The following is a 57,671-nucleotide window of genomic DNA, read 5'->3' on the forward strand; positions in this document are numbered from 1 at the left end:
ATGTATATCCATAATTTTAAAAGTTTACTATCATTAGCAATTTTGCGAATTATGATTTTGAACGATCATGCTGTTGTAATATAGACAGAAGCTTTGCTTTTGAAACATTTCATTGATTATTGAAAGATTTCATATATTGCGCCAAAGCTAATCCTTTACGGGTAAGTCGTTCATACTAGGTTGTGCAAAATGCTCTAAAATTAGGAGGTTGCAAGCATGAGCTTGTACCAGTTAGGTGATGAGCAGCAGGCTTCGCTGCAAAAAATTCGCAAACGTGTCATAGAAGCTATAGGTAAAAACATGGACCTATATGGAATCACTCTGTCTGCAGGGCATTTGTACGGTTTGCTTTTTTTTGCGGATAAACCGATGACGCTGGATGAGATGGGCCGCGAAATGGAAATGAGCAAAACGAGCATGAGTACAGGAGTTCGGACGTTGTTGGACCTGAAAATGGTGAACAAGGTATGGAGCAAAGGCTCACGTAAGGACTTGTATGAAGTCGAGTATGACTGGTACCAAACCTTTACTGACTTCTTCGCTATTAAATGGAGAAAAGCAGTAGAAACAAATTTGCTGGTACTGCGCAAAGCCATTGATGAGCTGGACAAATTGATGGCGCAGGGTGAAGAATACGAGGAATTTAAGGCCATTCTTCAACAAGACCGTTTGAAAATGAAGCAGGCTGTTGCTTATTACAAGTGGCTGGACCGATTGATTGATTCGATGGAAAGCGAAGAAATTTACAAATTGATTCCGAAAGAAGAGGTTCGGGATTAATCACGATCCACCTATCTGTCTACAAAATGCCGGAGCGCAAAAGCGCTTCCGGTATTTTTTGGTTTGGCTCTGCGCAAAGGGTATAATAGAGATATGTAAAGATTGTTAGTATACCGTTCTGTTGAACATATGAGATAAAGGAGGGTTCGTGATGGAGAGTGTTACAGTACATACTCGTCTAGGCCAATTACGTGGGGAAACGAGAAATGGATATCATGTATGGAAAGGTATCCCATATGCACAGCCTCCTATTGGAAAACTACGTTTTCATGGACCACAGCCTTTGGAGCCTTGGGAGGATGTACGGGCTGCGACGAGCTTCGGACCCATCTGTCCGCAGCCCATGCCCTCAGCTGAGAGTATGACCGGAAATCTGGTGGAGCCTCCGGAGCAGTCCGAAGATTGCTTGTATCTGAACATCTGGACGCCTGCTTCAAAGGCTCCTGAGAAAGGGCGCCCAGTGATGGTATGGATCCATGGGGGTGCCTTTGTCACTGGGTCTGGGATTATACCTTTATATGATGGGGAACGCATGGCGAAGAACGGCGATGTTGTTGTAGTTACGATTAATTATCGGTTGGGGCCATTAGGATTTTTGCATTTGACTCCAAAGGGAAATGGGCTGACCTCAAATGCCGGACTGCTGGATCAAATCGCAGCGCTGGAATGGATTAGGGATCATATTTCTGCCTTTGGTGGCAACCCGGATGAAGTTACGGTGTTCGGTGAATCGGCAGGTGCGATGAGCATTGCCGCTTTATTGGCGATGCCAGCCGCTGAGGGACTGTTCCAGCGTGCAATTTTGCAGAGCGGGGCATCGCAGGTGTTGCCAACTGCACAGGCCGAGCAAGTGACGGCTGTGTATTTGCAGCAACTGGGTGTGGACACTCAGCATCCTGAGCGATTGTTTACGCTGCCGACAGATGCGCTGATGCTCGCTATGGCCAAAACTCATGAAGTCATCGGACCAGGGATGGCAATGATTTATCAACCCGTTGTAGACGGAGTAACCTTGCCGGATGTACCCCTGTCTGCAATCGCCCAAGGCTCGGCAAAACAGGTATCCGTTATGATTGGAACGAACTTGCATGAGGGGGGCTATTTCATCCGTAAAGAATCCCATCTAATGAATAAGTCAACAGCACGTCAAGCATTGGAAATGATGACAGGCATGTCCGACGTCGGCGATCTAATAGAGCCATTTCCAGTTTCTATTGAAGGACAGGCGCAAATGCTGACCGATCTGTTTTTTTGGCGTCCCGCGCTGGCTCTTGCCGCTGCACAGTCGGTGTATGCATCGGTATGGATGTACCGTTTTGATTGGACACTGCCAGGACATCCTACCTTTGGACAAGCGGTCCACGGTGCAGAGATTGCTTTTGTTTTTGACAATCTGGAGCTGCTGGGCAAGCTTGGATTAGAGATTCAGCCATCGATGCAGAAGCTTGCTCATCATATGCAGCAGGCGTGGGTTGCTTTTGCGCGTGATGGGGAGCCCCTGTTGCCTGAGAGAGCATGGCCGATGTACGATAGGCAACAGCGAGCTACAGCCATTTTTCATCAGGATATTATGGTGGAACATGATCCAGAAGGGGATAAACGCCGCCAGCTAACAGGGCAGATGAAACTATAGTAAATATGATACATCGCCCAAAGGACTACAATGAAAAAGCCTTCGCCCGTAATTTGTATACGGGTGAAGGCTTTTGTTTAGCAAACAGATGTGGCGCTATCTGTGCTTGTTTGCAAGAAATTGCAATCAGCAGTATAGAACCTAGATCTTGAATCGCTTCACAAGCTCTTGCAGATCCTGTGCCATGTTGGACAACTCCTGTGACGAAGAGGCGATTTCCTCCATGGCTGCCATTTGCTCTTGAGCGGCAGCGGAGGTTGTTTGTGAACTATCCGCCGAAGTGCGGGATAGGCTTGCCAAATGGGTGACAGTGGCGGAAACTTCCTCTGTACTGGCTGAGATTTGTTCAGCAGCAGCGGATACACTTTGAATTTGTTCCACGATATGAGAAGTAGAGCGTTCAATATTCGTAAAAGCACCTTCTGCATCTTGGCTAATTCGTAATCCTTCACCAACCTGATTACGAACATTACCGTTCATCGTGGCGGTAGAGCGCTGAATCAAATCGAGCATTTGCGTAATGATCTGACTGATGGAATCGGCGCTTGCCTTGGACTGTTCCGACAGCTTGCGTACCTCTATAGCGACTACAGCAAATCCGCGCCCAGCCTCGCCTGCTCTGGAGGCTTCAATAGATGCGTTCAGGGACAACAAATTAGTTTGCTTGGCAATGGCGGCAATAGCAGCATTCATCTGCTTCGCATCGTCCGAGAGCTGGGATAGCTCATCCATTAGACTAGCTGTTTGGCTTACAGCTTCCAGAATGCGGTCCATTTGTGTCCGTACATGACTGATCATTTGACTGCCTTGAGCTACGTCCTGCTCGGTTTGTCCTGCTGAATCCACGATAGAGCTTGCCGATTCGGCAATCGTGCTGACGCCTTTCGCCATTTCTTCAACGGCATTGGCGGTTTGCTCGGATGCCTCGGCGCTGGTCGCTGCATTTTCTGCGGATTCCATAACCGTTTCCGCTACATGTTGGACGGACTCCGTCGTTTGCTCTGTGCTTTCCTTGATGATCAGGGAAGAGGAAGCAAGCCGGGAGGAAGTTTGGTTGACCTCGGAAACCATCGAATGCAAGGAATGTGTCATCTGGTCGAAATTCTGTGCCAACTCACCGAACTCGTCCTTCCTAGACAGATTTACACGTTCGGTCAGATTTCCATCACGGACGATCCGTGTTCCTGCTTGCAGCTTCTTAAGCGGGATCAGGAACGAGCGGACCATAAGCACTATGACGATCGCAGCGGCCAGTATGGAAATAACAATTACAATCAGGCTTTGCTTCAGAATCGGTTGAGCCGCATCACTGTAATCCTCCAGATCGGATAGTGCGACAATGCTCCAGCCGGTGATCGGGTCCTTAAGTGTAAAGGCCAGTACGTCCCGATTCATAAATCGAATTTGCGACATGGAAGGAGTATCATTTTCTCCGTTTGCCGCCACTTCGGGAAGTCCCTCCATGGTGTCAGCCGGTTTTTTGCCTGTCTTGGTAAAGGCTGCTCCAGTCCCAGATACAACTTTATGATCCGAATCAACAATGATGAGTCCTCCGCGTTCACCTATCTTCACAGACTGCAGACTTTCACCCATCTTGTCCAGATTCAAAGCCAAGGCAACAGCTCCTTCACCGTCCTTGAGCGTTGCCGATACATTAACGACAAGGTTCCCTGTCGTAACGCTGGCAACTGGAACACCGACGAAGATCTTGCCCTTATGTAGCATCGCGTTTTTGTACCATTTTCTCTCCCTAGGATCATAATTAGCCTCCTTTTTTATCGGAGAACGGATATATTGTCCTTTCGTATTGCCGAGGAGCGCGGCATCTAACTCAGGATGAGCTTTGACGATGACGTCCAACTTTTTCTGAAGTGCTTCTTGGTTGGAACCGATGGAATCAGATTCGATTTCACTGGTAAGAACATCTACGTCTTTCATAATCGGTGCAACATACTGATTGACATTGCTTCGGATCAGATACAGATTCGTGTATACGGAAGCAGCCATTTGCTGACTGAGCTGTGTCGTGGCCCCCTGATAAGAAAAGTATCCAATCAGTACGCTTGGAATCAATAACACAGCCAAAAAAGATATTATTAATCTTGTCCTCATTAAATAAAACTGCTTGAGAAACCTGTTCCACCACGGAACTGTTTGTTTTGCTTTAGTCATAGTTTTTTCTCCTCTGTGTCAGATGATCATTACATAGTTTTATTCGACAGAAATCGACTAATTTTATAGATGTAATCTTTAAAAACGAGGAATAGTATGCTTTTTTCGAGAAAATAGGTCTTATGAACTAAATTTATTATGAATATGAATACATAAAAAGCCAAATCAGAGATGCAAAAGCAGCTCTGATTTGGCTTGAGGTGAGCATGAAGCGGACAAACCTGTTAATTTTTTTGCTGACGAGAAATCATAAAGAGTGTAATCCAGATAAGCATAAAACCAGTCAATTGCGCTATGGTAACGATTTGCTGGAAAGCGATCCAGTTAATCACGACACCAACCATAGGAAAGCTCAATTCTGCCATCGTCGCATAAGACGCTTTGGTTGTACTTAAGCCTTTGTAATACAGTAATAAGCTGAGAAGACCTGGAAGCAATGCCTGTAGCAGCAAGTTGATCATTACAGCCGCCCCCGCCCATGTACCTGCAGGCATATTCCACGGAGCATGCTCCACCGAGGTGAGAACAATGAGCAGAGGGAGCGCCACCATGAAGCGAAGGGAGGTTACCGTCTCATATTTCATCGAACGAAGCAAGTAGCTGCCCATAACGGTCGAACCGCCCCACAGAATTGCTGCACCCAGTGCAAGCAAACTACCAACGTGAACAAAATCATGAACATGCCCAAAGGGAAGCGACCAACCGAAGGTCAGAAGATACGTTCCGAACAGAGCGATGACGATTAAGATTGCAAAATGACGCGGCAGCATTTCCTTCAATATAACGCGGGCTAGAATAATGGCGACCAACGGCTGAAGCTTCTGGAGCAAAAGAACTGCATTCAGATCACCGTTGCTGAGTGCCATGGTGAAAATCACACTGGCCAGTGCCGAGCCGCCCCACGAGACGAACAAAATAGCGAAAACCTGACGAAATCGTATCGTTTTGAGCTCCTCACGATGCTTCCACAGCATCGGCGCCAGCGCGATAAAGAGCAACACATGCTCCATCAGTACGATTTGTGCTGAGGTAAATGATTTTAACAGAATAATACGAAACAGCGGGTCTGCGCCCCACAAGGCCGCTCCAATCGCGACTAGCCAAAAACCGCTTTTCATGTGGGAGCTACGATCAAAATCCTTGGATGTTAGTACAGTTGATGATTGACTCATACTTATTTAGCTCCTTGCGAATACAGGACCGGTGGCACAAAAACCCCCGTCCATGGCGAAGGCCATGCAAGACGGGGGTTGATCAAATAAACTTGCCGTTTGATACAAGTTAAATGAAGGTACTGCAAAACCAGTTATGCAGCATTCACTCACTTTACGGCACGCTCATACTTCGATCTTCTTCCATCCGGACTTTACCGTCGGCTTTGGCATCTCACCAAATCAGTCCGTATCCTGTTGCCAGATACAGAGTCGCGGGCTTAGCTCCATGAGCCATACCGCCGGTTGGGAATTTCACCCTACCCCGAAGATCCTTATTCCGTTTTTTAATTTCTCCTATAGGATATACCTGTTTTAGAATGAAGTCCAGTGAAAAATGTGTGTATATCTAACAAGGATTTTCATTTTTTTTGAAAGCGTTTCACTAAAAACCATATTACTAAGCAATATCCTTATACTCAATACGCCGAATTGCCGCATAAGCCACAAGCATTCCCAGCACAGAGAAGCTGATTTGTACGGGCGCAATGGAGCTAAGTGTAGCGCCGTTATTATTGGAGAAAAGCAATGCTACAATCAGGATCGAGGTCACAATGGTCGTGGATACAGAGTATCTTCGCATTCCCATATACAGCGGGACTAATCCCATAAAACTGGTGGCCACGGCATTGATTAGCGTCCGCGCTGATTGTTCAGCCAGTATGGAAAGAGTAAGCTTATCCGGTACAATTATGACGAACTGGTTGAGCAAATGAATCGCAGCCGTAATGATTATTTCTGATATAACAACAGACAAGAACGTAAACAGCAGCACAATCAAGAGCTTGGCGATCATTAGCTTTTGACGATGAATCGGATACATGAACAGGATTGTAATCGATTTGGACTTAAATTCACCTACGATAAAACGGCACAGCAGAACAGAGGCAAATACAACAAATGTGGCTCTCACCATATTGTCCATGAGATCGAGAAGCTGAGCGTACTGTGTAAATTCGGGTACTCCTTCATGTTGGCTGTCCAGTGCAATAATACAGAGCAATCCCAAAATGCAGGCGTTGGCGATCAGTGCTGAACGAATATAGCCCACCAGATGAAGCTTTTTCATCTCCAACTGTATTAATTTAAGCATGATGGTGATCACCTCCATGTAACAGCCGTAAAAAGTAGTCTTCCAGCGTACTGCTTTTCTGATGAATGGAATCGACTTCTACATCATTTAAAATGAGTGTTTTCGTAATTTGCTTTTGCGGTACACTCATATCGTAAATACGTATACTCTGCTCATTGAGTACCTTTATATTATTCAGACTCAGATGATGGGAGAGGACGTAGGCCGCTTTTTTACAATCGTTGGTCGTAAATTCGATGTACTCCGTATTCGTATCCCGTACCTGTTCCATCGAAACTTCCTCAATCAGCCGTCCGTGATTAATCACGCCTATCGTATCTGCAATCTGCTCTATTTCCGCTAAAATATGACTGGACACGAGCAACGTCATCCCATATTCCTTGCATAGCATATGGAATAACTGCCGAATTTCCTTGATTCCCACCGGGTCCAGACCATTAATCGGTTCATCCAAAATGAGTAGCTCTGGCTTGGTCGCAATGGCTCGGGCAATCCCGAGACGCTGCTTCATTCCCAGTGAAAAGTCTTTTACCGGCTTGTCACCCGCATTCCGCAAGTTCACTAATTCCAGCGCATCCCGGACAGCCTGTTTATTATAATAGCCCATGTATTCACAATGAAGTTCGAGATTTTGCTGAGCCGTCAGCCTGTCATAAAAAATCGGATATTCAATAATCGAACCCATCCGTCCGAGCAGATGATAAGACTTTGGCGTTAGCTTTTCACCAAACAATTCAATCTCACCCGATGTCGGCTTGAGCAGATTGGTAATCATTTTCATGATCGTCGTCTTGCCCGCTCCATTGGGACCGAGAAAGCCATAGGTTTCCCCCTTGCGCACATTCATACTGACCCCTGCTATAATTTCATTGCCCTTCATGGCTTTGGTCAGATGATGTGTACGTACTATGTAAGTCATGGGTGTTCTCCCTTCGTATACTGTTGATAATTCAAGAATAAAGGGCGAAATGTTCATTTTTCTTTCGTAATTCTTACAAATTTATTAAGTTGAGCAGTTTGCTTAATAGTTGATCTTCTTCAATGTAAAAGAGAAGACGGTCTGCTCATAAGGTTTGCTGGTTAGTTGCAACTCTCCGTTCATGCATTCAACCAGGCGCTTGGCAATCGTAAGGCCCAGCCCACTGCCCTGTACCGCCTTATTGCGCGAATCCTCAAGTGTGTACATGCGTTCAAAAACTTTATCCTGCTCGGGTTCCTGTATGCCTTTTCCACGATCCCACACCTCTATACGCACCGTGTCCTGCTGTTCTGACAGCGTCAGACCTAGCGTTTGGCCCTCTGCCCCGTAGCGAATGGCATTCGAAATCAGATTGCTCAGCACCCGCCCAATGGCTCCTTCGTTCCCCAAGACATGAATGGGATGCTCCGGGATGTCAATATGTACCGTAAACCCCTGAGCTGTCAGCAAATCATAATACTCCAAAATGCTGCGTCTGCACAGTTCTCCTATCTCCAGTCGGGTCAGTGGAATGTCCGTGTCGTTGGCTTCCAGCTTCGCCAAACTAAAAAAGCTTCCGATCAGCTCAATCGCTTCGCTTGTCTTTTGATGAATTTTGGATAGCAGTTTTATACGTTCTTCTGGCAAAATATCTGGATCGCCATCCAGCATCTCGGCATATCCAAGCACAACCGTCAGCGGGGTCTTGAGGTCGTGGGAAATATTCGAAATCATTTTGCGCATAGCGATTTGGCCTCGGTTGTAATCGGCTGATACTCTCAGATTTAAGTCTAGTAGTCGGTTAATTTCCGTCATGAGTCGTTGCAGTTCCACGTCACCTGTGACATATAGCAGCTTTTCGGCATGATTCACGGTCACGATCCGCTCTAATGCAGTTCGGATATCCTTTAGTTTGCGCTTGTAGGCTACACGTTCCCGCCAAAGCCATATGATAACGACGGACATCATGAGGACGACAATCCATTCGAAAATGTTTTCGATGTTCATATCAGCCATTCTCCCATTTGTAGCCGATGCCCCACAGCGTCTTAATGTGGACAGGGTGAGAGGGATCTTCTTCAATTTTCTCACGCAGGCGACGAATATGGACGTTAATCACATTCTCGTCACCCATATAATCGTCTTTCCAAATAAATCCGTATAATTGAGCTTTCGTAAATACCCGGTTCGGATTGGATGCAAACAGCTTCAAAATATCGGATTCTTTGGCTGTTAGCTGAATTTCATTTTCATCGCGTATGACTGTAAAATGATCGAAATCTATGCGCAGATTTCCATAGGTCAGCACTTGTGCTTGTGGCTGTTCCTTCTGCTGTTGCAGACGGGCATATGTAGTCGATCTGCGGATCGCGGACTGAATACGAGCCGTCATCTCAAGCATCGAAAAAGGCTTGGCAACATAATCGTCTGCCCCGAAGCCCAGTCCAAGCGCTTTATCCACATCGCTGTCTTTAGCCGACATAATCAAAATTGGCACGGCGCTGCGGGTACGAATTTGCCGAATTACCTCCATACCATCGATTTTTGGCATCATCAGATCCACGAGTACGAGGTCGTAGTTATGCCGTGCAAAGGCATTAAGTCCTTCTTCTCCGTCATAGGCGGTGGTTAAATTGTAGCCCTCCTTGGTGAGTGCTTTGAGCAGCATTTCAGCAATAGATAGATCGTCTTCAATAAGTAAAATATGCTGTGACATAGGTGTGGAACACCCCTAATTTTTAGATTAAGCCCGTGTGACGAACTGTACCTGAATTATATAGAGCAGTGGAGCGGATTTCCATAAAAATATCCCAAAATAATTAAAATCCCCGGGATTGCCAGGGAGCTACTTCACTATCAACTGCACCATCGCGTTCAGAAGAAAGACTTAATTCAATCATAATATGGAATAGATTTCGCAAATCAGCGAGTTTATAAAAATACAGGTTTTTATGAATCTAAAAGTAAAATCGTGAAATATTTCACAGTAAAAGTGTTGGCATTTGCACGAGACGGGAAGCATGGACCATGTATGATGCACTTGTAAACATCAAAAATCAAAAAAGGAGGTACGACAAATGGAGCATCTATTGCATGTTGCTTCGGAGATTGGGGAATTACAAACGGTTTTATTGAAACGACCGGGACAAGAATTGGAAAATTTAACACCGGATTATTTACAGCCATTATTATTTGACGATATCCCCTATTTGCCGGTGATTCAAAAAGAACATGATTATTTTGCCCAAACCTTGCGCAATCGAGGAATTGAAGTTCTTTATTTGGAGCAACTTGCGGCTGAGGCATTAGTGGATGAAAAACTGAGAGAAGAATTTGTTGACCAAATGTTAGAAGAAGGAAGGGCGGAGGGAAATTTTTCACATCGAATTTTAAAAGAGTATTTACTTTCCTTCTCAAATGAAGATTTAATTCAAAAAATAATGAGTGGTGTACGAAAGAATGAAATTGAAACGAGTAAGAAAGTGCAACTCCATGAATTTATGCAAGATCATTCTCCATTTCATTTAGTTCCATTGCCAAATTTATATTTTACCCGCGATCCTGCAGCAGTGATTGGGGATGGATTAACGATTAATAAAATGAGAGAAACGGCCCGAAGACGTGAATCATTGTTTATAGAGTATGTCATTAAACACCATCCGATATTTACTAGTCATCATGTGCCGATTTGGCTGGACCGTAATTATGAGTTTCCAATCGAAGGCGGAGATGAGCTCATTTTAAATGAAGAAACCATTGCTATTGGTGTATCAGCCCGTACCTCAGCGAAAGCCATTGAACGTTTAGCCCTAAATCTATTTAGCCGTCAAAAAAAATTCAAGAGAGTAATAGCCATTGAAATTCCAAAGTGTCGGGCATTTATGCATTTAGATACCGTATTTACGATGGTTGATTATGATAAATTTACAATTCATCCAGCGATCCAAGGACCGCAAGGAAATATGAATATTTATGTTTTAGAGAAAGGTCCAGATGAGGAGACACTTAAAATTACCCATCATACCTCTTTAATGGAATCTCTAAAAGAGGTTTTGGGCTTAAAGGATTTGGTTCTTATTCCTTGCGGAGGAGGAGATGTAATAGCCTCTGCTCGTGAACAATGGAATGACGGGTCCAATACATTAGCCATTGCGCCCGGAGTAGTTGTTACGTATGACCGTAACTATGTATCCAATGCTTTATTGCGTGAACACGGTATTGAGGTAATCGAAATATTGAGCTCGGAATTATCCCGTGGCCGCGGGGGACCACGTTGCATGAGTATGCCCATCGTTCGAAAAGATATTTAAATCATAGAGAAAGCAGGGATAAATATGGGAGAAACGATTTCAAGCTTACAAGGGAAAAGTTTTCTTGCGGAGATAGACTTTACAGAAGAGGAATTGTTATATTTTCTCGATTTAGCAGCAGATTTAAAAGAGAAAAAGAAAAACGGCATTCCCCATCGTTATTTGGAAGGAAAAAACATAGCTCTTTTATTTGAAAAAACTTCTACTCGTACGCGGTGCGCATTTACAGTAGCTTGTACAGATTTAGGCGCACATCCCGAATATTTAGGTAAAGGAGATATTCAGCTCGGTAAAAAAGAATCTGTAGAAGATACGGCGAAAGTGTTGGGCCGCATGTTTGACGGAATTGAGTTCCGCGGCTTTGCTCATAAAACAGTGAGATCTTTAGCTGAGAATTCGGGTGTACCAGTGTGGAATGGTCTAACGGATATGTGGCATCCAACCCAAACGCTCGCGGATTTATTAACCATCCAAGAACATATAGGGCATTTGCGAAATGTAAAGCTCGTTTATGTTGGCGATGGCCGAAACAATATTGCGAATAGCTTATTAGTTGGTGGTTCAATCGTTGGAATGGAGGTTCGGATTTGTGCACCAAAATCATTATGGCCAGCACAGGAAGTCATTTATTTGGCGCAAAAGTTTAGTGACCGGGTCATGGTAACCAGCAGTATTGATGAGGCTGTTGCAGGTGCAGATGTAATCTACACAGATGTATGGGTATCTATGGGGGAAGAAGATAAATTTGCAGAACGTATTGAGCTGCTTTCACCTTACCAGGTAAATAAGCAAATGATTAAAAAAACAGGGAATAGTGATGTTGTTTTTTTACATTGTTTACCTTCATTCCATGATATCGAAACCATGTATGGACAAGAAATTTATGAAAAACATGGATTGAGAGAAATGGAAGTAACTGATGAGGTATTCCGCAGCAAGCATTCAAAAGTATTCGATCAAGCTGAAAATAGATTGCATACCATTAAAGCGGTTTTAGCAGCTACTTTAGGAAATATGGAGTAAAGAGGGAGTTTACTATGCCTTCTTAATCTCTCTTCCCTATCACTATCCAAAAGAGAGAGGCGAGAGTAGTGGGTGAAGAAAAAAAATTAGGACTATTTACTTTAACAGCCCTTGTTGTCGGTTCGATGATCGGTGGTGGAGCATTTAACCTGGCCGGTGATATGGCCAAAGGAGCCGGCCCCGGAGCTATTATTATCGGGTGGATAATCACAGGAATCGGAATGATTGCACTTGGATTATCTTTTCAGAATTTAACTCGAAAAAGACCGGATTTGGAAGGCGGTATTTTTAGTTACGCAAAAGCTGGATTCGGTAATTTTATGGGCTTTAATAGTGCGTGGGGATATTGGGTAGCCGCATGGCTCGGTAATGTAGCTTACGCAACTTTATTGTTTAGTTCATTAGGCTATTTTTTTTCAATTTTTGATGGGGGACAAAATATAGCGTCGATTATTGGCGCGAGCATCATGCTCTGGTGTGTTCACCTGCTGATTTTACGAGGCGTACAATCGGCGGCGCTTGTAAACTTAGTAACTACAATCGCGAAATTAGTTCCAGTGTTTGTATTTATCATTGTGGGGATATTTACCTTTCAAATCAATATATTCGTAGACGGATTTTGGGGACAAGGCAGTACATTGGATTGGGGGGCGGTAGGCAGCCAAGTTAAAAGCACCATGCTTGTAACTCTCTGGGTATTTACTGGTGTTGAAGGGGCCGTTGTCCTATCTGGCCGTGCAAAAAATAAAAGTGATGTCGGGAAAGCGACAGTCATTGGCTTGATAGGGACACTTATTATTTACGTATTGATTACAGTATTATCTCTCGGGCTTATGCAGCAAGCAGATATCGCTAATTTAAAAAATCCAGCCATGGCCTATTTGTTTGAAAGTGTTGTTGGAAAATGGGGTGCAACATTCATTAACCTAGGTTTGGTTATTTCCGCCTCAGGCGCTTGGCTAGGCTGGACTTTACTCGCATCTGAGATTCCATATTTATCTTCTAAAGATGGGCTTTTTCCAAAATGGTTTGCGAAAGAGAATAAAAATAATGCCCCTGTAAATTCATTATGGATTACGAATGGTTTAATTCAACTTTTTTTATTAACCTTCATTATTTCAGATCAAGCATATCATTTTGCGTTTTCTCTGGCATCCTCCGCTATTTTAATTCCTTATGTGTTTTCAGCGTTTTATCAATTGAAGTATAGCTTGCAATCAAAAGAAAGAGACCGAACCATCAATATAGTCATTGGTATCGTTGCGAGCATCTATGGAATGTGGTTAGTTTATGCCGCTGGATTTGATTACTTGTTGTTAGCCATGACCTTATATGCACCAGGCATCCTCATCTATTATAAGCTGCAAAAGCAAAATCATCCCAAGCGAATATTAACCCGGGTGGAACTGATCTTATCTCTTGCTATTACTGCTTTAGCAGTTTTCACCATCTATGAATTAGTTATGGGAAATATAACGATTTGATATATTTGGAAATAAATATAAATGGAGGTTGAAATATGGCGCGTAGAAAAATTGTAGTGGCTCTAGGTGGAAATGCTATACAATCCGGTGATGCTACGGCAAAGGCACAACAAGAAGCATTAGAACAAACAGCAGAACAACTTGTGAAAATAATACAAAGTGATGTAGATGTCATCATTGTCCATGGGAATGGTCCGCAAGTAGGAAATATTTTATTACAGCAAAAAGCGGCGGAATCGGAGAAAACTCCTGCCATGCCGTTGGATACTTGTGGTGCGATGAGTCAAGGAATGATTGGCTATTGGATGGAAAATGCGATTGCAAAGGTATTGAGAAAACAGAGCATAAATAAAGATGTGGTAACAATCATAACAAGAATGGTTGTCGATGAAAACGATGAAGCATTTAACAATCCCACAAAACCAATAGGGCCTTTTTATACAGAGGACGAAGCAAAAAGATTAATGAAGGAAACAAAAGCAGTATTCAAAGAAGATGCAGGAAGAGGATGGAGACGAGTGGTACCGTCACCAGCACCCGTAAGCATTTTTGAATATAAAGTGATTGATTCTTTAGTGAAGGATGGGAATATCGTCATTGCTGTTGGAGGTGGCGGAATACCGGTAATTCAGTCTAAAGAAGGATTAACAGGAACTGAAGCAGTTATTGATAAAGACTTCGCTGCTCAGAAATTAGCCGAATTAGTAGATGCCGATACACTTGTCATTCTAACTGCAGTTGATTATGTGTATGTGAATTTTAACAAGCCTAATCAAAAAAGATTAGAGTCTGTAACTGTTGATGAATTAGAACAATATATAAAGGAACAACATTTTGCTGAGGGAAGCATGCTTCCAAAAATTGAAGCTGCTGTTCATTTTATTAATACAAATTCAGCGCGAATAGCCATTATTACTTCTTTAGAGAAGGTATATGAAGCATTAGAAGGAAAAGCAGGTACGCTTATTTCTAAATAAGAGGAATCTGTGATGTATAAATAACATTTAAAAATACGGATTTTTAAACCCATTGGTCGAGTTTGGGAGGGCTTTTGCTCCCGAATTCGGCCTGCTTGTTTCGTTGATTCTTTATAGCTTAAAGATAGCAGAGGTGGATTTATGAATAAACGGAATGTGATGGAAAATTTAAAGCAGTTTGATTTATTTGCTGAATTATCAGAAAGAAAGCTACAAAGCTTAACAGAGTTTGTCTATTCGCGGACTTATAAGAAGGGCCAATTTTTATTTCTGGAAGGGGATTCAAGGGAACGAATTTACCTTATGTTAGACGGTTTTGTAAAGGTAGAGCGGGTAAATCAAAGTGGGAACTTGCTATATGAGGACTATGTAAAACGATATTCAATTTTTCCTTATGGCGGCATGTTTACAGATAAAAGATACAATTACTCGGCAGAAGCACTGACAGATGTAGTTGTATATTATATTCCTACAGCGATTTTTGAAGATATGCTAAAAGCCAATCAAAAACAATTAATATTTGTTGTTCAGCAGTTTTCTTTAATCTTAAAACTCCATGAACATCGTATACAACATATTACAATCCCCAATGCGCAAGATCGGGTAATACAGTCACTAAATTATTTAAGGCAGGATCTAGGGGAACAAAATGGGGAAGAGATTGTGATTTCATGTCCACTGACAACAATCGAAATTTCTAAAATATCCGGAACGTCTCGGGAAACGGTTAGCGGTGTGTTAAACCAGTTAAAGAAGGATCATATTATTACAGTTTCAGGTAAAAAAATTATAATCCATGACCCCACCTATTTTGAGGAAATCTCTATATGAACATAAAGATGAACGTCTTCCAAAAGAAGTCGTTCATCGTTTTTTTTGTTTAAGAGAATGAATAAAATCATTGGAGCAGTCATGATCACTCCTAACACAAGATGTAATATATTTAATATTCATATTCTGCTATCCTATATTATTCTGAAAGAGTTTACAGGCTCTTTTAGAAATCCGGTGTTATGATTTATAAGACATGTCTTATGCAGAGAGCTGGTATGTCGAATCATGAATTACGCATTACGGTACAGGACCGTCAATAAAGGAGAGCAATGATGTTTGTTATACGGGGATCACAAAAACTACTTAAGGAATGGGAGACTGAACCACTTCAAGTTGATATTTATCCGCCTCTGAATAGTTGGCATGCCAGCTTATTTTTACTGAACCGGAGAAAAAATATTGTGTTTATGCATGATATTTCCCGCTTAAGCGTCACGCTGTTTGGGATTAAAAAATCGCAGTACAAAAACCTGCCCTCTCTTTTTGTACAAGCCTTGAAGGAATTAATGATCAGCGAAGGGTTTGATGAACAGATCGTTAAGGCATACACACAGGAAGGTGAGCAGATGCTGGCGACTACGACGAATAGACATTGTGTAACGGTAACCTTAGATGAGATTATATTTATTATGAAGGAACTGGACATGGAGCATGGATGCGAGTTGGAAAAGAACCAGTGGAATAACCGAATTGTGTTCAAAACGGATCAATACAAGTACCCGATTGACGTTTTTAAAGAACTGCTGGAAAAGCATTATAAAGTGGAGAGTAGTTGAGAGTTTCGAATATTTGACTTCATATATAAGTGCTTACATATGGATGATTAGTTGTTCCAAGCTGTCCTGATTTTCTTAAGGATTTATGCTGAATAGGACATGCCAAAAGAGTATCCTCCAAAGTCATGCGGCAGGGGATGCTTTTTTTATAACTCACAGGATAGTCATGCTTGCGATGAAATGAATCATAGCGCAATAAACCGTACACTTTGGTAGAATAAAATGATAAAGGGTTCGACACCATGGGTCAGACTTATAAAACGGGGGGTACATAACGAAGGATGAAGAGGATAATTGATGTTGCCAAAGAAGCAGGAATTGAAGAAGAGCATCTGGAGACGTATGGAAAATATAAAGCGAAGCTGAATCCGTCTCTGTGGGAGGCACTGAAGGATCGCCCGGATGGCAAGTTGGTGCTGGTTACAGCGATGAATCCCACTCCGGCTGGAGAAGGAAAAACACTGACAACCATCGGGCTGTCCCAGGCACTCAACGCGATGGGGCATAAAACCGTAGCTGCGCTGCGTGAGCCGTCCCTTGGACCTTGCTTTGGGATGAAAGGGGGAGCAACCGGGGGAGGACAGGCCCAGATTGTTCCGGCCGAAGACATTAACCTGCATTTTACAGGGGATATACATGCGATTTCGGCAGCACATAACTTGCTGGCAGCAATGATTGATAACCATTTGTTCCATGGAAATGCTTTACGGCTGAAGCCAGACCGAATTGTATGGAAACGGGCTGTCGATATGAATGACCGGAGCTTGCGAAGTATTGTGACCGGATTGGGAACGGGAAATGGAGCGGTGAGAGAAAGCGGCTTTCTGATTACCTCGGCCTCGGAAGTCATGGCGGTGCTATGCTTAAGTGAAAATATGAACGATCTTAAAGTACGGTTGGGTCGAATGGTGATTGGATATAACGAAGCTGGTGAGGCGGTAACAGCAGAGGAACTGCATGCGGTGGAAGGTATGGCAGTGCTGCTTCGGGAAGCATTAAAGCCTAATCTGGTGCAAACGTTGGAGGGAACCCCGGTTATTGTGCATGGTGGGCCTTTTGCCAATATTGCTCATGGATGCAGCAGTCTGATCGGTACGAAGCTGGCATTGAAGCTGGGAGAGGTCGTTGTTACAGAGGCAGGGTTCGGGGCTGAGCTGGGAGCGGAAAAGTTTTTTGACATCAAGTGTCGTCAGTCCGGCTTGCAGCCGGATGCAGCTGTGCTGGTCGTAACCGCCAAAGCGCTGAAATATAACGGCGGTGTAGCTAAACAGGAGCTGGATGCGGAAAACCTAGAGCATTTGCAACTCGGATTAGTCAATATGAGCCGACATGTACGGAATTTGCAAAAATTTGGCGTGCCTGTATTGGTGGCGATTAACCATTTTGTAACAGACAGCGAAGCGGAGTTGGATTTGATTTTCTCGGAATGCCGCAAGCTGGATGTACCCGCAGAGCTTTCACAAGTATGGGCGCAGGGAAGCCAAGGGGGAGAAAAGCTGGCCCAGAGCCTGCTGAACTTACTTCAGGAGGACAAAGCCCGTTTTGCTCCGCTATATGATCATACGCTTGATTTGCAAGCGAAAATTAATGTCATTGCCAAGGAGCTTTACGGTGCGGTAGATGTGGCTTACACGCCTGCGGCCAAACGGGCGTTGGCTGGTATGGAGCAGCTTGGTTTTGGACAATTGCCTGTATGCATGGCCAAAACGCCGTATTCTTTCTCAGACCAACCTTCCTTGCTGGGAGCACCGGAGGGGTTCACTATTCACGTGTCCAGCGTATCATTGTCCGCAGGCGCAGGCTTTGTAGTCGTGGAAACAGGTAATACCATGACGATGCCAGGACTGCCCAAATCTCCAGCAGCTGAGCATATGTCGCTGGAAGCAGATGGGACTATTCAAGGACTCATGTAGTATTTTTAGAAAAAATAGCAGCATCTCAGCATCAATGAACGAGCAGTTTGGGTAGTGCAGTAAGCAGCTTTTGCCGAGTCATGGCATCGCTCCAGTTCCAGCGGTCTGCTTCTACGAAATAGACCCGGCCTTGACGTACAGCAGGGAGGCTGTGCCAGAGAGGGCTGTTGAGCATGGATTCCAGTGTATGCTTGGAATCTGGTGCTGTAGGGACGAGCATAAAAATGCGGTCGCCAGCGTAATCAGGCAATTCGCTCGGATCAATTTCCGCGAAGCCTAGTCCCTTGTCGAGCACCTTTTGGATTGGCTCGACAGGCTGGAAGCCTTGCGGGTGATAGAGAGCCGATGAGAATCCGGACATCCCCATGACAAAAAGCCGATTCCCATGATCGAAGATAAAGACAGAGGCAGTTTCTCCGGCTGTGATATGGCTACTGAGCTGTTCCCACATCGCTAGATTACGAGCGGCGAAGGCAGATAACCAGCGTTCGGCCTCTCGTTCCTTACCAAGCCAGGCACCAAGTGTACGCAGCCGTTCCTCCAGGGCGGCAAAGGAGTTGAAGGTGACGGTGGGCGCGATGCTTGCAATGCGCTCATATTCCTGTTCATCTGAGTTGGTGATGATGATTAGGTCAGGATCGAGAGCGCTGGTCAAGCGAGTATCCAGCGGAAGTCCCACGTCAGTTACGTTCCCAAGACGATGTTTATAGACGCTGTATTCACTGAGCTGCAGGCTTCCGCCGATGGCTTTGGCTCCTAACGCGAGCAGATCGCCCATCGTTTCTCCATGATAGACGATACGGTTCGCTTGGCGTGGGATATGAATGTGGTGACCTGTCCAATCCTTAACGCACACAGAACCGGGAGCGGAAAGCGCATATTGACCGGGGGGAACCCCGGTCATTTGCCTAAAACGCCGATTAAAATAATATTCGTCAGAGAAACCCACCTGACGGGCAATTTCACGTAAAGGCCGTTTGCATTCCAGCAGTAGCCGCTTGGCATGGTTCAAGCGCAGCTCAGTGAGGTAATGCAACGGTTTTTTACCCGTTATTTTGCGAAACAGCTGGGAGTATTGCCATATAGAAACGTTTGCCTGTTCGGCAAGCTGCTTGACGGTAATGGGTTTTTTATAGTGATTTTCCATATATGTAAGAGTGCTTTCCACCGATACTGGCAATGTCGGATTAGTGTCATCGTCACGCTTACTATGGACGTGGGCTTCTTGCCACAGCAAGAGCAGCTCTTGAAACATGATTTGCTGTCGCAATGCAGAGGTTGGGTTATGCGGCTGCATCCTTATTTGGGCGCTATAAAACAACTCTTCGGCCAGCTGAATAATCTTGGAAGAAGAGGAAGCGATGAATTCACGTGGTTTTGGCAGGACGGGGCCAAGATATATGGTTGGCATGCTCGGTTTGTCTTCAATTAAGCTCACGTCTGATTGTGGCTCCAACGGCATTGCAATGACCTTGAACTCGATTTTGTAGTATTCAGGCACAATTCCAGCCAAGGGAGCGATGTGATAGGATTCCCCAGGAGTTAACCAATATCCATGACCTGGGTGGAATACATATTGTTCTGGTCCAATATTCACCATACCTGCTCCGCCGATGAACATAAGCAGACAGTGATCTGAAGGTGGACAAGATCGTAGTCCATCGCTAAGCTCACTAACCAGCACAATTCCCTTAAAATGAAAAAGCATTGAGCTGGAAGATGGTGAATGTACAGACGACAGAGACTGGTTCACGATGTAATGCTCCTTTTATTGAGAATGGTTATCATATATGCATAAGTATACCTCCTTTAAACTCAACAAAAAAGAAGCCTATCAACAAATGTCGATAAGCTTCTCAAACTTATTTTATGAGCTTGGGCAATTCCTCCAGCAGCCATTCTCGGGTAGAGGCATCACTTTCAGTTTTGCCAATGTCCTGCATGTAGACATGTCCCTGTTTGACGGCAGGGAGCTGAAGCCACAGCTTGCTCTTCATTAACTGCTCGGTAGATTGCCGGGCTTCTGAACTTGGAATGTTCAGTATGAAAATCCGATCTCCAGCGTATTCTCCAATCACCTCCTGCGATATTTGCACGAATCCTTTGTCCTCATCCAGCGCTTTCTGAATAAGAGGAGTAGGCTTGAGACCATTCTTTTCATACAGTATTTGCGACAAGCCTGTCCGTGCCATGACGAACAAACGGTCACCAGGATAGTAGGTAAAGACCGAGGCTGTTTCACCCGGTTTTACACCTTTTGCCTGAAGTTTGCTCCACATCTCTGCTTCCTTGATTTTATATTGGGCAAGCCAGTCCTCAGCAGTCTTTTTCTTGTTCAAAATGTCTCCGAGATGTACCAAACGCTCGTTTAAGGGAGCAAAGGTATCGAACATAATTGTAGGTGCGATTTTTGTTAACGCTGCGTATTGCTTTTCGTCAGTATCAGCGGTAATGATTAGGTCTGGTTGTAGAGCCAAAGTTTTTTCTAGATCAATGGGAAACCCTAGGTCTGACACATTCTTAACTTTTTTCTCATATACCTTTCCCTCGAGCATAGAAGTCGATGTACCCACAGCTTGTACACCTAAAACCAATAGATCCCCATAGTTTTCTCCGAAGTAAGCAATGCGCCCAGGAGTAGTGGGAATGTACACTTTATGTCCCTTATAGTCTGTGTAGGCACGAGTTGTGGCTGCTTCTGATGTTTTTGTTGCTGCTGTTGTGCTGCTGTCTGTACCCTGATTGTTGCCAGATGCGCCGCACCCTAGCAGCAATGCCCCCATAAGAGAGAATAGGCAGATCAGAGCAGTGTATTGTCGAGTAAAATTTTTGTTGATCATAGCAACCTCCATATAATAGAATGATTCATAATATTGCCAATGAGAATTATTATCACAAAGCAATGATAAGCGCTGAGCCCTCAATACTCAATGGACAAACTTGGTCAATGAATTCGATTTTGTACAAAATGAGTCTCATGTGTTTTTAGCTCATACGTGCTTCAACATTTTATTGATTTGTCATTTTTTATGGTATAGAATATCGTTTTTATACATTTGAAAGGGGTTTTGAAATGGCATTGTTCATTACATATGTTTTACTAGGTTTCTCTATAGCGTTACCTGTAGGTACCATTACGGTTGAAATGACGAAGCAGGGGCTAAAGAATGGATTCATGCATGGATGGATCGTGGGTCTTGGGGGAATGACCGTCGATTTGTTATTAATCATTGGTTTATATTTTGGTCTGGCCTCTGTTTTGTCCTTACCGGTTGTACAGGTGATCATGTGGCTCATCGGAGCTGTATTTTTGTGCTATGTGGGATACGACAGCATTAAAAATGCAGATCATGATATTGCGCTAGAAGGAGAAAAAAAGACGAAATCATTATTTTCTTCCTATAAAAATGGGCTGCTTGTCGCTATTTCACCAGGGAATTTAGTGTTTTGGGTGAGTGTTTTTGGGACTGTGCTGGCAAGTTCATTTGATCGGTCCAATACAAGGCAATTCCTGATTGTTGGCTTAGGTATTTTGTTTGGTATTCTTATTCATGATTTAGGCTTAATGACCCTCGTAGCGACAACACGAAAAGCCATGAACCGAACCGCCATCAAGTGGGTTACGATCTGTGCTGGTGTGGTTTTAATTGGTTTTTCTCTTTATTTCCTGTACCAATTCATTATCAATCTCCAAAAGATTTTATAGCCTTGTACTAGGATGCGCTCAAGCTTGTCATGCCAGTCTGCATAAATCGAACAAGTCCTTCATAGACATGTACTAATTCATTTAAAACATGTGCTGAAGGGGTTGATGACATGCGCCGGATTTCATGGATGCTTGCCATGGTCATGTGTGTAACGTTGCTGCTGGCCGGGTGCGGCAAGAAGAGCGCAGACGATGTGGTTAAAGATTTGAGTGACGTGGTGAGCGACCTGAACAGCTACCACGGTACAGCTGTGATGACGCTGCATACCGGCGACACGCCGCAGGAATACAAGGTGGATATTTCCTATCGCAAGCCATCCTATTACCGAATTGCCATGACAAACGAGAAAAAGGACGTTACACAAATTGTGCTTCGTAATGATGAGGGTGTTTTTGTGCTGACACCCAGCCTGAACAAGAGTTTCCGTTTCAAAAGCGACTGGCCAAACAATCAGGGTCAGGTATATTTATATGAAACGCTGGTTCGCAGCATTATCGGTGACGCCTCCCGTCAGTTGGCTACTGACGATAAATCCTATGTGTTTGATGTGGCGGCGAACTACAACAGCCATGCGCTGGTAAGGCAAAAGATTTGGTTGTCCAAAAACAACTATGCCCCTACTCAGGTACAGGTATCTGATGCGAATGCCAAGGTGGTCGTCGATCTGAAATTCGATCAATTCGCATTTGATACGAAGTTTGACAAGGATTCTTTTGATATGGAGCGGAACATGGCTTCAGGAAAAACGAATGTAGGTAGCGAGGGATCTCCATCTTCAGGAGCAGTCGATTCCAGCGGACCGTTGGATTCTTCCGGTACGATAGAAGGAACGACCGGTGTGCCATCGAGTGAAGCTGGACAGGAGCAGGCAACCGCAGAAGACGGTGCCCAGCAATCGTCTGGTAAGGCAAAGGGAGACGGAACTGCCACAGGCGATACATCCAAGCCGGAAGCAGCAGCTAACGCAGGGGATCAGCAACCGACATCAAGCACGGCGGATGCTGCAACCGGAACGTCAGCGGAAACGGATGCCGCAGAAGCAGTAATGGGTGAGTTTGGCTTGATTGAACCGTCCTACACACCTGCCGGAGTACAGCTTAAGGATACGCCGGAGCTGGAGGATAACGGCACACATGCAGTGATGCTGCGATATAGCGGAACGTATAACTATACCATTGTGGAGGCGCGTCCCAAGGATCGGGCGGTCGCATTGACCGCAGGCGAGCTGGTTGATATTGGGGGAAGCTTTGCCGTTCTGACAGGAAGCGAACAACAAACAATGACCTGGATGAATGACGGGATAGAGTTCAGAATTACCAGTGCTGACCTGCCTGTGAGCGAAATGATACAAATTGCCGCTTCTATACAGGATCAATCGGGTAAATAAAATTTTATAGACGGATGCAGACGGTCTAGAGTGTAAAATGCTCTGCTGCCGCCCGTATCCGTCTTTTTGCTTCATTCGCAATCTAGGATGTGCACCGCTGATATACCTTTGTGTTCTTGTAGAGGATGCTGGCAAACGCCTCCTGCCATTGACAGCCACGTTTCTGAACATTACCATTAACCTTTGGAAGCAAGGATTTGCTACATCTGAATGGTAAAAGGTTATGTTAGAGGCTAACAATTGAAGAAGGTGACTGGATTTTGCAAGCACAATACAGATCGACCCGGGCCGAAATCAACCTGGATCACCTTGGCGCCAACTATGAAGCTTTTCGCAAGGCATTGCCTGCGGATAAGCTGATGCTGGTCTGCGTCAAGGCTAATGCCTACGGGCACGGTGCCGTAGAAATTTCAAAGGAAATGGAACGCCTTGGTGCGGATTATTTGAGCGTCGCTTTTCTGGACGAGGCTTTGGAGCTTCGTCATGCAGGGGTTGGGCTGCCGATCCTTGTACTCGGCTATACCTCGCCTGAATCTGTCCAAACGGCTTGGGAGCATGATATTTCATTGACTGTGTTTAGTGAGGAAGTGCTGGAGGGCATCCGTAGACTGGACCGCCAAGGAAGCGAACGCAAGCTGAAGGTGCACATCAAAATAGACAGCGGCATGGGAAGACTCGGTTTGTTGCCTGGAGAAGCGGCTATGGCTTTTGTCCAGCAGGCACACGAATTAGAGCAGGTGCTGCTGGAAGGCATGTACACCCATTTTGCCCGCGCGGATGAAGAAAATAAAAGCTATACACTGCTCCAATATGATCGGTTTCAGGGCGTGGCGGATGCGCTAAGGGAACAAGGTATTACTTTTCCCATTATACATACGGGCAACAGCGCGGCCACCATTGATACCCCTTCCCTTTCCCCCAATATGGTGCGGATTGGCATCAGTATATACGGTTTGTATCCATCTGATGAGGTTAACCAGGAAGTCATTGAACTGCTGCCTGTGTTGTCACTAAAGACAGCGGTGGTTTATACCAAGACGCTTCCTCCCGGCTGGGGAGTTAGTTATGGCACCCGGTATGTGACCTCCACTGAAGAACGGATCGGCACACTGCCAATCGGCTATGCGGATGGTTACTCTCGCATGCTAAGTGGGAAGGTCGAAGTGTTGATACGCGGTCGTCGCGTCCCTGTACTCGGTACGATCTGCATGGACCAGTGTATGGTATCCTTACAATCTTTCGCAGAGGATGCGGAAGAAATCCAAACCGGCGAAGAGGTTGTTCTCATCGGTCAGCAGTCCGGCGAAATCATTGCGGCGGATGAGCTGGCATCCAAGCTTGGTACGATCCACTACGAGGTGATCTGCATGATCGCAGATAGAGTACCGCGTGTGTACACGCGAGGTCATGTTCCTGTCGTTCGGGTGAACTCGCTTCTTCCAACCCACTGGAATTAATTTCATAACGCAAATTACCGGATAAAAGCAGGAGTTTTCGTATAACGTCCCGAAATATGTACAAAAGAAAGAAAAGAGCGCTATATCTGTCAAAAGACGCATTAGGCTCCGCTGACACTTGTATTTCGGGGATCAAACGCCTGTACGAAAACGAACTGCGTAGTTTATAATGGAATGCAGCATAGATGATATACGAATATCATATACATTCTCTTGTATTCTTTTGAATAAATTACCGGGAATAACGTTATAATGGTACAATGGCGACAAGGTTTTGGGGGTGGAAGAGAAGTTGGCCAATTTGCAGAACACCAAAAGAATAATGATCAGTTTGCCAGATCATCTCTTGCAGGAAGTGGACGGGATCGTAGCTATGGAAAATTCCAACCGCAGTGAATTTATTAGGCAGGCAATGAAGCTTTATGTAAGTGAACGTAAAAAACGTTACATTCGTGAAGCTATGCAGCGTGGATACATGGAAATGGCTAAAATTAACTTGACCATGGCATCCGAAGCCTTTCACGCGGAGGAAGATGCAAACAGCACCTTGGGCCGTACAGTTAGCGGGGTGTAATCCATATTGATCGTAAAGCGCGGCGACGTTTTTTTTGCAGACCTTTCACCCGTAGTCGGTTCCGAGCAAGGTGGCGTCAGACCTGTGCTGATCATTCAAAATGATATCGGCAACCGGTTTAGCCCTACCGTGATTGTAGCAGCCATCACTGCACAGATTCAGAAGGCAAAGCTGCCTACACACGTGGAAATCGACGCGGCGACGCATGGCTTTGATCGTGATTCTGTTGTTCTTCTGGAGCAAATCCGGACGATCGACAAGCAAAGGCTTACCGACAAAATCACCCATTTGGATGAAGAAACCATGCGCAAAGTGAGCGATTCGCTACAAATCAGTCTCGGTTTGATTGATTTTTAGCATGATGGAACGACGAGTGAAACGGGAAAAGGACAGCGCTTGGGCGCTGTCCTTTTGCGTGTTCGAAGAAAAATACAGGCAGGGCTTGCTTTTACGTCACCTGCTGGCGCTTTGAATCATTTTTTGTGATAATAAAAGACATGATGTATGACAAGAGCTGTGAGGAAGAAGGGATAGGTTTGTCTAACGAAGAAACGAAGACGGAAATTGGGCAGGAGCCGAACGAAGCAGAACGCCAAGAACGGATTGTCAAACAAGTGGCGAGAGAGCTGTCGCTGGCACTCAAGCAAATCCGGACAACGATCAGTTTATTGGATGAAGGGAATACAATTCCTTTTATCGCGCGTTATCGTAAGGAAATGACAGGAGAGCTGGATGAAAATCAGCTGCGTGAAATTGAAGATCGTGTGCTGTATTTACGTAATCTGGAGGAACGTAAGGTAGAGGTCATCCGCATTATCGATGAACAGGGCAAGCTGACAGAAGAGCTACAGGCTGCTATCACCTCTGCGGTTAAACTTCAGGAAGTGGAGGACCTGTACCGTCCATATCGGCAAAAGCGCAAGACTCGCGCCAGTGTGGCAAAGGAACGGGGATTGGAGCCGCTATCCATCTGGATCTGGGACCAGCCGAAGCAGGGTGATGCTCTGAAGGAAGCTGAAGCGTATGTGAATGCTGAGTTGGGAGTTGAAACCCCTGAGGCCGCCATCCAAGGAGCCCTGGATATTTTGGCCGAAAATATAGCCGATGATGCGGCTATTCGCCAATGGGTGCGCAGATATACACTGGATCATGGGATGCTGACCTCTGAAGCGAAGGACACCGAGCAAGAGTCTGTGTATGAGAATTACTACAGCTATCGTGAGTTGGCTAAAAAAATGCCGCCTCACCGTATTCTGGCGATTAATCGCGGGGAGCGGGAAGGCATTCTTAAGGTTGGTCTGGAGGTAGCACCAGATTCCATCTACAATTATGTGGCAGGTCAAGTGATTAAAGGATCGTCTGTGGTGGAAGACCTGCTACGAAGTGTCATTGAGGATGCGTATAAAAGACTTATCGCTCCATCGATCGAACGTGAAGTGCGCGCTGAAATGACAGAGAAGGGTGAGCAGCAGGCCATCTCTATCTTTGCAGGCAATCTACGCAGCCTGTTGCTGCAGGCTCCGATCAAGGGGCGTCGTGTGCTTGGAGTCGATCCGGCCTATCGGACAGGCTGCAAGCTGGCTGTTGTCGATGACACGGGCAAGCTGCTGGAAGTGGCTGTGACGTATCCGACACCGCCAAACAACAAGAAACGTGAGGCTGCTGAAACATTCAAGCAGCTGATTGCCAAGTACGATATCGAGTTGATTGTCATCGGTAACGGAACTGCATCGCGCGAGACAGAGCAATTCGTAGCCGAGGTTATCGCGGATATTGGCGACAGCAGCCTCGCTTATCTGATCGTTAATGAGGCAGGTGCGAGTGTATACTCTGCCTCCAAGCTGGCACAGGAAGAATTCCCTGATTTGGACGTAGCTGAGCGCAGTGCGGCGTCTATCGCACGTCGTGTGCAGGACCCGCTGGCTGAGCTGGTCAAGATCGAGCCGAAGGCCATTGGTGTAGGTCAATACCAGCACGATGTGTCGCAGAAACATCTGGATGAAAGCTTGAAGGACGTTGTAGAATCGGCCGTTAACCACGTCGGTGTGGATGTGAACACAGCTTCCTCGGCGCTGTTGTCCTACGTAGCAGGGATCAACGCGACTATTGCTAAAAACATCGTTAAGTACCGTGAGGAAAACGGTAAATTCAGCAACCGTCGTCAGTTGCAGAAGGTGCCACGTCTTGGTGCAAAAACCTACGAGCAATCCGTTGGCTTTATCCGTATACCAGGTGGAGAAAATCCATTGGATCGCACGCCGATTCACCCTGAATCGTATGCTGTCGTAGACCGCCTGTTGGCGGAGCTGGGCATCAGTGCCCATGATCTGGGTTCGAAAGTTGCGACAGAAGCGCTGAATGTGTCTAATATTGAGCAGTTGGCAGCGAAGCTGGAAGTGGGTGTGCCAACATTGCGGGATATTTTGGACAGCCTTCAACGGCCAGGGCGTGACCCGCGCGATGAGCTACCCTTGCCTGTATTCCGCAAGGATGTGTTGAAGATCGAGGATCTGGCACCGGGCATGGAACTTCAGGGAACGGTACGCAATGTCATTGATTTTGGTGCGTTTGTTGATATCGGTATTAAAAGTGACGGTCTGGTTCATATTTCACAGCTGCGCAGTGGCTTCGTTAAGCATCCGATGGATGTTGTATCTGTCGGTGATAACGTAACAGTGTGGGTGCTGAATGTTGATTTGAAAAAAGGAAGAGTTGGTCTGACCATGAAACCTCCCGCAGATGCGCAGTCACAGGCATAGTGGTTTTAAATAAGGCTGTATAACCTTTTGTAGTTATAAAAAAAAGCCGGAATCTCCGAATTGTATCGGAGACTCCGGTTTTTCATTTCTGGATGTTTCTGCTTTTACCCGTTGTTGGCGTCAAATTCTATACCAGGTGCTTTATGATAAAAAAACCAACAATCGTTCAACAGTTTGATTTGGCGTCGGTCCTTTTTGTAAAAGGCCCGCATGAGCTGGTTGCTGAGCCATTGAGGCAAGCCGATCTCCTCCTCTGCGTTACATCTGTATGTTTAGCATATGGGGTGGATACCTAAAGTGTGCTTATGAATCAAGGTTAGACTTCGACCGTTATTTTATAATATGCTTGTCAGTATGAAGCAAAGGAGGTACACCATAAGGATGGAGTCCAAGTCTCTGAACAATTCAATGAATTCTTCCATGAGTAATGAAGAACTCCAAGAATGGGTAGAGCGTATCTCGCTGGAGAACTTCGGCGTGCCGTTTCGACATCAAGCTACCTTTAACGCGCGCCTGTCTTCTACAGGCGGCCGATATTTTATGAAAAGTCATCATATTGAAATTAATCCGCATCAACTCGCCGCTTATGGACGCTCTGAAGTGGAAAAAATAATAAAGCATGAGCTATGCCACTATCATCTGCATCTGCGTGGAATGGGTTATCAGCATCGCGATGCTGATTTCAAAGCTTGGCTGGCCCGTGTAGGAGGGAGCAGGCATTGTCAGACTCTGCCGGGAAGAGTGGGAAGAAAACCTCAGCCTTATCGTTACAAGCTGGTGTGTGTTTCCTGTCAACACGAGTATATGCGCAAGCGTAAAATGAACCCACAGCGATATCGCTGTGGAAAATGTGGAGGCAAACTTCACTTGTTGACGCTTGACGTAACCCCCTGATTCATGGTAAATTAACCATACTGTATGATAATTTACAGTAATATTCCCTGATAGCTCAGTTGGTAGAGCACTCGACTGTTAATCGAGTTGTCACAGGTTCGAGTCCTGTTCGGGGAGCCATGGAGAGATACCCAAGTGGCTATAAGGGGACCCTCTGCTAAGGGGTTAGACTGCGTAAGCGGTGCGAGGGTTCGAATCCCTCTCTCTCCGTTGGTGTTTTAAGCAGAATAAAGACGCTCGTATGCATGGTATGATGCTTACGAGCGTCTTTTTCGTCTAGATCTGCTTTTTAAGAATTGTTATATGTAAGACGGACATGTTGCGTACAGCATGAAGCAGCGTTAGCCTGAGTTGTACGCAGTACGCAACGAATCCCTTCTATTTCACGGCGTCAGCCTCGACGGTTTTGAGTAGGTTCAACAGAGCATGAGCAACGCCATCTTCCACATTGGTCAGGGTAACTTCAGAGCAGACAGCCTTGATGTCGTCTTTTGCATTGCCCATGGCGATACCTCTTCCAGCCATCGTCAGCATGGAAATATCGTTATAGCTGTCTCCGATTGCTACGGCTTCCTGCATGGGGATGCCCAGATGATTTGCGAGATAATACAATGCATTACCTTTAGATGCATCCTTATGCTCGACTTCAAAGTTGCGATCCGAGGAGATGACCATGTTCAGACCTTGAAAATCTCGGTATCGTTCACGTCCCCGTTCTAATTTGGCTTGATCAAAGGAGAAGCACAGCACATTATATATCTCTACATCCAGTGGAATCTCCTCATATGAAGCGATGCGGGTGTGCCCGGTCTGTTCATATTGTTTTTCAGCTGCATGTAATAAAGTATCCAGCGATATTTCCGGGTTGGCGCTCAGCAAGCGGTCCATTTCAACAGCAAGTAGCTGATGTCCCTTTTGTGGAGAATAAATAGCCCGGTCTGTCATGACCTCATAGTAGAAGTTGTTGCCCTCAAGCCAGCTCAGCACTTCAAATGTTTCGCTCCGGCCCATAGGAGTAGAGGTTAGCTGGCGACGATGCACATCGTGCACAGTGGCGCCGTTTGCCCCGATGACGGGAGTAACCAGATCTGCTTCTTCTAGCTTTGTCCAGGCATCATAAGCGGCTCTTCCAGTGGCAATCGTCACTTGAACACCTTGCTGCTGTGCCTTGCGGATTGCCTCTGCGTTTGCTTTGCTTATTTTTCCTTCCTCATTCAATAGCGTTCCATCCATATCAATCGCAAACAGTTTCATTTCTCTCCAGCTCCTGTCTTTTGATATCTCTGTTATATATCTTGAATCTAGTAAGAACGATTGGCTTCGGTATTATGAGGGGACAACCACTTCAATATCGTGATGTTGCAAAATTTCCAGCATTGCTGGTTCTGGCAAACGATCGGTGATCACGATATTAACTTCGGACAAATCAGCAAAACGATACGGAAAATTAATACCGAATTTCGAATGGTCCGCAAGGATGATCACCTGGTCGGCTTGTTTCATCATCTGATGCTTCAGCATACCGTCTTCTTCATGAATCAGGCTGAGCCCGTGAGTTGATATACCTCCAATTCCGATAAAGGCTTTGTCTACAAAATAGTGAGACAAAGTGGCGATCACGGAGGAACCATATACATATCGGTGCTCTTTTTGCAGGCGGCCTCCCAGTAGATGAATGGAGACGCCGTCTTTTCCAGATAGCACGTCAGCCTGATTGATTGAATTGGTGATAACCGAGCATTCCTCCACATTCAGTCTTTCTGCACATGCCTGTACGGTGGTAGAGGAATCCAATATAATACGATCCCTATTTCGTACCATGCTGGCAGCCAGTTGTCCGATCACTTGTTTCTCCTCAGATACAGTAAGCAGCCTTTCGTTATAATTTCCAATTGGATCGTGATGCAGTTTGGGGAGAAGAGCGCCACCGCGGGTGCGGATAATTTTTTGATGCTCCTCAAGTTTTACCAGGTCTCGACGGGCTGTATCCCGTGAAACATTAAAAATTTCACAAATATCATCCACCGAAATACGTTTGTGAAGCTGTAAGTAATCCACGATTTTCAACATTCGTTCTTCCTGATACATAGAAAACTCCTCTAATCTATAATGATTTCGGTATCTCGTAAGTGATTATAAGTAAATGTAAGTGATATTGCAATTATTCTTTGTGACTTTTCCGGAATTAGAGGATCAAAAATAAGGGGTTTTAAGTGAATGTGCATTTTATATTTATAAAAAATAGCTTTTTTAAAAATTTCAAAAATAAGTATTGTCATTCGCTATTTTATTTGATATACTCTTTCTTGTCGCCAAGTTGGTGTACAATGATAAGGCCCGTTGGTCAAGGGGTTAAGACACCTCCCTTTCACGGAGGTAACAGGGGTTCGAATCCCCTACGGGTCATTGTTGTTTTTATAGACTACATGTTGCATGCTTAAGGAGAATTCCTGAGGTCTGGTTTAATGGCGGACAGCTTGGATGAACAGCATGAGCCATTAGCTCAGTTGGTAGAGCACCTGACTTTTAATCAGGGTGTCGAAGGTTCGAGTCCTTCATGGCTCACCATTTATATTTTATTATGCGGTCGTGGTGGAATGGCAGACACGCTATCTTGAGGGGGTAGTGAGCGTACGCTCGTGGAGGTTCGAGTCCTCTCGACCGCATCAATGGAATAAACGGAAAAGTCTCTCGTGTTAGAGGCTTTTTTTATTTGTGCACTGATGCAGTTAAACAATGATTATGATGAAATAATGATTCCATAGTATAATATAACGCCATAATGTTATAGAATAATAAATATATAAACTTATGAAGTGACGGTGAAAAATATGGACACTCAACTGTTAGGAAATATATCAGAAAATATCTTGGGCTTGTTTCCGATTGTGAAGAAGAAATTTTTCACCTACGGTCCGCTTGATTTTCCGTTGCATTTGTCGCCTAATAACTTTCAGGTGCTCTTGCTTCTGCGTGAAGTGCGTTCGTCTACGGTATCAGATTTGTCCAAACAACTAAATGTCTCTCGTCCCAATATGACTCCTCTTTTGGATAAGCTGGTGGAGCATGGGTTGGCGGACCGCCAGTCGTGTGACTCGGATCGCAGAGTCGTGAATGTGGCCATTACAGAAGAGGGCGATGCTTTTTGTGAACAGGTGTTTCACACCTTCTCCAATAAAATTCAAGAGCGCCTGGTATATCTACCAGAAGAAGATTTATTGCACTTGAGTGAAACGTTGAACGAATTGAAGCAGATTTTACTTAAAATCGACAACTCTGCTACGTGATTGGCGTACGCGAACTGACTTAAAGACCGCCCTTTCTTCGGAAAACGGGCGGTTTTTGTTGCATATTGTGGTATAATGAAAGCCAACATACATAATTCGGTAATTTTAGCACACGTGATCTTTGAAATGGGAACAAGGCACATGATATCGTTATTTGAGAGCCTGCTAGGGAGGAAGGAACTTCTATGCAATCTATTTATCAGCGCATTGAGGAGCTCATTAAGGAACGAGGTATGACGAAAAAGGCGTTTTGCCAGCAGTTGGGTATTAGTACAGGAAACTTTGGAGATTGGAAAAGAGGGAAAACGACACCGGGCACGAATAAACTCATTGAAATCGCTTCGTTTTTTGATGCCAGTCTGGATTGGATTATGTTGGGACGAGACGTGCCGAGTAAAGTGCTAAAGGAGTCGCAAGACCCTTATTTTTTTGAAGCTTCAGGGCAACTGAATTGCCAGGGGGAATCGCTTAGTGAGGCGGAAAGAGATTTTATACTTGAGTATATTGAATTTACCCGCTTTCGTAAAGAGAAAAGCCAGCATAATTCAACTACTGACTAATGTTTGCTGTGGGCTTTGATGAGGACGGTCTAATGGATAAAATATTATTAACTAATTAGAAAAAGTTACAGTGTCGGAGGGGAAGCATTGTGGGAGATCAAACTATTTATCAGCGCATTGAGGCTTTAATTAAGGATCGGGGAATGACCAAAAAGGCATTTTGTGAAAAGCTCAAAATCAGTTCAGGGAATCTCGGTGATTGGAGAAGGGGAAAAACAACGCCGGGTACTGCCCATTTGATTCAGATTTCGGACTTTTTTAATGTATCGCTCGATTGGTTGATGAAAGGAATCAAGCCGGGGGAAGGCGTGCTTCAGGAGCAGAAGGCTGCTTATTTTTTTGGGGTGATGGGGCCATTGAATTGCCAGGCAGAAGATCTTGAGACAGAAGAACAAAATTTTATTTTAGAATATGTTGAATTTGCGAAATACCGTAAGCAAAAAAGGGAGAAGGACAAAACAAAGCCTGAATAATCTATGGCTGAGTGTCTAATTGGATTACCCGTAAAACGGACTGAGGAGTTCGGTTTACGGGTTTATTTGCTTCCTTGATCATATGGCGACGTATCGGATGCTGAAATACTTGTTGGGATTAGAGTGGTGTCGCCTCCTTATAATCGTTATCGTCAATATTCAGAATTGCAGCAACTTTTTTTCTGTACCTTTGTGCTTTGCGGGTGCCGTGAATCAGATTGGACAAGCGTGAAGGCGGAATGTTGTGTGTCTCGCAAAATGTTTTCTGATCCAGTCGAAGTTCGACAAGCCTTTGTTTGATGGCCCACCCGAAGGAGGTGACAGGCATTTTGTTGTTCAAGAGAAATCGCCCCTTACGGATTCTTGCAGAATAATTGGTGTGATATAATAATCATCAGTAAACATGTTAGAATTAACCATCTAAAACTATGATACACTTTTATACGTGTTTATACAATCGCAAAAACGTTATTTTAATGAAAAAAATTACTTATTTAAGTGTTGGAAGTGAAAAAAATTCAGCTATAGCCTGCTAGTGGTGTGAAATGGAATAGATGAATAAAGAAATACTCTGTCGCTTGAGGAAAGGACAGAGTATTTTTTATTGTGACTGCTAAATTGGTGAAACGACGCATCAGAGGGACGCTGGAAGGCGTTTGAATAGGTCTGAGGAGGAAAAGAGTCGGAATGCATCCCATTGGCTGCTATGGCTCACATAGGGCGGCTGAGTGATGTAGGAGCTAGTTCGATGTGTGTGGAGAAGATGGCGCTGCAATGAGCTTGGCTTAGGATCGTTAGATTTCTTCCAGGTGGTGAGCAATTCGCTGGTCATACGCTCGATAAGAGGATTTTTTTCCTCGTAAGGAGGATTGAGTAGTCTGAAGGCATCTTCGGCACAGAAGGATACCGCTGTGGCCAAATAGCCGTGGACGGTCTGTTTGATGTCAGTTCCGAGGAGAAAGTTAATCCAAGTATGGACAGTAGCAAGTGTGCCGATTGCGTTGTATTGAGTGAGTATGTCCTCCAGTTGGTCAAATTCAAGCCAAGGATAGAGAGCCTTAGTAAGCTTGAGCAGACGCTGACCGGAAAGCCGTGACTCTTTTACATGCTGCGAGGAAGGGTGTTGGGTATACAGCATTTTATCAATAAGGGCGATTCTCCAACCGTCATTCTGCTGGATGGCGACATACAGACTTTTGATGGCCATACCGTCAAGGATTGTAATTTGAGGATACCAATCGTTCCGCATATAATGTTCCAGGTCCTGTAGACTGTTCAAGTGCCCGTTACGGAAACGTTCCTCTAGTCCGTAAAATCGGGTGAAACCACCAATGGGTAGGGAAGGGTCCAACAATAATGCGTAGTTTAGCAATCGATTACCTTTATGCAGGACGGTTCGCCTCCTTCGAGTGAATATTTGCGCAATTTTTTTGACTCAAAGCTTGCCTTTGGATAACAAATACAAATTATTATGTAATATATACTTACATTTATAGCTCCATTATGTCAAATAAATTGTTTTTATGGCTCATATGTGTAATATTATATGACATTACAAATAATTATTATATTCTTGTTTACAAATTGTTGCTGAGAGAGTATAATAAATCTGTTGCCTCAATACATTATGACATGCGGTCGTGGTGGAATGGCAGACACGCTATCTTGAGGGGGTAGTGGGCGTACGCCCGTGGAGGTTCGAGTCCTCTCGACCGCATTATGTGCAATACCACTTAAAAAGAAAGCATCCTGACACGTTTTACGTGAAGGGATGCTTTTTTTATTAAACATTTTTCGTTACATCATTCCGTCACAGAAGCGGTCGTGTGGATAACGGACCGCTCGTTAACTTTAATGAAGAAAGATCGTCATTTTCCCTGCAATAGCCTTTCAATATCCCCTACAAGCTTATCTGGAGTAGTTTGCGGCGCATAACGCTTATATACGTTACCTTCTCGTGTAATTAAGAATTTAGTAAAATTCCATTTGATCGCTTTGGAGCCCAAGACGCCCGGAGCAGTGTGGGTCAGATAGCGAAATAGAGGGTGGGCTTGATCACCATTGACATCTGTCTTGGCGAACATCGGAAAGGTCACACCGTAATTGAGTTGGCAAAACTCAGAGATCTCCTCGCTTGAACCCGGCTCTTGTTTGGCGAACTGGTTACTGGGAAATCCCAAAATTTCAAGCCCCTGTTTATGATACTGGTCATATAGCTCTTGTAGTGCCTTGTATTGGGGGGTTAACCCACATTTGCTGGCAGTATTTACGATAAGAAGAACTTTCCCTTCGTATGTGGATAACGGAATTTGTGTCCCTTGCAGGGTTTGTGCATCATATTCATATACGCTCATGCGATCCCTCCTCATTCAATAATCTACAATTAAATTGTAAACAACTCAACAAAGGGTTGCAAGTCTGGAAGAGCAAACAAGTATTGAACTATTGTAAAATCATTTTTTGTTCAAAACGGTAAATTGCACTTCAAATGGAGCAAATTGAGGTGTTTCTTCTCATAAAACAGGTTCATTCGATAATTATCTAGTACATATAGCGTATTTTCTTTCTTTTTTATAAATAAAGGGCAACTATACCATACCCTACGCCAATATTGACATGCCTTTCAATTTCAAAAAGGGGTGAAATACAGAGTTTTAGAGAGATACGAGAAGCATAGGATCGTTGTAAGCGTTATCCTTAATCTTCTATGCTCTAAAGGGTGATTTATAGCCTTGCCGTTGAGCTTTACAGTCTTCCTTGCACGGGTGTATGATTCAAGACGTAATTTCAAATTAACAACAATGAAGCAACAACGAATTGTCTAAAGCGCTGAATTTTGCAGTTGCAAAAGCGGGGGAACCAACGAGTATATACGGCTTTGCAGGCCGTGTGTCTCATGGGGTGAATTTTCCGGCCAAGTGCCGTAAATAGGGCGACTCTCACGTCCGAATCCGACAGCTAACCTCGTAAGCGTACAGGGAGAGGCAACAAACCGCCGTGTGCAGCCATGGTTTATTTTATCATGGAATGTATGAAGCCGGAGGAGGCCTTTTTCCTTCGGCTTCTTTTTGTTGTCTTTTTATACCGGGAGAGGAGCTACTGATGGAAGGTCGGTTAATTATTGTCACTGCACCGAATGAAGCGGGCAGAAGTTTTGTGAAATTGCTTATGTTCAAAAAATTGGCGTTTGCAGTTCTCACAAATAGCACCCAGGAGGAACGACAGCTCAAAAAAATGGGTGTGGAGCACATTGTGCGCATCAATACGATGCAAGCGGGAAAATGGAATTTCCCTAAAAAAGAAATTGGTAGTGTGTATTTGTTCGAAAACAGCTTGAATCTGACTTGCCGTTTCCTGCAAATATGTCGGCCACTAACATCAGAATTGATCTATGTTATTACGCACGGCTGTAATCCGCAAGGAATTTATCGGGGATTGGGAGCGGACCATGTGATCTACACATTGAACGGAGAGGTGGGTTTCCTGCTGAACGGATAAGCACTTATAACATAGCTGATTTATGATTTTATGATGGAATCGGAAATGACAATCTGAGAGCGATACGGAGGGTATGAACATGATGGATTTATACATGCTGCTCGTAATGGCTGTGAGTTATGGAGTGATACTGCTGTTTGTACGCTGGTGTGATGCGCAGACCTCAAAAGGAGGGCGAAGAGGATGATCGTTGTGCTAGGACTCACGGCTATTGTGTTCGTGTATTTAATCTACGCACTCCTGAATCCTGAAAAATTCTAGTCAACTATAGGATCGAGCAGGCGGGAACAGCAGATCAAGAATGCAGCATCAGAGATGCGGATTTTCGCAAACGTGTGCACTCAATGGATGGTCTGAATCAGGTCTGTTGTTCCAAATGCAGGAGCATTTTAAGGAGGAATAGAGGATGGAGCTACTGCAAATTGGGATTGTGATCATCATATTGCTGCTCTTGGTAAAGCCGATGGGCACCTATATGTATCATGTATTCTCGAATGAACCGAACCGGACGGATCGGATTTTCGGTGGAACGGAAAAGATGATTTACAAGGCTGTAGGCTTGAAGAAACAGGACAGCATGCGTTGGACGACGTACGCTATGAGTTTCATTGCAACCAATGTGGTGCTTGTGGGCATCAGCTACCTGCTACTGCGCTTGCAGGCTATACTTCCGGGCAATCCGGTTGGGAACAGTAGTATGGAAGCATCATTGGCTTTTAATACGGTAATCAGCTTTATGACCAATACGAATCTTCAACATTACAGCGGAGAAAGCGGGCTTACGTATCTGACGCAGATGGCGTTCGTCACGATGATGATGTTTACTTCGGCTGCTTCGGGGTTTTCGGTTGCTGCGGCTTTTATGAGGGGATTGACGCGGCGCGGTGAAGGGCTGGGTAATTTTTTTCAAGATTTTATTAAAGCCAACATACGGATTTTCCTGCCGCTTGCCTTTGTACTTACGCTGGTGCTGGTGGGACTAAAAGTACCACAGACGCTACAGTCCACGGCTGATATTACGACTTTAAGTGGTACACAGCAGCAGATTGCTATGGGACCCATTGCCTCATTGGAATCCATCAAGCATTTGGGCACGAACGGGGGCGGTTTTGCGGGAGCTAATTCTGCGCATCCTTTTGAGAATCCAAGTCCTTGGACGAACGTACTGGAAATTTTGGCAATGTGGGTAATGCCGGCTTCGCTGCCGTATACATTTGGATTGTTTGCCCGTAATCGCAAGCAGGGCTGGATTATTTTCAGCTCGATGATGGTCTTGTTCCTTATTTTTCTATCCATAACGTATGTGTCGGAGAAAACAGGTAATCCGTTAATCCAGGCACTGGGTATGGATGCATCTCAGGGAAGCATGGAAGGGAAAGAAGTTCGTTTCGGCATTGGACAATCGGCATTATTCACTGCGGTCACAACGGCGGCAACGACAGGTTCGGTCAATAATATGCATGATACACTGACTCCGCTAGGTGGTATGGCTGCTTTGGGAGAAATGATGCTAAACGTCATTTTTGGCGGCAAAGGCGTTGGGCTGATGAATATGCTGATGTATGCGATTCTGGGAGTGTTTATATGCGGACTGATGGTCGGAAGAACCCCGGAATTTATGGGCAGGAAAATTGAAGGCAAGGAAATGAAGCTGATTGCAATTGCCATTTTGGTACATCCGTTTCTTATTCTTGCTCCAACTGCGCTTGCGTTTATGAGTCATTGGGGATACGATTCGGTCTCTAACCCCGGATATCACGGGTTGACTCAGGTGCTCTATGAATATGCATCATCTGCAGCAAATAACGGCTCGGGATTTGAAGGTCTTTCGGATAACAACGTATTTTGGAACGTTACAACAGGATCGGTTATGTTCTTTGGACGATATGTATCCATGATTGCACTGCTGGCTGTGGCGGCTTCGTTGAATGCCAAAGCGCCGACCCCAGTGACGACGGGCACACTGCGCACAGACAACAAGCTGTTTGGAGCCATCCTAATCGGAGTGGTCCTGTTGATTGGTGCGTTAACCTTTCTGCCGGTGATCGTATTGGGTCCTGTAGCTGAATTTTTGACCATGTGATGAAAAATGAGCATAGAAGGAAAATGAGAATGGATGAACGGGGTGCTTGATCATGAAGGAAGAACGCAAACGCATGCTGGATAGAAGCATCTTGAAGCAGGCGATCAAGGATAGCTTTATCAAATTAAATCCGATGATCATGATGAAAAATCCTGTCATGTTCGTCGTAGAGATCGGTACATTGGTCGTGCTGCTCATGCTGCTGCTTCCCGGTTATTTTGGAGCCAGCGAGGAAATGGGCTTTAACTTGGCTGTATTTATTATTCTGTTGTTCACGCTGCTTTTTGCTAACTTTGCCGAAGCGCTCGCGGAGGGACGGGGGAAGGCACAGGCTGCTTCCTTGAAAAAATCCAAGCAGGATTCACAAGCTAATAAGCTCGTTGGGAATGAGATTCAGGTGGTCAGCTCGGCAGCATTGCGTAAAGGTGACGTGGTTATTGTCTCTCAGGGCGAAATGATTCCAAGCGACGGTGAGGTCATTGAAGGCCTGGCTTCGGTGGATGAATCAGCGATAACGGGAGAATCAGCTCCGGTCATTAAGGAATCAGGCGGTGACTTTAGCTCGGTAACTGGTGGGACGCGGGTGGTCAGTGACCGCATTAAGGTGCGGATTATGACTGAGCCGGGTGAGACGTTTATTGATAAAATGATCTCGCTCGTGGAAGGCGCACAGCGACAAAAAACGCCAAATGAAATTGCGCTGAATACATTGCTGATTAGCTTGACGATTATTTTTCTCATTGTGGTGGTGACGCTGGCCCCGATAGCCCGTCATTTTAAGATTGATTTGCCTGTTCCCGTGCTGATTTCGTTGCTGGTCTGTCTGATTCCGACTACGATTGGCGGACTTTTGTCGGCGATTGGGATTGCTGGTATGGATCGGGTTACCCAGTTTAACGTGCTGGCCATGTCAGGCAAGGCGGTAGAAGCCTCCGGGGACATCAACACGATGATTCTCGATAAAACGGGTACCATCACCTTCGGAAACCGGATGGCGAGTGAATTCGTGGTCGTAGATGGTATAGAAAAGGCAGAGCTAGCGAAATGGGCGGCGATGAGCTCACTAAAGGATGAGACGCCTGAAGGACGCTCGGTGCTGGAATTGATGCGCAAGCAGGAATACACGCTGGATGAATCCTTGGCAGCAGGCGGGACCTTTATCGAGTTCAAGGCTGAAACCCGGATGAGTGGTCTGGATCTCGCCGATGGACGAAGAGTACGCAAAGGCGCCGTGGACTCTGTCCGGCAGTGGATTGTAGCGCAAAAAGGCAGCGTTCCAGCCGATCTGGAGGAAAAAGCGAATCAGGTAGCCGCAGAAGGAGGTACACCGCTGGCAGTGGCGCTGGATGATCGGATATACGGCATTATTTATTTGAAGGATACGGTGAAGCCGGGCATGAAGGAGCGCTTTGATCAGCTCCGGGAAATGGGCATCCGCACGATTATGTGTACCGGTGATAATCCGCTGACCGCTGCTACCATTGCACGAGAAGCAGGTGTGGACGATTTTGTTGCTGAAAGCAAGCCGGAAGATAAAATTGCGGTTATCCGCCAGGAGCAGGAGCAGGGCAAGCTGGTAGCCATGACCGGTGACGGTACCAATGATGCCCCTGCGCTGGCCCAGGCAGATGTCGGTCTTGCCATGAATAGCGGTACGGTCGCAGCCAAGGAAGCAGCGAATATGGTGGACCTGGATTCTGATCCGTCCAAAATTATTGAGGTGGTCGCCATTGGTAAGCAGCTGCTTATGACGCGCGGGGCACTGACAACGTTCAGTATTGCGAACGATGTGGCCAAATATTTTGCTATTATTCCGGCGATGTTCATGCTGGCCATTCCGCAAATGGGTGCATTGAATGTCATGGGATTGGGGTCCCCATTATCGGCTATTTTATCGGCGCTTATTTTTAATGCAGTCATTATTCCACTTCTAATCCCGCTGGCAATGAAGGGTGTAAAGTATAAGCCCATGAGCTCGGATCGGCTGTTGGGACGGAATTTGCTGATTTATGGTCTAGGCGGTATGGTGGTACCGTTTGTCGGCATCAAGGCCATCGATTTGCTGGTGCATTTGTGGATTTAGCGCAGAAAGGGTGAGCGACATGAGTGGTTTTTATCGGATGTTGTCTGGACGCAGATTTGCTGCACATGAGAAAGCCGGATCTGGTGGACAAGGCCAGAATATGCATACAGAGACGGAGGCAGTATCGGAAAAACAACCAGAGAGACAAGAGATGCGAGGAAGCGCGGTTATTGGAGTGGCTGTGCGAACTTCTGTGCTAATGATCCTATTGTGCGGATTGGCATACCCGCTGGTCAGCACAGGAGTGGCGCAAGTCCTGTTTCCGCAGCAGGCAAACGGCAGTATGCTTCGTAACACGGAGGGCCGGGTAATCGGCTCTGAACTGATTGGGCAGTCCTTTACCAATCCGGCGTTTTTCCAAGGCCGGGTATCAAGTATTGATTATAATGGAGCTGGTTCTGGCTCAAGCAACTACGCACCTTCGAACCCAGCATTGGTGCAGCGGATCAAGGATTCTATAGCGGATTGGCAGAAGCATAACCCGGTTGTGCCCGTCAGCCAGGTGCCGGTGGACCTGATTACGAATTCGGGCTCTGGACTGGACCCGCACATCTCGCCACAGGCGGCACAGGCTCAAATTCCACGTATTAGCAGCTTGACGGGAATTGGGCAGGACCAGCTGAAGGCGCTGGTGCAGGAGCAGACAGAAGGCCGCAGCGCCGGGGTGTTCGGTGAGCCGCGTGTGAACGTGCTCAAGCTGAATCTCGCACTTGAAGCGCTAATGAAGGTTAAGCCAGTTAAGTCATAGATGGACGAAAAAGGTATCCCCTAGCGATAAGTTTGGAGGGATACCTTTTTCTATGGATTAGGGCGCTCTGGGATGGATAGCTGCAAAGGAAGTATTTTATTTCTTATAGGTGATATGAATTTGTTGTTTACTTATTTACTTAGTTTTATATTGTTTGATGAATTTTTGGCTTTCCTTAAGGCTGAAGCGAGTACCAACATGTATATTAATACAATAATACCAATGACTAAGTAAGATAATTTAATATTCATTAAATCGGTGAGAGTACTGCTCAAAATAGGGCCGATCATTAGACCAATCGAGTATGCCGTGTTATAGAGAGCAAAAGTAATTCCATAAGAATGAATTCCACTTCGTTGAGAAATATCAGCAAGTTGAGGTAAGCAGGGAGCAAGAACCATACCCATGCTAACTCCTAAAACAGCTAAAATAACAGCTTGGAGTGATAATATTGCTGGAAGTGCAGTTAGAGGAAGAGCAATGGATACCATAAGTAGACCGAGGAGAATTCCATTTTTATAGCCGATCTTGCTGGAGAATTGACCTATAAAGGGGGTTGCCAGGCCATAAGCAAGTGTGGGAATAGCAAATAACAGTCCGATAACTCCTGGATTTGCGTTAAAATTGTGCTGTAGGTGTAACGGTAATGTTGGCTCAAGTACGCTTGGGACGGATGCACCGATAATTACAACCCCGATAACCAAAAGCAAATCTTTATTTTTCATGAATGAAAAAGGAGATAAGTACTTTTCATTTTTCTCTTCTGGAATATCGTGCAGGAGTACTAGTCGAAGTACAGCATCGACGACGGCCAATGCGATGGCAAAGTAAAAAGGGAACTGGTAACTTCCCCATTGATACAACCAACCGCCTATTGTCGGTCCGAGAAGGGTTCCAGCGGCTTGCCCAGACAACGCCAAGCCCATGGCTTTGCCGCGTTCTTCAGATGGGTATAGCTCAGCCAGCAGAGCGAGCCCTGCTGTCCAGGTCATGGCGGCTGCGACCCCTTGAAGAGCACGTGCCAGTACAAGCAGCCAGAAGGTGTGGGCTATGGCGAACATTAAAGTGGAAGCTATGAGTCCAATTAACCCCCATAACAGAGGAGTCTTTCTCCCAATTCGATCCGTTAACAGACCAAAAATAGGAGTAGCTATAAACAGTGCAATTGCATAACTGCTGAACAAAAATCCAATTTCGGTTTGAGTTGCTCCAAGAGAATCTGCGTATCTTGGCAAAATGGGAACGACTAATCCATAGATTAACATGTCAATGAATACAGCTAATCCGACAACCGTTAGAGCAGCTTTTTGCTTATAGTGTGCTCCTTTACTCATTTTCATCATTACATCCTCCTATAAATTTCTTCTGATTTCCTCTTTAATTTGCTTAACAAATTTTAATTGCAGCTCGCATTGATCATAAATATTTTTGAAAATTAACATGACGTTTACAGGGATATCCATAAGTTCAGCTTTTTGTTCCTGACCTAATTTCATTTCTTTATAGATTTTTTCAATGGCTTGATGCTGAAAACTTAAAGCTTCTTCTATTTCATGGAGGCCGACCTCATCCATAAAAGTCAAAGCTGTGTACAGGGCTGTTGGAAACACAACAGAAGTTTCTTTAAATGATTCGATTAAAAGCCGACTAAACTCGCCTTTTCCAGTCTCCGTGATAGCATATATAGCTTTGGACCGATTCCCTGTCTGTTCTAATGTTTCTAAACGTACAATTCCTTCTGAATCCAGTTTTTTTAAGGCATGATATATGGAAGCTGGTTGCACATAAGCCCATTTATCCGTCTGTGCTGATTGCATTTTCTGTTGTATTTCATATCCTGACATTGCTCCATATTGCAGCAAGAGCCCAAGAACCATTACACGTGTTGTACTCATGATGATATCTCCTCCATAACTTTATTGCTAAATGTTTTATACTAAATATTTAGTAAAGGATTATAGTCGGATTATATCATTACAGTCCAATGATGTAAAGGTTTATTGCCTACTTGCGTTCCTCACTGTGTCTCTTCAAAAGAAGCCGTGTTGGCGAAATAAAGTTTTTTTATTTATTAAATCTGATTAAATTTATACAGTTTGCGATTATAAATTTAGCCTGAAAAACATTAATTCAATATTTACTTTACGAAAATATGGAGGTAGAATATTTCTTGTGTAACATACTAAATATTTAGTATTTTATATTTTTTAAAAAATGTATAGTTATTAATGTTTTCTATTCTATTAGAGAGGTGGAAATATATGAACAGTCAATAATGATGCTTACATTTTCATCGGAAAGGTACTTTCTGCAAGGGGAGTGATCCGAAATGTTAAGCAAGGTAATCAAGGATATCCGGTTTATTAGAGAAATGGATCCAGCGGCAAATAGTTGGCTTGAAATAGTATTATGTTACCCAGGTTTTCATGCTCTGATATTCTATCGATTATCCCATTTCCTTTTTGAGGTTCATTTGTATTTATTTGCGCGAATGTTATCTAATTGGGGACGATTTTTTACAGGAATAGATATACATCCAGGCGCAAAGATGGGGGATGGGATTTTTATAGATCATGGTATTGGGGTTGTGATAGGTGAAACTGCTGTAATAGGAAGCAATGTGACGATATATCAAAATGTTACTTTAGGAGGCACTGGGAAAGATGTGGGGAAAAGACATCCTACTATTGGAAACAGGGTTGTTTTAGGGGCGGGAGCTAAAGTATTAGGCCCTATTAGAATTGGCGATTACTCCAAAATAGGAGCAGGTGCAGTTGTATTAAAAAATGTTCCCGACAATTGTACCGTCGTTGGTGTATCGGCAGGCATAGTGAAATGGAATGGATATTCAATCATAAAAAACAACCAGCATAATAAGTCAGTGGTCAGATACCTTAAATGATCATATTTAGAGGAGGAACTATTATGCATAAGCAAGCCCCTATGCAATTATCTAAATTAATCCAGAATGAAACTGTGTATTTCTGGTCTCCATCCGTTCGTTGGTGCAAAACAGAGGACGCTGTTGAAATTGAGCATTCCATATTCTCTGGTATAGCACTTGAATTATTCCCTGAGTTGTACTACATAACGCAAAAAGGCATAAAGCTGGAATCTCTTATCGAGCATTATTCTCATTTAAATCAGGAACACCTTGTTGATTTTATTAAACATTTAATTAATGAACGCATATTAGTAAATTCAATTTTATCCCCTCAAGAGCTCCTTTATCCGCATAATTATCTTGTACACAATCCTCACCACGAAGACACTTTCATTGATCCGGAACGTTACAATCACTTCAAACAAAAACAGCTTGAACGCTCATTTTCGAATGTTATGGAGTATGAACTTCCTCTAGAGGATGTTTCATTCACAGAAGAGATTGTAAACCGCAGGTCTTATCGTAATTTTGATATAAATCGCAAACTTCCATTTAAAACATTTTCAAAGCTAATCTCTGTTTTTAAGCAGACGATAACTAATGGGGAGATTCGCTATTTTTACGCAACTGATGGTGGATTATATCCAATCGATATATTCATTTATGTTAAGGACGCCCGCATAGAAAAGGTAAAGGCAGGCTTATATTACTATAATCCAGTACGTAATATGCTACAAATGGTAAGCAGCGCCTGTGTAATCACACAAGAAGCTCATTATGCCCAAAATCAAGAAATATTTAGCACATCAGCTTTTTCTGTATTTATGGTTTATGACAGTGAGGTAACGATGCCGAAATATGGGGGAATGGGCTATTTGTATGCTGCTATCGACTGTGGAATTATGGTGCAGCTGTTAACTCAAGTAGCTGAGCTGGAGCAGGTAGGGTTGTGTTCTATTGGGGATATGAATTTCCGGAAAATTAAAAAATATTTCAAACTAAATTCGAGTCAGGTTATGCTGCACTCCATTGAAGTTGGACTCAAGTAAATAGAAGATGGAACCTCGGCAGGGAGGAGTAACAATATGACTATCCACAGTCTATTTGAAAAGCAAGTAGTAGCTAATTCAGATCATCCCGCTGTTGTCAGTTGTGAAAAATGCCTAACTTATCGCGAATTAAATGAAAAATCCAATCAATTAGCTAAAGTACTGGTTGAGCATAATGTTTGTACTGGTTGCATTGTTGGAATTATGATGGAACGCTCCGTCGATATGATCATTGCAGTATTAGCGGTCCTTAAATCTGGAGGAGCTTATTTGGCAATCGATCCAGGTTACCCTGAGGAGAGAATTAGATTCATGCTAAGTGACAGCAATGTGAAGTTGCTGCTTACACAGCAGCATTTAGGAACTCCTAATCATCCAGGATTAAGTAAATTAGTAGTGACTGAACAACTGTATTCCAATCGTTCGACTGATAATTTGGAGCGGAATGTTTGCTCAAGCGATCTCGCCTATTTAATCTATACCTCAGGTTCAACAGGACAGCCTAAAGGAACCTTATTAGAACATAAGGGAATTGAAAATTTGCAGTCAATTTGGACAAATAAGTTCCATATTACTTCAAAAGATCGAATCGGTCAGTTTGCCAGCTTTTCATTTGATGCCTCTGTATGGGAACTTTTTATGGCACTTTTTAATGGGGCAACCTTATATATTATTCCTCAGAAAATAATACATGATCCCATTGATTTTGAATCCTATGTTTCAGAAAATATGATTACTGTCTTAACACTGCCTCCAAGTTATGCAGTGTACTTGGAAGTATCACGAGTTTCGGATTTAAGGTTGCTGATAACAGCAGGATCGTCATCATCCAGTAATTTGGTAAATCAATGGAGTCCGTATACAACTTATGTAAATGCATACGGGCCCACGGAAGCGAGCATATGTGCTTCTTTATGGATGGCTCCTTCAGCATATTTTGAAGGTAATTCAGTTCCTATAGGCTTGTCATTGCCGAATACGCATTTATTTATTTTTGATGAGCAGCTGAATCCTGTTGATGCTGGACAAATCGGGGAACTTTTCATAAGCGGCTGTGGGCTGGCAAGAGGCTATTTGAATCGTCCAGAGCTTACAAAACAAAAATTCATCCAACATCCAACAATTCCGGAAATAACAATATATAGAACCGGTGATTTAGTTCGGATGCTTCCTGACGGGAATTTGGAATATCGTGGGAGACTGGATCAGCAAGTAAAAATACGTGGACATCGGATCGAATTAGAAGAAATTGAGGCGATTCTACTTAAACATAAAGAAATCACAGAAGTAGTGGTGCAGACTATTCAGAATGAGCAGGATCAGTTGCAGTTGTGCGCGTATTATGTAGCCCAAAGTACGATAAGCACGGCGGAGTTGCGTCAGTTTATCAAGCAAGAATTACCGATTTATATGATGCCTACCTATTTTATTTATTTATCTGAACTTCCTATGACCATTAATGGAAAAGTGGATCGAAAAGCTCTTCCTATGCCAACCAGGGATTTATCGGAGCAACCTAATCATCAGCAGCCTCGCACTGATTTAGAAGAACTTCTATGCCTACTAATGGGCGAGGTTCTTGGCGTAGGCCAGGTGGGTATATATGATAACTTTTATGATTTGGGTGGTGATTCAATTAAAGCCATTCAATTATCTGCAAAGTTGAACTCCCATAATCTAAAGCTCAGTAGTCATCATCTTTTAAAACAACCTACTATTGCACAATTTGGCCAGTCCATTCAACAGATTCACCGTAAGAGTGACCAAGGCAAAACTTTGGGGAATGTCCCCCTTACCCCTATTCAGCATTGGTTTTTTACAAAAAAGTTAACTGATAAGCATCATTGGAATCAATCTGTTCTATTTCATAATCCGGAACGCTATGAAACAGAAGCATTGCTCAGAGTTTTGAGAACACTGATTGAGCACCATGACGCGCTTAGAATGACTTACCAGATGGAGAGCGGTAATTTAAAACAGGTGAACATGGACGTGAGTCCCGAGGTATTCAATTTCAATGTATTCGACGTGCCGCATGAGGATGAAGAAAAATTTATTATTGACCAAATTTCAGAGATTCAAGGGAGTAAAAGTTTGGAGAAGGGTCCATTAGTACATTTAGGACTGTTCAGATCCAAGTCAGGAGATCATTTGCTGTTGTCGATACATCATTTAGTGATGGACGGAATTTCCTTACGTATATTAATCGAAGATTTCTCAAAGTCCTATGAGCAAATTATTAAAGGCAGACAGGTGGCTATACTGCAAGAAAAAACAGATTCATACCAAAAATGGGCTGAAGCATTGGAGAATTATTCGAATAGTAGGGAAATAGTAAAATACATCCCTTATTGGCTGAATTTTAATGCAAAAGTTAATCAAGAATTATTACTGTGGAAAAATGATCAAGTACAGGTGTCAACACAAAGGAACAAACGTAATTTAAAATTTGCTCTGTCAAAAGAAAACACAAAAAGGCTTCTTGGCCAAGTCCATCGTGCATATAACACCGATATAAATGATGTTTTGATAACTGCTTTAGGGATAGCTCTGTATGACTGGCTTAAAGTCAAACAAGTTGTAATCAATATGGAATCCCATGGCCGTACAGATATTTTACCTGATATAAATATTACACGTACAGTCGGTTGGTTCACATCTCAGTGCCCAGTGCTTCTATGTATGTATGAGCCTGACAATTTGTCTGAATGGATTATAAAAACCAAAGAGAATCTTAGAACTATTCCAAATAAAGGTTTGGACTATGAGGTACTCAAATATCTTAGCCCGGAAAGTTTGAGGGCACCTTTGGTATTTTCTATTGAGCCAGAAATTAATTTTAATTATTTAGGTCAACTTGACCCAATCTCAAGTTCTCCATATTTCCAACTCTCTTCTTACAGCAGTGCAGCTTCCTTTGGACCCGAGGGATTAGGGAATATCAGCCCTAATAATGAACTGTGTTATGCACTTGAAATAACAGGATATATCACGGGAGATCAATTGCATCTTTCTATCGGCTATGATAGTGCACGGATTAGTGGACAGGAAATCCAACATTTGGCAGGGAGATATGAAAACCATCTTATCAGGACTATTCAGCATTGTATAGACAAGAAGGAGCAGTTGCGCACTCCAAGTGATTTTACATTAAAAAATTTAAAGGAAGAGGATTTAGATATGATTTATGATGTGCTTCTCAGTTCCTTAAATTCTAAACACTAGATTAGGCAGGTGAGTAGAGTGAACCCGTTTTCAAAAGAACAAATTCAGGATATATATACGCTGTCCCCCATGCAAGAAGGCATATTATATCATTCTCTGTCAGATACAGAACCCAACACTTATTTAGTACAGCTAATTCTAACTATGGAAGGTCATCTTAATGTTGAACTTATGAAGCAAAGCTTTTTGACACTTATCCAACGGCACAATGTATTAAGAACTACTTTTTTATGGGAAAAGGTCAAACAGCCGCTTCAGGTAGTGTTGACGGAAAGACCTCTTCAATTTGTTTATCAAAGTAGAGCTGATATATCAAATCTGGATAAAAAACAGTGGATACAGCATTATTTACAAAAGGATCGTCAGCAAGGATTCAACCTAACGGAAGATCCGCTCATTAGGCTATCCGTGCTACAGACAAGCCCTGGTGAAAGTACTTGTATACTCACATTTCACCATATTTTAATGGATGGCTGGTGCTCCGATTTAATCCTTTGCGAATTATTTGAAATCTATACTTCTTTAGTTAAAGGACAAAGCCAATCCATTTGTATGGAGCAGCCTTATAGTCAGTATATAGAATGGTTGGCAATACAAGACCAAGACAGTGCTCTTGAATACTGGAAAGATTATTTAAGCGAATTTGAAGAATGCTCCATTCTACTAGATCAGACACGCAGTAATGGAAAAAAATCAGTTCAAAATTATAGCTTGAGTAAACATTCTATTCAATTAGAGCGTCGACTGTCCAATTTCTTAAAAGAATTGGCTCGAAACAACCAAGTTACATTAAACGCGGTCTATCAGAGTCTTTGGGGGATTGTGCTGCAAAAATATAATAATAGTAACGATGTTGTATTTGGTTCAGTTGTTGCAGGACGGCCACCAGAGATCCCAGCAGTTGAGCGAATGCTAGGATTGTTTATTAATACAGTTCCCTTACGTATACAATCAGCGGGAGACCAAACTTTTACCTCACTAATACAGCATATTCATCATCTGAATTTAAAATCTAAGCCCTATGAGCACTTGTCACTTTCACAGATTCAAAATCAGTCGATCGGACAAAGCCTGTTTAATCATATTTATGTGTTTGATAATACGCCTTTAAATTCCTCATGGAAACATATGTTAGCAGAAATGGATGTAAATATTAAGGAAGTTGATGTTATAGAACATACTAATTATGACTTAAGTATTACAGTGCTTCCGGGAGATGAAACAAACATAACATTTATCTATAATTCCAATATTCATTCTGAAGATACTGTGCGAAGAATGGCAAATCATATATATAATGTCGCAATGAAAATCTATAGTGAACCTTCTGCTTGCTTGAAAAATATCTGTATTTTGAGTGCTGATGAGGAATTCGAACTTATGGCACTGAGAAGCTCAAAGAGTATGGAGCGCAGTGGTACAGAAACACTTGCAGATTTATTTGAAAGACAAGTTGAAGTTGCGCCATTTGCAACGGCCCTTACCTATGGAGAAACTCATCTATCTTATGGAGAGTTAAATAAGCAAGCCAACAAGCTTACCTATGTTTTACAAGATTTAGGTGTTCAACCTGATCAACTAATTGGACTACTTACTGAGCGTTCACCAGAGATGATTATTGGGATACTAGGCATTTTGAAATCCAATGCAGGCTATACTCCTCTTGATCCGGAAAATACAAGTGAGCGTTTAAAGGTTATTGTGCAGGATGCTAACTTATCAATCATTGTAGTTTCGCGATCAAACGTTTCTATAATTACAAAGCTAATAGCTCAACTGGAAGGTTCCGAAAGACATCGGATTTTGGTTCTTGAGGATGTGCTGGAACAAACAGATGATCGTGATAAGAGTAATCCACTACGCATATCAGAGGCTAACCATTTGGCTTATGTAATGTATACTTCTGGCTCAACCGGTATACCTAAAGGAATCATGATTGAACATATCAATGTAATGAGAGTTGTGAAGGGTTCAGATTATGTACAAATTACACCACAAGATACCATTCTCCAATTGTCCAACTTTGCTTTTGATGGTTCTGTTTTTGATATATTTGGGAGCCTTTTGAATGGAGCAAGACTTGTTTTAGTAGATAAAGAGACAATGCTTAATGTATCTGAGTTAGCCCAATTGATTTTAAAAGAGAATGTCTCCGTTTTTTTTGTGACAACGGCCCTTTTTAATACACTCGTAGACCTTGAAATTCATTGCTTGGCCAATGTAAGAAAGGTACTTTTTGGTGGCGAGCGAGTATCCATAGTACATGTAAATAAAGCTTTTCAGTTGATGGGTAAAGGGAAATTTATTCATATGTACGGCCCCACAGAGAGTACCGTTTATGCGATGTATCATGAAGTTCAAGAAGTTAATGAGGAGATGTTTACGATTCCGATCGGCCGACCCATTAAGAATACGGAGGTGCTTATTCTTAATTCGGATAATCAGCAGCAGCCAATTGGGGCAGTTGGGGAACTATGTATTACTGGAGAAGGTCTCGCACGAGGTTATCTCAACAATGATCAACTAACTCAAGAGAAATTTTTCTATCTGCACGATAAACGATTATATAAGTCAGGTGACTTAGGGCGACGACTTGCAAACGGAGAAATTGAATTTACAGGACGTAATGACCATCAGGTAAAGATTAGGGGGTTCCGAATTGAATTAGGTGAAATTGAAAAGTGTATCCTTGAAAATCAGGCCATTAAAGAAGTATTCATCATGGAGCAGGCAGATAAACAAGGAGATAAGCGCTTATGTGCGTATTTTGCTGCAGATCAAGAAATGAATACCGAAAGAATCAGGCAGTGGGTATCCGAAAGATTGCCAAACTACATGATCCCTGCCTATTTCGTAAAGGTAAAGAAGTTGCCTTTAAACGCAAATGGCAAAGTGGATCATAAAAAACTACCAATTCCTGATACAAGTCAGCTTTTTCAGAATCAAGCGATACGTCCAAGGAACAGTACTGAAGAGACGATAGCCCGTGTATGGGAAACGGTGTTGGGGATTGAAAACATAAGTGTAGTTGAGGATTTTTATACATTGGGAGGGGATTCAATAAAAGCGATTCAAATTTCGGCGCAACTCCGAGTGAAAGATATTACAGTCACTACCAAAGATATATTCCAGTATCCTAGTGTAGCGGATTTAAGCACCTTTATTATAAAGGGACAATCTAAGCAGGCCCAGTCTGTGAATACTACTGTGATCCAAAATGGCTATGACGAATTAGGGATTTCCGCAAGTGATCTGCACGAACTTCAAACAGAGTTGAATTCTAAGATCAATTAACAGGGGGAACTAGTCATGTCGTCTAAACAACTTTTACAAAAGGTTTATTCGCTAACACCGATGCAAGAAGGAATTCTATATCATACATTGCGTGAAGAAAATCAGGGGAATTTTATAGTTCAGCTTTTTTTCAGTGTGGAAGGGCCTCTCTCACTAGATATTATGAATAAGAGTATGCAATTGCTTGTACAGCGACATGATGTTTTCCGTACGCTTTTTAATGTCGATAAAGCGAAGCGACCCATTCAAATGGTCGTAGACCATCTGGAACATAAAATTGTTTTTCAGGATTTAACTGAAAAAAATCATGATTGCCAAATGGAGTATATCTCTAACTATGCCGATGAGGAAAAAATGAAAGGCTTCGATGTAACTGCTGAAATGCTTGTTCGGCTTGCGGTATTCCAGACGAATCTGCAACATTTTCGATTACTGCTAAGCTTTCATCATATTATTGTAGATGGTTGGAGCTTGAGCGCGATTGTACAAGAGCTTTTTGAAATATATAGTGCCTTATCTGCGCAAAGATCTCCTGTTCTAAGGGAAATTCACTCTTTTCAAAATTATATCGAATGGCTTAATCATCAGGATCAAGATTCTGCAAGTTTATACTGGAACCAATATTTAGAGGGGATTGAACAGTCCACTGCTCTACCATGGCAACCCAAACAGAAAAAGGAAGGCTACTTGCAGGAACAAGTTAAGTTTACCTTAGATCGGGAAATGACTAAAAAACTTAAAGAATTGGCACTTGCCTATCGTGTAACAATGAATGCTGTTATTCAAGCAATCTGGAGTATTGTGCTAAAAAGATATAATGATACCAATGATGTGGTTTTTGGAACAGTCGTTTCAGGAAGGCATGCAGCGGTTTCCGGAATCGACCAAATGATCGGAATATTTATTAATACCAATCCAGTAAGAATAAATTTTGAGCAAGATATCGATTTTGAAGACCTATTGATACTCATCCATAAGCAAATGATTGACTCCCAAGAGCACAGTCATTATCCTCTGATGAAGATACAAGCGGCTACGCCATTGAAAGAGAATTTAATCAATCATATTGTAGTTTTTGAAAATGTGCCTTTGGAATTCAATTTATTAGACGGACAGCATGCACATGAGTTGAGAATTTATGATATTGAATTAAAGGACCAAACAAACTATGATTTCAATATCATTATCATCCCCTCCGAAGAAATCTCTGTATGTTTAAAATATAATGCATTTTGCTATTCGCATGAGGATATGCAAAAGGTTGCCGGACATATTCGTGCGGTCACTACTGCCATCACTGAAAATCCACACATACTTGTTAGAAACATTTCAATTCTCACACCCGATGAAAAAGAACGTATATTAACAGAATTCAACAACACAGACCAAGCTTTTTCTGGTCAACAATGTTTACACGAATACTTTGAGGATAGAGTTATAGCTTATCCTAATAAAACTGCCCTCATTTTGGGTGAACAACATATGAGTTATGAAGAGGTCAACAAACGTGCCAATCAGCTAGCCAGAATACTACGACGCAAGGGGGTAGGTAGTAACCGGAGCGTTGGAATAATGGTTGAAAGATCATTTGAAATGATCATAGCTATACTGGCGATTCATAAGGCTGGAGGGGCTTATATACCTATCGATCCAGCTTATCCCAAAGAGCGGGTTCGTTATATGCTACAAGACAGCGTAACCCACCTTGTCTTAACAAAGACAAAGTGGAAGGAATGCCTCTCAGGTTTTGAAACAGAAATCCTGCTTATGGATGTAGGCTTGTCTGATAACGAGGATGACACCAATCTAAATTGTGTTAATAAACCTGAGGATATGGCTTACATTATGTACACATCAGGTTCTACTGGTAAACCAAAAGGGGTTATAGTTCAGCATCGGTCCGTTGTCAACAATATGTTGTGGATGCAACGAAAGTATTCGATCACCGAAGCGGACGTTATTATGCAAAAAACATCTTACACTTTTGATGTGTCTGTATTTGAATTGTGCTGGTGGTATTTTCAGGGCGCTGCCACCCTGTGTTTATTGGAGCCTGGAGCTGAAAAAGATCCTGAGAGCATAATCCGCACAGTTGAACAAAAAAAAGTAACTGTGATCCACTTTGTTCCATCCATGTTACATGCATTTTTAGACTATTTAGAATATGGAGAGGGACATATTCAGCGTTTATCGTCTATACAAAAAGTATTCACCAGTGGAGAAGCACTGACATGCTGGCATGTTCAACGGTTTAACGATAGATGGAGAAGAGATAGAAACATTGTTTTCTCTAATCTATATGGACCGACTGAAGGCACTATACATGATTCTTATTTTGATTGTCCTTCTGATTTTGAGATGGATTCCATACCAATCGGCAAGCCAATCGATAATATTCAAATGCATATAATAGATCAGGATGGTCAATTGCAGCCAATTGGAGTAGCAGGAGAATTATGTATTTCGGGTACAGGTGTAGCAGCAGGATATGTGAATCTTCCAGAAGCAACTGAAGAGAAATTTGTAAGGGATCCATTTAGAGCGGGTCAAAAAATGTACAAAACAGGCGATTTAGCAAGATGGAAGAGTGATGGGAATATTGAGTACATGGGGAGAAAAGACTTTCAAATTAAGATCCGTGGGTATCGAATTGAGATTGGAGAAATAGAAAACGTTCTGCATCAATATTCAGGTATACAGCAGGCATTAGTCACAGTATATATGGATGCCAAAAATAATGGACATTTATGCGCATATATTATGGAGTCCCGATCTATCAATGAAAATTCTATAAAAGAATACCTTATCCAACGGGTTCCAGATTATATGGTGCCGTCTTATTTTATAAAGTTAGATAGATTTCCTCTATCGCAAAGCGGAAAGATTGATCGTAGGAATTTACCAGTACCCGACATCAAAGTAAAGGTATCTGCTAGCTACACACCGCCAAGAAATCATATTGAAACCGTGACTTCAGAGATATGGGAAGAAGTACTGGGGGTAGAAAAAGTGGGCATTCATGACCATTTTTTTGCACTCGGGGGAGATTCTATCAAAGCCATTCAAGTGTCGTCACGTTTACAACGTCATCATGTGCATATCGGAATCAAAGATATTTTCGCGAATCCGACGATTGCACAATTAACTCAAGTGTTAGCTATACAAACCAAAGTTGTAGATCAGAATGTTGTTGAGGGGATCGTTCCGCTTACGCCAATTCAAAAGTGGTTTTTTGAGCATCAGGGGATACAACGTCATCATTGGAATCAGTCTTTTATGTTGTATAGAAAAGAAGGTTTTGAACCTGAGACCCTTCAAGAAACGATGAATTATATTATTTATCATCATGATGCTCTGCGTATGGTGTATGCAAGCGAGCAAGACTCTATTGTACAAACAAATCAGGCCATAAAAGAGTCAGCTTGGTTGCAGGTTATGGATCTTTCAAGTGAACTAGATGTAAGGGAGCGTATCGCAAATTTTTCAGAAGAGATTCAAAAGAGTATGGATTTAACTACAGGTCCTCTACTGAAAGCGGGGCTATTCCAAACCATAGAAGGAGATTATCTCCTTATGGTTGCGCACCATTTGGTAATCGATGGTGTTTCTTGGCGAATATTACTGGAAGATATCACACAGGTTTATAAAAAGCTTAGTTCGGGAGAAAAGCCTTCATTACCGTATAAGACTACTTCCTATAAGAGCTGGGCTAGTGCACTGGAGGAGTATGCGAATAGTCCGATATTACTTGATGAGATTCCATATTGGATGAATATGGATCAGCGGCATTTTGAGCCTCTACCTAAGGATCGCACATGTTCGACTAACTTTATCAAGGATACAAGATCGATAAATATTCAACTATCCAAGCAGGACACAGACAATCTGCTTCGTCATTCCAATCAGGCTTACAATACGGAAATTAATGACTTATTGTTAGCTGCATTAGGGAGTGCATTCCGAGATTGGACACAGCATACTCAGATTCTAATCGGTTTAGAGGGGCATGGGAGAGAAGACATAGTTTCTGATATTAATGTTTCTCGGACAATCGGTTGGTTTACAACGATGTATCCTGTAGTAATTGATCTTCCGCCATCTTGTTCTGTTCAGGATACTGTTCAACATATAAAACAAACATTACGCCAAATCCCGAAAAAAGGGATTGGATATGGTCTGTTAAAATATGTTACTGCTCTGGAACACAAAAAATTAATGAAGTGGAAGCTCAATCCAGAAGTTTGCTTTAACTATTTAGGTGAATTTTCTCAAAGTATAGATCAGGGAGTTTTTACGCTTACTGATATGCCTCAGGGCCAAATGCTTGATCCACAATCAGAGCGAAGTTACTCCATGGATATAACGGCAGCAGTTATGGAAGACGAGTTGAAAATTTCTTTTATATACAACAAGCATGAGTATGATGAAGATACCCTGACCGAAGTTGCCTTAAATTTCAAAAATCATCTCTTGGAAATTATTAATCATTGTGTAACAGGCGGGACAAAAGAGCTTAGTGGAAAAATATACCCGACAGCGCTTCCCGATTTAGAAAAAATAAACGCTCCTTTTGCGTTAACTGATATTCAGATGGCATATTTCCTAGGTCGAAATGATGAACTTGAAATGGGCGGCGTTTCCACTCATGTATATACCGAGGTGGAGACTGACGTTGACATGGTTCGTTTTAATGAATGCTTGAATAAAGTCATTCAAAGACACCCAATGCTAAGGGCGATTATCATGCCAAGCGGCGAGCAAGTTATTCTTAAAGACGTGCCTGAGTATAAAATGGCTATAGAAGATCTTCGATTTCTGACAAGAAGAGAACAAGAGGAACGAATTCATCTGGAGCGAAGTCGGATGTCACACCATGTGTTTGTTCCTGAACAGTGGCCGATGTTCGAATTTAAGGCTTTCCAGCTTGAGAATGATAAGTATCTATTGTGTATGGGCAGGGATTTGCTCATTGCTGATGCAGCAAGTATGGATATTATCGGTCGTGACCTGATGTATTTCTATCACAATCCAAATGCCGAATTGTCCAAATTGGACTTCACCTTCCGCGATTATATTCTTGCTTATTTAGATTTGAAGAAATCTGAAATATATGAGCTGGATCGCAAATATTGGCTTAATAAAGTGGAAGACTTTCCTTTAGCGCCTGTTCTCCCTTTACGTTGTGATCCAGAACAAATAAAGTCACCAAAATTCCAAAGAAAAGAGAAGATATACAATCAGCAGCAGTGGGTTTCTTTAAAACAGCTGGCTTTACAAAATGGAGTGACTCCATCCGCTCTGCTTGCGACTATTTATTCATATCTTCTTTCCATATGGGGCAATCAAGAGAACTTGTCCATTAATCTTACAGTCTTCAATCGTTATCCTTTTCATGAGCAGGTAGAACATATAGTAGGTGACTTTACATCAAACCTTCTGCTTGGCATTTCATTTAAACCGGGTATGTCATTCTGGGAGAAGGCCAGAGCCGTTCAGTCTGTCTTAATTGATGCGTTGGAGCACCGTCACTATGAGGGTGTTGAG

At 43.3% G+C, this 57,671-nt stretch carries 45 protein-coding genes, 6 tRNA genes and 2 riboswitches (1 of these 53 cut by a window edge); of the genes, 35 read left to right on the forward strand and 16 right to left on the reverse strand.

Going from position 1 to position 57,671, the window contains the following annotated elements; genetic code table 11:
• Nucleotides 1-216 precede the first annotated feature (216 nt).
• On the forward strand, nucleotides 217-780 hold the full coding sequence (locus tag ABEW32_RS09610; RefSeq protein WP_063207928.1) for a GbsR/MarR family transcriptional regulator: 564 nt from the start codon (nucleotides 217-219) through the stop codon (nucleotides 778-780).
• Between the two features lie 151 nt (nucleotides 781-931).
• Entirely contained in the window at nucleotides 932-2,413 is a 1,482-nt protein-coding gene (locus ABEW32_RS09615) for a carboxylesterase/lipase family protein (protein WP_430186888.1), read from the forward strand.
• Between the two features lie 141 nt (nucleotides 2,414-2,554).
• Here ABEW32_RS09615 and ABEW32_RS09620 read toward each other — a convergent pair whose 3' ends face one another.
• From ABEW32_RS09620 to ABEW32_RS09645, 6 genes are all read right to left on the reverse strand, one after another.
• Nucleotides 2,555-4,585, reverse strand: coding sequence for a methyl-accepting chemotaxis protein (locus ABEW32_RS09620; protein ID WP_430186891.1), 2,031 nt, complete (start codon nucleotides 4,583-4,585; stop codon nucleotides 2,555-2,557).
• 224 nt (nucleotides 4,586-4,809) lie between these two features.
• The gene (locus ABEW32_RS09625) at nucleotides 4,810-5,757 is read right to left on the reverse strand and encodes a DMT family transporter (RefSeq protein ID WP_430186893.1); all 948 of its coding nucleotides are present in this window, start codon (nucleotides 5,755-5,757) and stop codon (nucleotides 4,810-4,812) included.
• 171 nt (nucleotides 5,758-5,928) lie between these two features.
• Nucleotides 5,929-6,073, reverse strand: a riboswitch (FMN riboswitch).
• A gap of 123 nt (nucleotides 6,074-6,196) precedes the next feature.
• Complete coding sequence (locus ABEW32_RS09630; protein ID WP_430186896.1) at nucleotides 6,197-6,889, reverse strand: ABC transporter permease; 693 nt, start codon at nucleotides 6,887-6,889, stop codon at nucleotides 6,197-6,199.
• Nucleotides 6,882-7,808 (reverse strand): ABC transporter ATP-binding protein, encoded by a 927-nt coding sequence (locus tag ABEW32_RS09635; protein ID WP_430186899.1) that lies wholly within the window; start codon nucleotides 7,806-7,808, stop codon nucleotides 6,882-6,884. The genes ABEW32_RS09630 and ABEW32_RS09635 overlap by 8 nt, the downstream gene beginning before the upstream one ends.
• Nucleotides 7,809-7,910: 102 nt before the next feature.
• Nucleotides 7,911-8,855 (reverse strand): sensor histidine kinase, encoded by a 945-nt coding sequence (locus ABEW32_RS09640; protein WP_430186901.1) that lies wholly within the window; start codon nucleotides 8,853-8,855, stop codon nucleotides 7,911-7,913.
• Nucleotide 8,856: 1 nt separating this feature from the next.
• Entirely contained in the window at nucleotides 8,857-9,564 is a 708-nt protein-coding gene (locus ABEW32_RS09645; RefSeq protein ID WP_430186904.1) for a response regulator transcription factor, read from the reverse strand.
• A 361-nt stretch (nucleotides 9,565-9,925) separates the two neighbouring features.
• On the opposite strand from ABEW32_RS09645, the gene arcA reads away from it, so the two are divergent.
• The 7 genes from arcA to ABEW32_RS09680 all read left to right on the forward strand — a co-directional run bounded on the left by arcA (nucleotide 9,926) and on the right by ABEW32_RS09680 (nucleotide 18,165).
• On the forward strand, nucleotides 9,926-11,158 hold the full coding sequence (gene arcA / locus ABEW32_RS09650; RefSeq protein ID WP_430186907.1) for an arginine deiminase: 1,233 nt from the start codon (nucleotides 9,926-9,928) through the stop codon (nucleotides 11,156-11,158).
• A gap of 24 nt (nucleotides 11,159-11,182) precedes the next feature.
• Complete coding sequence (gene argF, locus ABEW32_RS09655) at nucleotides 11,183-12,181, forward strand: ornithine carbamoyltransferase (RefSeq protein WP_430186910.1); 999 nt, start codon at nucleotides 11,183-11,185, stop codon at nucleotides 12,179-12,181.
• Between the two features lie 68 nt (nucleotides 12,182-12,249).
• Nucleotides 12,250-13,665 (forward strand): arginine-ornithine antiporter, encoded by a 1,416-nt coding sequence (gene arcD / locus ABEW32_RS09660; protein WP_430186913.1) that lies wholly within the window; start codon nucleotides 12,250-12,252, stop codon nucleotides 13,663-13,665.
• 35 nt (nucleotides 13,666-13,700) lie between these two features.
• Nucleotides 13,701-14,642, forward strand: a complete 942-nt coding sequence (arcC, locus tag ABEW32_RS09665) for a carbamate kinase (RefSeq protein WP_430186916.1) — start codon at nucleotides 13,701-13,703, stop codon at nucleotides 14,640-14,642.
• A 141-nt stretch (nucleotides 14,643-14,783) separates the two neighbouring features.
• A complete protein-coding gene (locus ABEW32_RS09670; protein WP_430186919.1) occupies nucleotides 14,784-15,473 on the forward strand; it encodes a Crp/Fnr family transcriptional regulator in 690 nt (229 codons plus the stop codon).
• A 275-nt stretch (nucleotides 15,474-15,748) separates the two neighbouring features.
• Nucleotides 15,749-16,252, forward strand: coding sequence for a DUF6933 domain-containing protein (locus ABEW32_RS09675; RefSeq protein ID WP_430187051.1), 504 nt, complete (start codon nucleotides 15,749-15,751; stop codon nucleotides 16,250-16,252).
• 281 nt (nucleotides 16,253-16,533) lie between these two features.
• Nucleotides 16,534-18,165, forward strand: a complete 1,632-nt coding sequence (locus tag ABEW32_RS09680) for a formate--tetrahydrofolate ligase (RefSeq protein WP_430186922.1) — start codon at nucleotides 16,534-16,536, stop codon at nucleotides 18,163-18,165.
• 31 nt (nucleotides 18,166-18,196) lie between these two features.
• Here the strand turns inward: ABEW32_RS09680 and ABEW32_RS09685 are convergent, their stop codons facing one another.
• Both ABEW32_RS09685 and ABEW32_RS09690 read right to left on the reverse strand, forming a co-directional pair.
• Nucleotides 18,197-19,918, reverse strand: a complete 1,722-nt coding sequence (locus ABEW32_RS09685; protein WP_430186925.1) for an ABC transporter substrate-binding protein — start codon at nucleotides 19,916-19,918, stop codon at nucleotides 18,197-18,199.
• 109 nt (nucleotides 19,919-20,027) lie between these two features.
• Nucleotides 20,028-21,005, reverse strand: a complete 978-nt coding sequence (locus tag ABEW32_RS09690; RefSeq protein ID WP_430186928.1) for an ABC transporter substrate-binding protein — start codon at nucleotides 21,003-21,005, stop codon at nucleotides 20,028-20,030.
• 233 nt (nucleotides 21,006-21,238) lie between these two features.
• Here ABEW32_RS09690 and ABEW32_RS09695 point away from each other — a divergent pair, with 233 nt between their 5' ends.
• From ABEW32_RS09695 to ABEW32_RS09720, 6 genes are all read left to right on the forward strand, one after another.
• Complete coding sequence (locus tag ABEW32_RS09695; protein WP_430186930.1) at nucleotides 21,239-21,871, forward strand: LysE family translocator; 633 nt, start codon at nucleotides 21,239-21,241, stop codon at nucleotides 21,869-21,871.
• 110 nt (nucleotides 21,872-21,981) lie between these two features.
• Nucleotides 21,982-23,259, forward strand: a complete 1,278-nt coding sequence (locus tag ABEW32_RS09700) for an outer membrane lipoprotein-sorting protein (protein WP_430186933.1) — start codon at nucleotides 21,982-21,984, stop codon at nucleotides 23,257-23,259.
• 260 nt (nucleotides 23,260-23,519) lie between these two features.
• Complete coding sequence (gene alr / locus ABEW32_RS09705) at nucleotides 23,520-24,716, forward strand: alanine racemase (protein WP_430186936.1); 1,197 nt, start codon at nucleotides 23,520-23,522, stop codon at nucleotides 24,714-24,716.
• 292 nt (nucleotides 24,717-25,008) lie between these two features.
• Nucleotides 25,009-25,290: a CopG family ribbon-helix-helix protein gene (locus tag ABEW32_RS09710; RefSeq protein ID WP_063207982.1), complete on the forward strand. Its 282-nt coding sequence runs from the start codon at nucleotides 25,009-25,011 to the stop codon at nucleotides 25,288-25,290.
• Between the two features lie 6 nt (nucleotides 25,291-25,296).
• Nucleotides 25,297-25,647, forward strand: coding sequence for a type II toxin-antitoxin system PemK/MazF family toxin (locus tag ABEW32_RS09715; protein ID WP_007429335.1), 351 nt, complete (start codon nucleotides 25,297-25,299; stop codon nucleotides 25,645-25,647).
• A gap of 179 nt (nucleotides 25,648-25,826) precedes the next feature.
• Nucleotides 25,827-28,049, forward strand: coding sequence for a Tex family protein (locus ABEW32_RS09720; protein ID WP_430186939.1), 2,223 nt, complete (start codon nucleotides 25,827-25,829; stop codon nucleotides 28,047-28,049).
• Between the two features lie 104 nt (nucleotides 28,050-28,153).
• Here the strand turns inward: ABEW32_RS09720 and cmpA are convergent, their stop codons facing one another.
• Nucleotides 28,154-28,288 (reverse strand): cortex morphogenetic protein CmpA, encoded by a 135-nt coding sequence (cmpA, locus tag ABEW32_RS09725; RefSeq protein ID WP_016821163.1) that lies wholly within the window; start codon nucleotides 28,286-28,288, stop codon nucleotides 28,154-28,156.
• Nucleotides 28,289-28,430: 142 nt separating this feature from the next.
• On the opposite strand from cmpA, the gene ABEW32_RS09730 reads away from it, so the two are divergent.
• From ABEW32_RS09730 to ABEW32_RS09740, 3 genes are all read left to right on the forward strand, one after another.
• Nucleotides 28,431-28,943: a SprT family protein gene (locus tag ABEW32_RS09730; protein WP_430186943.1), complete on the forward strand. Its 513-nt coding sequence runs from the start codon at nucleotides 28,431-28,433 to the stop codon at nucleotides 28,941-28,943.
• Between the two features lie 44 nt (nucleotides 28,944-28,987).
• Nucleotides 28,988-29,063, forward strand: a tRNA-Asn gene (locus ABEW32_RS09735).
• 1 nt (nucleotide 29,064) lies between these two features.
• A tRNA-Ser gene (locus tag ABEW32_RS09740) sits at nucleotides 29,065-29,153 on the forward strand.
• A gap of 168 nt (nucleotides 29,154-29,321) precedes the next feature.
• Here ABEW32_RS09740 and ABEW32_RS09745 read toward each other — a convergent pair.
• Nucleotides 29,322-30,197 (reverse strand): Cof-type HAD-IIB family hydrolase, encoded by an 876-nt coding sequence (locus ABEW32_RS09745; protein WP_430186946.1) that lies wholly within the window; start codon nucleotides 30,195-30,197, stop codon nucleotides 29,322-29,324.
• Nucleotides 30,198-30,269: 72 nt separating this feature from the next.
• Nucleotides 30,270-31,031, reverse strand: a complete 762-nt coding sequence (locus tag ABEW32_RS09750; RefSeq protein WP_430186949.1) for a DeoR/GlpR family DNA-binding transcription regulator — start codon at nucleotides 31,029-31,031, stop codon at nucleotides 30,270-30,272.
• Between the two features lie 246 nt (nucleotides 31,032-31,277).
• Between ABEW32_RS09750 and ABEW32_RS09755 the strand changes: the two genes are divergently transcribed.
• From ABEW32_RS09755 to ABEW32_RS09780, 6 genes are all read left to right on the forward strand, one after another.
• Nucleotides 31,278-31,349: transfer RNA gene (locus tag ABEW32_RS09755), tRNA-Glu, on the forward strand.
• Between the two features lie 86 nt (nucleotides 31,350-31,435).
• A tRNA-Lys gene (locus ABEW32_RS09760) sits at nucleotides 31,436-31,511 on the forward strand.
• Nucleotides 31,512-31,526: 15 nt separating this feature from the next.
• A tRNA-Leu gene (locus ABEW32_RS09765) sits at nucleotides 31,527-31,609 on the forward strand.
• Between the two features lie 165 nt (nucleotides 31,610-31,774).
• A complete protein-coding gene (locus ABEW32_RS09770) occupies nucleotides 31,775-32,230 on the forward strand; it encodes a MarR family winged helix-turn-helix transcriptional regulator (protein WP_430186952.1) in 456 nt (151 codons plus the stop codon).
• A gap of 185 nt (nucleotides 32,231-32,415) precedes the next feature.
• A complete protein-coding gene (locus tag ABEW32_RS09775; protein WP_430186955.1) occupies nucleotides 32,416-32,790 on the forward strand; it encodes a helix-turn-helix domain-containing protein in 375 nt (124 codons plus the stop codon).
• An 89-nt stretch (nucleotides 32,791-32,879) separates the two neighbouring features.
• Nucleotides 32,880-33,263 carry a helix-turn-helix domain-containing protein gene (locus ABEW32_RS09780; protein WP_430186958.1) on the forward strand — a complete coding sequence of 128 codons (384 nt, stop codon included), beginning with the start codon at nucleotides 32,880-32,882 and terminating at the stop codon, nucleotides 33,261-33,263.
• A gap of 118 nt (nucleotides 33,264-33,381) precedes the next feature.
• Here ABEW32_RS09780 and ABEW32_RS09785 read toward each other — a convergent pair whose 3' ends face one another.
• Together ABEW32_RS09785 and ABEW32_RS09790 are read right to left on the reverse strand one after the other, a co-directional pair.
• Nucleotides 33,382-33,603 (reverse strand): XRE family transcriptional regulator, encoded by a 222-nt coding sequence (locus ABEW32_RS09785; RefSeq protein WP_430186961.1) that lies wholly within the window; start codon nucleotides 33,601-33,603, stop codon nucleotides 33,382-33,384.
• Between the two features lie 294 nt (nucleotides 33,604-33,897).
• Nucleotides 33,898-34,635 (reverse strand): urease accessory protein UreF, encoded by a 738-nt coding sequence (locus ABEW32_RS09790; protein ID WP_430186964.1) that lies wholly within the window; start codon nucleotides 34,633-34,635, stop codon nucleotides 33,898-33,900.
• A 262-nt stretch (nucleotides 34,636-34,897) separates the two neighbouring features.
• Between ABEW32_RS09790 and ABEW32_RS09795 the strand changes: the two genes are divergently transcribed.
• A tRNA-Leu gene (locus tag ABEW32_RS09795) sits at nucleotides 34,898-34,980 on the forward strand.
• A gap of 151 nt (nucleotides 34,981-35,131) precedes the next feature.
• On the opposite strand, the gene ABEW32_RS09800 is transcribed toward ABEW32_RS09795, so the two are convergent.
• On the reverse strand, nucleotides 35,132-35,617 hold the full coding sequence (locus ABEW32_RS09800; RefSeq protein ID WP_430186967.1) for a glutathione peroxidase: 486 nt from the start codon (nucleotides 35,615-35,617) through the stop codon (nucleotides 35,132-35,134).
• 463 nt (nucleotides 35,618-36,080) lie between these two features.
• Nucleotides 36,081-36,252: riboswitch (cyclic di-AMP (ydaO/yuaA leader) on the forward strand.
• 113 nt (nucleotides 36,253-36,365) lie between these two features.
• Here ABEW32_RS09800 and ABEW32_RS09805 point away from each other — a divergent pair.
• The 5 genes from ABEW32_RS09805 to kdpC all read left to right on the forward strand — a co-directional run bounded on the left by ABEW32_RS09805 (nucleotide 36,366) and on the right by kdpC (nucleotide 41,675).
• On the forward strand, nucleotides 36,366-36,761 hold the full coding sequence (locus ABEW32_RS09805) for a hypothetical protein (RefSeq protein WP_016820703.1): 396 nt from the start codon (nucleotides 36,366-36,368) through the stop codon (nucleotides 36,759-36,761).
• A gap of 183 nt (nucleotides 36,762-36,944) precedes the next feature.
• Nucleotides 36,945-37,022 (forward strand): K(+)-transporting ATPase subunit F, encoded by a 78-nt coding sequence (gene kdpF / locus ABEW32_RS09810; RefSeq protein WP_080561203.1) that lies wholly within the window; start codon nucleotides 36,945-36,947, stop codon nucleotides 37,020-37,022.
• A 145-nt stretch (nucleotides 37,023-37,167) separates the two neighbouring features.
• The gene (gene kdpA / locus ABEW32_RS09815; RefSeq protein WP_430186971.1) at nucleotides 37,168-38,844 is read left to right on the forward strand and encodes a potassium-transporting ATPase subunit KdpA; all 1,677 of its coding nucleotides are present in this window, start codon (nucleotides 37,168-37,170) and stop codon (nucleotides 38,842-38,844) included.
• Between the two features lie 52 nt (nucleotides 38,845-38,896).
• Entirely contained in the window at nucleotides 38,897-40,927 is a 2,031-nt protein-coding gene (gene kdpB / locus ABEW32_RS09820) for a potassium-transporting ATPase subunit KdpB (RefSeq protein WP_430186973.1), read from the forward strand.
• A gap of 19 nt (nucleotides 40,928-40,946) precedes the next feature.
• Nucleotides 40,947-41,675, forward strand: a complete 729-nt coding sequence (gene kdpC / locus ABEW32_RS09825) for a potassium-transporting ATPase subunit KdpC (RefSeq protein ID WP_430186976.1) — start codon at nucleotides 40,947-40,949, stop codon at nucleotides 41,673-41,675.
• A gap of 131 nt (nucleotides 41,676-41,806) precedes the next feature.
• On the opposite strand, the gene ABEW32_RS09830 is transcribed toward kdpC, so the two are convergent.
• Nucleotides 41,807-43,015: an MFS transporter gene (locus tag ABEW32_RS09830; RefSeq protein WP_058829166.1), complete on the reverse strand. Its 1,209-nt coding sequence runs from the start codon at nucleotides 43,013-43,015 to the stop codon at nucleotides 41,807-41,809.
• Nucleotides 43,016-43,027: 12 nt separating this feature from the next.
• Nucleotides 43,028-43,570 (reverse strand): PadR family transcriptional regulator, encoded by a 543-nt coding sequence (locus ABEW32_RS09835; RefSeq protein WP_430186979.1) that lies wholly within the window; start codon nucleotides 43,568-43,570, stop codon nucleotides 43,028-43,030.
• A gap of 434 nt (nucleotides 43,571-44,004) precedes the next feature.
• Between ABEW32_RS09835 and cysE the strand changes: the two genes are divergently transcribed.
• The 5 genes from cysE to ABEW32_RS09860 all read left to right on the forward strand — a co-directional run.
• Entirely contained in the window at nucleotides 44,005-44,577 is a 573-nt protein-coding gene (gene cysE, locus ABEW32_RS09840) for a serine O-acetyltransferase (protein WP_103042306.1), read from the forward strand.
• 23 nt (nucleotides 44,578-44,600) lie between these two features.
• The gene (locus tag ABEW32_RS09845; protein WP_430186982.1) at nucleotides 44,601-45,608 is read left to right on the forward strand and encodes a SagB/ThcOx family dehydrogenase; all 1,008 of its coding nucleotides are present in this window, start codon (nucleotides 44,601-44,603) and stop codon (nucleotides 45,606-45,608) included.
• A 36-nt stretch (nucleotides 45,609-45,644) separates the two neighbouring features.
• Nucleotides 45,645-48,833, forward strand: coding sequence for an amino acid adenylation domain-containing protein (locus tag ABEW32_RS09850; RefSeq protein WP_430186985.1), 3,189 nt, complete (start codon nucleotides 45,645-45,647; stop codon nucleotides 48,831-48,833).
• Nucleotides 48,834-48,851: 18 nt separating this feature from the next.
• The gene (locus ABEW32_RS09855) at nucleotides 48,852-52,127 is read left to right on the forward strand and encodes a non-ribosomal peptide synthetase (RefSeq protein ID WP_430186988.1); all 3,276 of its coding nucleotides are present in this window, start codon (nucleotides 48,852-48,854) and stop codon (nucleotides 52,125-52,127) included.
• 15 nt (nucleotides 52,128-52,142) lie between these two features.
• The coding region annotated (locus ABEW32_RS09860) for an amino acid adenylation domain-containing protein (protein ID WP_430186991.1) crosses the window boundary (this coding region is incomplete at its 3' end): on the forward strand, nucleotides 52,143-57,671 show 5,529 of its 5,932 nt. Its footprint extends 403 nt past the window's final position.

This window comes from Paenibacillus jamilae (assembly GCF_050482105.1).
GTDB classification, from domain to species: Bacteria; Bacillota; Bacilli; order Paenibacillales; family Paenibacillaceae; genus Paenibacillus; species Paenibacillus jamilae_B.

Excerpts from the sequence above, each read along its gene's own strand:
- ABEW32_RS09625 (WP_430186893.1), bottom strand. The coding sequence starts at position 5,757 with ATGAGTCAATCATCAACTGTACTAACATCCAAGGATTTTGATCGTAGC.
- ABEW32_RS09680 (WP_430186922.1), top strand. The coding sequence starts at position 16,534 with ATGAAGAGGATAATTGATGTTGCCAAAGAAGCAGGAATTGAAGAAGAG.
- ABEW32_RS09615 (WP_430186888.1), top strand. The coding sequence starts at position 932 with ATGGAGAGTGTTACAGTACATACTCGTCTAGGCCAATTACGTGGGGAA.
- cysE (WP_103042306.1), top strand. The coding sequence starts at position 44,005 with ATGTTAAGCAAGGTAATCAAGGATATCCGGTTTATTAGAGAAATGGAT.
- ABEW32_RS09750 (WP_430186949.1), bottom strand. The coding sequence starts at position 31,031 with ATGTATCAGGAAGAACGAATGTTGAAAATCGTGGATTACTTACAGCTT.
- ABEW32_RS09730 (WP_430186943.1), top strand. The coding sequence starts at position 28,431 with ATGGAGTCCAAGTCTCTGAACAATTCAATGAATTCTTCCATGAGTAAT.
- arcA (WP_430186907.1), top strand. The coding sequence starts at position 9,926 with ATGGAGCATCTATTGCATGTTGCTTCGGAGATTGGGGAATTACAAACG.
- ABEW32_RS09700 (WP_430186933.1), top strand. The coding sequence starts at position 21,982 with ATGCGCCGGATTTCATGGATGCTTGCCATGGTCATGTGTGTAACGTTG.
- ABEW32_RS09770 (WP_430186952.1), top strand. The coding sequence starts at position 31,775 with ATGGACACTCAACTGTTAGGAAATATATCAGAAAATATCTTGGGCTTG.
- ABEW32_RS09775 (WP_430186955.1), top strand. The coding sequence starts at position 32,416 with ATGCAATCTATTTATCAGCGCATTGAGGAGCTCATTAAGGAACGAGGT.
- ABEW32_RS09745 (WP_430186946.1), bottom strand. The coding sequence starts at position 30,197 with ATGAAACTGTTTGCGATTGATATGGATGGAACGCTATTGAATGAGGAA.
- kdpA (WP_430186971.1), top strand. The coding sequence starts at position 37,168 with ATGGAGCTACTGCAAATTGGGATTGTGATCATCATATTGCTGCTCTTG.
- ABEW32_RS09675 (WP_430187051.1), top strand. The coding sequence starts at position 15,749 with ATGTTTGTTATACGGGGATCACAAAAACTACTTAAGGAATGGGAGACT.
- kdpC (WP_430186976.1), top strand. The coding sequence starts at position 40,947 with ATGAGTGGTTTTTATCGGATGTTGTCTGGACGCAGATTTGCTGCACAT.
- ABEW32_RS09805 (WP_016820703.1), top strand. The coding sequence starts at position 36,366 with ATGGAAGGTCGGTTAATTATTGTCACTGCACCGAATGAAGCGGGCAGA.
- ABEW32_RS09835 (WP_430186979.1), bottom strand. The coding sequence starts at position 43,570 with ATGAGTACAACACGTGTAATGGTTCTTGGGCTCTTGCTGCAATATGGA.
- ABEW32_RS09645 (WP_430186904.1), bottom strand. The coding sequence starts at position 9,564 with ATGTCACAGCATATTTTACTTATTGAAGACGATCTATCTATTGCTGAA.
- ABEW32_RS09630 (WP_430186896.1), bottom strand. The coding sequence starts at position 6,889 with ATGCTTAAATTAATACAGTTGGAGATGAAAAAGCTTCATCTGGTGGGC.
- ABEW32_RS09800 (WP_430186967.1), bottom strand. The coding sequence starts at position 35,617 with ATGAGCGTATATGAATATGATGCACAAACCCTGCAAGGGACACAAATT.
- ABEW32_RS09635 (WP_430186899.1), bottom strand. The coding sequence starts at position 7,808 with ATGACTTACATAGTACGTACACATCATCTGACCAAAGCCATGAAGGGC.
- arcC (WP_430186916.1), top strand. The coding sequence starts at position 13,701 with ATGGCGCGTAGAAAAATTGTAGTGGCTCTAGGTGGAAATGCTATACAA.
- ABEW32_RS09850 (WP_430186985.1), top strand. The coding sequence starts at position 45,645 with ATGACTATCCACAGTCTATTTGAAAAGCAAGTAGTAGCTAATTCAGAT.
- ABEW32_RS09670 (WP_430186919.1), top strand. The coding sequence starts at position 14,784 with ATGAATAAACGGAATGTGATGGAAAATTTAAAGCAGTTTGATTTATTT.
- ABEW32_RS09830 (WP_058829166.1), bottom strand. The coding sequence starts at position 43,015 with ATGAAAATGAGTAAAGGAGCACACTATAAGCAAAAAGCTGCTCTAACG.
- ABEW32_RS09695 (WP_430186930.1), top strand. The coding sequence starts at position 21,239 with ATGGCATTGTTCATTACATATGTTTTACTAGGTTTCTCTATAGCGTTA.
- argF (WP_430186910.1), top strand. The coding sequence starts at position 11,183 with ATGGGAGAAACGATTTCAAGCTTACAAGGGAAAAGTTTTCTTGCGGAG.
- ABEW32_RS09640 (WP_430186901.1), bottom strand. The coding sequence starts at position 8,855 with ATGAACATCGAAAACATTTTCGAATGGATTGTCGTCCTCATGATGTCC.
- kdpF (WP_080561203.1), top strand. The coding sequence starts at position 36,945 with ATGATCGTTGTGCTAGGACTCACGGCTATTGTGTTCGTGTATTTAATC.
- ABEW32_RS09610 (WP_063207928.1), top strand. The coding sequence starts at position 217 with ATGAGCTTGTACCAGTTAGGTGATGAGCAGCAGGCTTCGCTGCAAAAA.
- ABEW32_RS09620 (WP_430186891.1), bottom strand. The coding sequence starts at position 4,585 with ATGACTAAAGCAAAACAAACAGTTCCGTGGTGGAACAGGTTTCTCAAG.
- kdpB (WP_430186973.1), top strand. The coding sequence starts at position 38,897 with ATGAAGGAAGAACGCAAACGCATGCTGGATAGAAGCATCTTGAAGCAG.
- ABEW32_RS09690 (WP_430186928.1), bottom strand. The coding sequence starts at position 21,005 with ATGATCAACAAAAATTTTACTCGACAATACACTGCTCTGATCTGCCTA.
- ABEW32_RS09845 (WP_430186982.1), top strand. The coding sequence starts at position 44,601 with ATGCATAAGCAAGCCCCTATGCAATTATCTAAATTAATCCAGAATGAA.